We start from the raw sequence: 45,817 nt of genomic DNA, 5'->3' as shown, positions 1-45,817 counted from the left end.
GTTTAGGTCGAGACGCTTTCTTTAGTTACCTGAAAAATGAACATTTATTGGTTAAGCCTAAGCGTAGTTATACAAAAACTACGTTTAGTAAACATTGGATGAAAAAGCATCCTAATTTACTTAAAGATAGGCAGCCATCGAAGCCAGAAGAGGTATTTGTAAGCGATATAACCTACGTTCAATCAGCGCAAGGAGTTCACTATCTATCACTAGTAACTGATGCGTATAGTCGAAAAATTATGGGATATGAACTCAGTGATGAAATGAAGGCGACAGATGTGGTTAAGGCATTAGATATGACCATCAATAATCGTCAGTATCAATGTAGTACGATTCATCATTCAGATAGAGGGTTGCAGTATTGCTCGCGGGTATATCAAGTAAAGCTTAATGAAAATGGCATTATTCCATCAATGACCGATGGCTACGACTGCTATCAGAATGCACTGGCGGAGCGTATTAACGGCATATTGAAGCAGGAATTCTTACTCTATAAATGCCAAAACCTAGAAGAGCTAAAGCAGCTCGTCGATGAATCGATATTGATATACAATGAATTGAGGCCGCATTTAAGTTTAGGAATGAAAACACCAAACCAAGTGCATAAAAAAGACCAGGAGCAAAAGCTACTGGCCTTCATTTAAAACCGTCAACGTATTTTAGGACGGGACATTAAAAATAATATTCACCTATTTGCCAAGTCTTTGTCTTACTGATAGTTTAACTCTATAAATATAACCCCCAAAAGGAATAATGATGGGCACACTTCAACTTATTTTATTTATTGTTTTTGCTGTACTAACCACAATTGGCTACAAAAAGAATAACCGCAACTTAATGCTATTAGGCGCCGTTGCAATATCGTTTGCGTTTGTAGGGCTCGACTTTTTAATCGGCGTAGATGAAGGGATATCAGGCATTAATTAATCAATAAAAATTTAGCTTGAAAATTAAAGGGACTTTAATGCGCTTATACATACTGATTATTTCTTTAGTTATTTTTTTAAGTGGTTGTCAGAGCTATATTGCTTATCAAATAACTAAGCCTCCGGAGAAAGTTCTCCCTAAAGAATTTGAGAGCTCTATCGCTTTATCTGGAGTACAAACCCATTACTGCAGCAGCGAAATAGGTTGTCTTGATTTTAGGATTATTTCACCTAAGGATATTGATAATTATCTACTAAGTGGCAATACGTTAACATTAACTTTAATTAGTAAAGGAAGCACTGAAGACGATACTTTTGAATATCAACTCAATGCTGATAATTTACCGAGTAAGTCAAACGATGGGCTTTTAATTATTTTTCCGGGATATGGCGTAAATAGTTTGGTTTACACCATGCAAGCCCGATGGCTTAGCCATATCACTGGAAAGAATGTAATAGTGATGCCTGCAAGTAATCAATACGATGAATTTAAGTATGGCTTAAACTCCCTTGATTTATTAGTAAAATATATAAATGAACACCAATACACCGACATTTCATTGCTTAGTTACTCTATGGGTGCAGTTGCAAGCATCGACCTCACAACCAAACTCAATATTAATAAGCATATACTTCTTGCTCCAATGATTAATTTTAAAGCCGCACTAAGAACAATTGCTAAATTATCATATCCTGTTTATAGCAAACTGTTAGGTGATGATTATATAAACGAAGTCGCGGCTAAGGTAATTGAAAACAGTAAAGTACCTCTTAATAAACTCGACATATTAAGTAATCTAAATAAGACCCCTCATGCAAGGCAAACTTACATCTTTTCAAGTAATGCAGACAAAGTGAGTCCATATAATGGGTTGCTTACTCTTAGTAACCCAAAAGTGAGCATTTATGAGGTAAAAGATTTAAATCATCTTGAAATGGTTTCTTTAATATCCGCACAACAAAGGAATGTGCTCCTTTCCTTGCTTGATGGATAACTTTGGCAACAATCCTAATAATTGAGAGAAATATTGCTCGTTTTTTATCCCTAATACGTTATGGTATTTAAATAATAAATAGACATAATAAAGTTAAGGAACAGCCATGAATACATCCCCCTCTGATCACATTCCTCAAGAAGCCTTTGATTGGTATGACGAATACGCCCACGGTTTAATGGACCGACGTACTTTTATGAAAAAACTCGGTGGCCTTGCTGCACTTGGCTTTTCGATGGCTGTACTTACATCAGCATTATTACCTAACTATGCACTTGCTGAACAAGTATCGTTTAATGACGATGATATTAAAGCAACATACGAAGAATTCGATTCGCCAGATGGGCACGGTAAAGGCAAAGGTTACTTAGCAACCCCTAAAAACATAGAAGGTAAGCTCCCTGTTGTACTTGTGATACACGAAAACCGTGGATTAAACCCTTACATAAAGGATGTAGCAAGACGCTTAGCGAAGGTAGGCTTTATTGCATTTGCACCCGATGCGCTTTTTCCTCTGGGTGGTTACCCTGGTAATGATGATGAAGGACGCGCTATGCAAAAAACCATGGATCGCGCTAAAATTCAAAACGATTTTGTTGCCGCAGCGCACTTTTTAAAATCGCATGCTAACAGTAACGGTAAATTAGGCGCTGTCGGTTTTTGTTTTGGTGGCTACATTGTTAATTATTTAGCGGCAGTAGATAGTAATTTAATCAGCGCTGGCGTGCCTTTTTACGGCACTCCCGCCAGTGAAAGTTTACGTAAAAATATTAAAGCACCGTTAATGATTCAATTAGGCGAGCTAGATAAACGTGTAAACGCGTCGTGGCCACAGTACGAACAAGATTTAAAAGCTAATAATGTTGAATACACTATGCATATGTATAAAGGGGCAAATCATGGTTTTCATAACGACTCGACAGGTCGCTATGATAAAGACAATGCCGAACTTGCATGGCAACGTACCGTTGAGTTTTTTAATAAAAAGCTAAGTTAACGAATAAAAAATAATGCCACCAGCTCTAAGCCGGTGGCACTATTAAAAATACTTGGTTTTTATTAACTTTAATTTTTTTTGCTACGCATAACTAATAACGACAACAAAAAGAGTAAATAAATACTCAAAGAGCCACCGCTACTAGAGCCATCTTTATTTTCGACTTTTGCAATTTTTTCTTCTTTAACACGTGTTTTAAACCTTGATAGCTCTGCATCTAAATTAGTAGTCATATCACTAACTGCTAGATTAAAACCTTCAGCCGACTTTTCAGATAACGTTTCATCAATACCTATTGCTGTTGTTCTTTTTTCAAGTTTACTTATACCTGGTGCTCTAAATAGCATTTTTCTACTTTTAATATCAAAAACAGCTGTATCCACAAAGGTTTGAATTGTATTTTCATTACCTGGAATAACGTACATACCCACTATTGTCCAATAAAGTAAGGCTGCATTATTTTCATACGATTGCGTAACTTGATCATATGAAACCAGTGCCATTACATCTACATCGTAAAGCCTCCCGACTTGCTCGAGTGTTGCAAAACCTTCACCTCCTTTTAAATAGGTACTTGGTATAACTTCAATGCGGTCAATGTAATCATATTGTAGAAATGACTTTTTTACTTTTTCGAGTAACTCGACTTGGTTTTGGGTCTCTAACCCGTCTGGCTGCCAGTTTTTAGACGGTACAAATGCAATTCCGACGGTAACAGGGAGTTTTAAAACAGGTATCGCAGGTTTATAGGTAGAGCGGCTTTGTTGATCAGGATATAAGAAGTCCATTAAGCTACTAGATTGCGTATTTTTACCTGTATTGTTACTCACAAGCGAACTACAAGAAGCAAGTAAGGTCGCCATAAAAATAATTATATATTTATTAAATTTCACATTTATTCCTTTTTATTTTTAATTTAATTCAGTTACGTGCCAAAGCTCACCCGATGGTCCCCATAAGTAAATAACGCTACCCCAAGGGTCTAGGGCGTGTTGACCTTTGGTGGTTGAATTTGCAGCTGTGTGTTTGGTATTTAGGCAAGGCAGAGCCTATGATATGTGGTTGTTCCCCATACATAGGCGATAACGTAGCATAAAGACCAAACATACGCTGCCCTTTGGGTTCTTTCTAGGGGCGATTGACTCTTTGTTGCTCGGTTTTTACTTAGCCCACTAGGTTACAAACCCTGCGCCGCGATTAAATCGCCCCTAGATTGAACAAATTTCAATCCATAAAGTTCAACACGCCCTCGTTTTATACCCTCAAAGCGGATATCAAAACCGTTTAGGTTACTAATAAGTTCATATGCTTCATCTATATTTAACACACAAAGTTGCAGCATTAAGTTTTCAGCAAACGTTTTATTATAATAACGCTGTAAAAAAAACGTACATTCGCCAAAAGTACACACGCATAAATCATTTGAGGCATCTTCAATCTTAAATCCCAGCGCTTTATAAAAGCGCTGAGATTGCTCATAATTTTTACAGGGAATAAAAATTCTAATATCATCAACTTGCATAACTCTTCCTTAATTAGCTCAGTACGCTTTTATCAATAATTCCTTTATTTACCAACTGCTGCAAAATAGCTTGGGATTTTGCTCTGCATGCATCACGTAGTAAACGCACCGCTGGGGTTATTGACTGCCTACTTGGGCAAATAAGCCAAAGTTCACCATTAACATGTTGATAATTTGGCATTACAGTAACCACCCTGTCATTGAGTAAATCATCGGCTATATCAAGGGCTGATTTTACAGCCAAGCCTTTACCCGCAACGCACCAGCGCCTTACTAAATCGCCATCGTTTGAGGCGCGCCTGCCATTCATTTTAACTTTATATTTTGACTCACCATCGGTGAATTCCCACGTATTATTTATAATATCCTGCAACTGATAAAACAAACCTTGATGCGACGCTAAATCATCGGGATGCATGGGAGCCCCGTTTTGTAAGAGATATTCGTCAGTTGCACATAACAAGCGCGGTACGTTACAAATTTTGAATCCATAAACGCTAGCATCATTAGGTGAGCCATAACGAAGCGCTATATCAACTGAGTCACGGTAAAAGTCGATATTACTATCACTTATATGCGTTCTTAAACTTAGCTTTGGATAAGTGTCCATGAGTTCATCAATCCATGGGATCACTAAGTTACGGCCTAAGTCAGATGAAAGGGCAACACGCAGCTCGCCTTCTATTTCGTCGTGTTCACCTTTTAGATTTTGCTTTGCAAGCTCAAGTACAGCTAAAGCCTGCTCACATTGTGGTATGTAGCGCTCCCCAGCAGCCGATAACCTTAAATGACGTGTTGTACGAACAAATAGCTCACTGCCAAGGGCTGCCTCAACACGTTTAATAGCAGCGCTTGCTGTGGCTGTACGCATATCTAACTTAGCAGCTGCGAGCGTAATACTTCTAAACTCAGCTACTTTTAAAATAAGTTTTAAATCTTCTATGTTCATATTATCTATTTTTATTTGATAATGATTCAACAATTATGCGGTTTATCTATATTAAAGCAAGGTCTACTATATATCCATCAGCTAGCCAAAGCATGGCTTGCACCTTATATGTAAACAAATTAGGACACTTATTATGAAAGCCATTGGTTATAAAAAACCTCTTCCTGTTTCTAATCCTGAATCGTTAATTGATGTTGAATTACCACAGCCAGTTGCAACAGGTCGTGATTTATTAATTAAAGTTAAAGCTATTGCAGTTAATCCAGCAGATTACAAAGTGCGTGCATCTATGCCCCCTGCTGATGGTGAAGTAAAAGTTATTGGTTGGGATGCCGTTGGTGAAGTGGTTGCCATCGGCGATGCTGTAACGGCATTTAAACCGGGCGATGCTGTTTACTACGCAGGTGATATTACCCGCCCAGGTAGTAATGCAGAATTTCAATTAGTGGATGAGCGCATTGTAGGGTTCAAACCACAAAGCTTAAACGATGCTGAAGCTGCTGCATTACCCCTTACTGCAATAACAGCGTACGAATTATTATTTGAGCATTTAAACATTGTAAAACAAGCAGCTGATTCAACAACAAAATCAGACGAAGTTATTTTAGTAACAGGTGCCGCAGGCGGCGTTGGTTCTATTTTTATCCAGCTTGCTAAAGCGATTACTGGCGCAACTGTGATTGCCACTGCATCGCGTGAAAGCTCACAAGCATGGGTTAAAAAACTAGGCGCAGATTATGTTGTTGATCATACAAAACCATTACCCGCTCAAATTGATGCATTAAACATTGGATCGGTAACACATGTAGCAAGTCTGCACAGTACTGATACTTACTTTGAAGCGTATACGGAGGTACTTGCACCATTTGGTAAAATTGCAATGATTGACGATCCTGAGTCATTAGATGTGAGTAAATTAAAAATGAAGAGCTTATCGCTACATTGGGAATTTATGTTTGCCCGCTCAATGTTTAATGCCAAAGATTTAATTGAGCAAAGCAAGTTACTAAATCATGTTGCTGAGTTAATTGATCAGGGCCATATTCAAACAACGATTGGTAAAAATTTAGGCATTATAAATGCGGCTAACCTGCGTATTGCACACGCAGAACTTGAAGAAGGTCGCTCTATTGGCAAAATAGTGTTGGAAGGTTTTTAATTCCATAAATACTAAATACGCGCTGCCTGAATTAATTGAAGGCACCAATGTAATTGGTGTCTTCAGCCAATATTTCGGGGTGGCTATGGCTGTATTTATATTTATTAAAGAAACTATTACCTAATAATATTTGATAATGATTCAACCATATACCTGTTTATCATATTGTAATAACCCACTACTATCCGTACCTAGCTATATTGATAGGCCTTACTTTACGTAGATATCAATTGAATTAAATAAGTAGAGTGATTTAAAAACACGATATTATTTTTGTAATAAATTTTTAAAAGGGTTTGTTTTTACTAAAACTGACTCAACATAGTAAATACTGGTAAAACACCTACTCAATGGAGAAACTAATGGCTCACCCTATTATTAATGACTTAGAAAAGCGTTACACAGCAAAACGTTACGATGCAACGAAACGTGTATCTCAAGACGATTTAGCCGTTATTTACGAAGCTATGCGCCTATCTCCATCATCTATTAACTCGCAGCTTTGGAAATTCATCGTAATTGAATCAGATGAAGCTAAAGAGCGTATGCATAGTACATTTGCTAATAAATTTGCGTTTAACCAGCCACATATTAAAACAGCTTCGCATATAATATTATTCGCTCACAATCCTAAATATACCCGCGATGACTACGCACAAGTTATTGATGCAGATATTAAAAATGGCCGTACTAAAGCAGAAAATCGCGAACAAGCTTTTGGTGCTTATGCGTTTGTTGATATGAATACTGATGAGCAAGGCGTTAATGAAGAGTGGACTAAAGCACAAACTTACATTGCACTGGGTAACACTATGCATGCCGCTGCACGTTTAGGCATTGATTCAACCCCAATGGAAGGCGTAGATGCCGAGCTGATTGGCGAAGTCTTTGAAAAAGAACTTGATGGTTACGTATGCGACGTGGCATTAGTACTTGGCTATCATGATAGCGCTGAAGATTATAATGCTAAATTACCTAAATCTCGCTTAGCAAAAGAGCAAGTTATTCAGGTTTTATAAGTAATACGTTATAAACTTAAATGATAACAATATTAAAAAACCACTTATTTAAATAAGTGGTTTTTTTGCTTTAAAGCAGTTTAACTTACTTTGCGCTGTGCAGCCTGAATGTATTGCACTAAATCTTCAATAGAAACAACGGTCATATTATGTTTATTAGCATAATCACTCACCTCAGGTAAGCGCGCCATTGAGCCATCAGGATTTGTTAGCTCGCAAATTACGCCAAATGGTTTTAAGCCGGCAAGTTGCATTAAATCAACGGATGCTTCGGTATGACCGCGACGCACTAATACGCCACCCGTTTGTGCCTTTAAACCAAATACATGCCCTGGGCGCGATAAATCACTTGGTTTTGCATTATCCGCTGTCGCTGCTTTTATAGTAGTTACTCTATCAGCAGCAGACACACCTGTTGTAACACCATGCTTAGCTTCAATAGTGACTGTATAAGCGGTGTTATTTTGACTCGTATTGTTAGCTACCATTTGCGGTAAGTCGAGCTGTTTAATGCGCTCCTCCCCCATGCATAAACAAACAATACCGCTGCCTTCGCGGATCATTTCGGCCATTTGAGAAGTAGTTAAATGCTCAGCTGAAAAAACAAAGTCGCCTTCATTTTCACGGTTTTCATCATCAACAACAAGTACGCCTTGGCCTTGCTGTAGTGCAGTGATTGCGCTTTGAACGCGGGTATGGCTTTCGCCGAATTGAGTAAGTAGAGACTGAATCATCATTATATTCCAAATAAAAATAATAGATTCAGGACTGTGAAAGGATCAGTAATACATCACTTAAATTTAAAGCGATCACTACCAAAATAGCTTAAATAGAATAACAAAAAGCACGCAGCAAAAAGCAGCGCACACTGTTATACCAATAACATTAAATTAGTGACTAATTATAGCGCAAAGAAAATAGCTCACTTAACGCGATACAAGGATCATGTTTTTAATTAAATTGGTTTTAGTATAATAAGCCATATTCTCTTTCATCCGGACTGTAACCGTCGGCTCTGGCATCTCACCAGATCTGCTTGACCTTTACTTAACCTAAAATAAGTTAAATAAAGCGCTCGCGGGCTCGTTTAAGTCATAAAAAACATTAAACATACCGCCGGTGGGGAATTTCACCCCGCCCTGAGAATTTACAGTAAGCATTAGCACTTACTGTAGGCATATTATACGCTTGTATTTATTTGTTTTTCAAAACTAAATACAATAAAAACTACGAAAGTTGAATATTTAACGATGCGCGATCTACTATACCTTCGTTTATATCAGCAACTAGCGTACAGGTAGCACCATTGACCAAATTTAAGTTAGGTTGAACGTGCCCTATATCGGCATCAAAAATTACAGGAAATAAACACCCACCTAGCGCTACATCTAACGCATGGCGATAATCAAAGGCATCGTAATGACCTTGTGTTATTTCACTTCGCCCTAAAACCAAGCCATTGATATCATCGAATATACCGGCTAATTTTAATGACAGTAAAAATCGTGCAACGGTTGTTGGTGTAAGTTCTGAGTTTTCGAGGTATAAAATAAGCCCTTCGGGCGCACTGTCCTTTTTAAACTCATGCAGCGCTAAAAATGGCGAGTCGAGCAATAAACCTACGGTATCTAAACACCCACCAAATAACCGACCAGACATTTCTATGGTACGTTTATCTGTGTAGTTTAAACATTGCCAGTTTGTGGGCTCACTCGGGCTGAGTAATTCGTTCGGGTTTTTCGCGTAATTAGGCTTATTTTTTTGGTATAAAGAAGAAGGACCTTGCTCAAATTTACTACCGGCTTCGTAGGTCAGAGTTTCAAATATTTGTAAGCTATACGGATTTTTTTCATCTGGGTGTAACTGCATAAGATTGGCGCTGTGTAGGGTTGCCCATTGGCACTTAGCAGTGAGTGCACATGCAATAGTACTCACATCAGAAAAACCAACTAACCACTTAGGCTTTGCTTCTTTAATGGCGTTAAAATCAAGTAGTGGCAGTATTTCCATTGCCAGCTCACCACCCATTGGCGGCATAATCGCATCTATTTCATCATCTAATAAAAAACCCATTAGCTGCTTAGCATGCGCTTTAGCATTAAGCTGTTCACGTGGTTTGTTTTGACGTAAAAACTCGCCTTCAACAACATTATACCCTCGTTGTTTTAGTCCATTTATAACAATATCTAATCGTCCGTGATACTTTTCTTTTAGCCCAGATGAAAGCGAGCAAATAGCAATTTTAGAGCCTACTTTTAAAGGCGCTGGGTAAAGTATATTAGCCATTGAGTGTTCCTTTTAATGAAGTGATTATGTACCTATATCATCATGCTCACTCTTTATGCAATATGAACACCCTTATCAGTATAGTGATTTATTTAAGGCATAAAAAAACCGATGTAAATACATCGGTTTTTATTTAAAACGTTAAAGTGAGTTATGCGTTAAAGATACTCAACTTCAATGATTTCGTACTCAACGATACCTTTTGGCGTTTGGATAGACACTGCATCGTCTACTTGTTTACCAATTAAGCCACGTGCAATCGGTGAATTAACAGAAATTAAGTTGTTTTTAATATCTGCTTCATCATCGCCTACAATACGATATTTTACTTCAGCATCCGTATCTACATTTACTATAGTTACTGTGGTACCAAAAATAACTTTGCCCGTATTTGGCATTTTAGTTACGTCGATTATCTGAACATTTGAAAGTTTAGCTTCAATTTCTTGAATACGACCTTCACAAAAACCCTGTTGCTCACGTGCAGCGTGGTACTCAGCGTTTTCTTTTAAGTCACCGTGTTCACGCGCAACAGCAATGTCGGCGATAATTTTTGGACGGGTAACTGTTTTTAATTCGTTAAGCTCTTTGCGCAGTAAATCTGCGCCACGAACTGTCATCGGAATTGATTGCATACTTTTCTCACTTAACACCAAGGCCCTAGTTGGCCTTGGCACATTTCCTTAGTTCAATCGCAGGTGTAGCTCTTGAACTGACGTTACTTTACTACGGTCATCTGCTTTGTTAGCAGTACAGTTAGCAAAAGCCGCGTTCAAGGTTGTCGTATAGTTGGTTTTATTTTGCAATGCACCACGACGTAACACCTTCGAATCTTCGATCGCTTGGCGACCTTCGGTGGTATTAACGATATAGCTGTACTCTTTATTCTTGATATAATCAAGAATATGCGGGCGGCCTTCATATACTTTGTTTACACGTCGTACTTCAATGCCAGCTTCTTCAAGAGCTTGTGCCGTGCCACCCGTTGCGTCAAGTTCAAAACCTAAGTCGGTCATAATCTTGGCTAATTCAACAATGCGTGGCTTATCGCTATTACGAACAGATAATAACGCGCGACCACCGCGTGGTAAAGTGTTGCTTGCACCTAATTGTGCTTTTGCGAATGCTTCGGCGAAAGTATCACCAACACCCATCACTTCACCCGTTGAGCGCATCTCAGGGCCACGAATTGGATCCACACCCTGAAACTTAGCAAATGGTAAAACAACTTCTTTAACGCTGTAATAAGGAGGGATCACTTCTTTAGTGATACCTTGGCTTGCCAAAGACTGACCCGCCATACAACGAGCAGCTACTTTTGCAAGCGCTACACCGGTTGCTTTTGATACAAACGGTACAGTACGAGCTGCACGTGGGTTGACTTCAATTAAGTACACTTTGCCATCTTTTACAGCAAACTGTGTATTCATTAAGCCAACAACACCAAGCTCAAGCGCCATATCGGTTACTTGCTTGCGCATTACATCTTGCACTTCTTGCGATAAAGAATGTGCTGGTAATGAACATGCTGAGTCACCAGAGTGAACACCGGCTTGCTCAATGTGCTCCATGATACCGCCAATAATTACTTGCTCGCCGTCGCAAATTGCGTCAACGTCAACTTCAATTGCGTTATCTAAGAAACGGTCCAGTAATACAGGTGCTTCGTTTGATGCAGATACAGCTTCGGTCATGTAGCGACGTAAATCGTCTTCATCGTATACAATTTCCATTGCACGACCACCTAGTACATACGACGGACGTACAACGAGTGGAAAACCAATTTCGACTGATTTAAGTAGTGCTTCTTCAGTTGAAGTTACTGTTGCATTTTCTGGCTGAAGTAAATTTAAACGCTCTACAAGTTGTTGGAAACGTTCGCGGTCTTCTGCACGGTCAATCGCATCAGGTGAAGTACCAATTACTGGCACGCCATTCGCTTCAAGCTCACGTGCTAATTTAAGTGGTGTTTGACCACCGTACTGCACAATAACGCCTTTTGGCTTTTCAACACGTACGATTTCGAGTACGTCTTCAAGTGTAATTGGCTCAAAGTATAGTCTATCAGATGTATCGTAATCGGTAGAAACCGTTTCAGGGTTACAGTTAACCATAATGGTTTCATAGCCGTCTTCGCGAAGCGCAAGCGAGGCATGTACACAACAGTAATCAAATTCAATACCTTGGCCGATACGGTTAGGACCGCCACCAATAACCATGATTTTGTCTTTATCTGTTGGGTTTGCTTCACACTCTTCATCGTAAGATGAGTACATGTAAGCTGTGTCTGAGCTAAATTCTGCAGCGCACGTATCAACACGTTTGTATACTGGCACGATGTTTAATAGGTGACGTTTTTTACGAATTTCAGCTTCAGATACACCAGCAATTTCAGCTATACGTGGGTCTGCGAAACCTTTGCGTTTAAGTTTACGTAGGAAGTCGGCATTTAAACCAGCCATACCTACTTCACCAATTTTTGCTTCGTCTTTTAAAATATCTTCTATTTGTACTAAGAACCAGCGATTAACTTTAGTCAGCTCATAAACATCATCAACGCTCATACCATGGCGCATTGCATCGGCAATGTACCAGATACGCTCAGCACCTGGCTCGCGTAATTCGCGGATGATTTTTTCTTTCGCTTTAGGGTCATCAAGTGCAACTATTGGGTTAAAACCTGTTGCGCCCACTTCAAGACCACGTAATGCTTTGTGTAATGATTCTTGTTGGTTACGACCAATCGCCATTACTTCGCCAACTGATTTCATTTGCGTAGTTAAGCGGTCGTTAGCACCGGCAAATTTTTCAAAGTTAAAGCGAGGAATTTTTGTTACAACGTAATCGATTGAAGGCTCAAAAGATGCTGGAGTTTTACCGCCAGTAATATCGTTTTGAAGCTCGTCAAGCGTATAACCGACTGCTAGCTTTGCAGCAATTTTAGCAATTGGGAAACCCGTTGCTTTTGATGCAAGTGCAGATGAACGTGATACACGTGGGTTCATCTCAATGATAACCATACGGCCATCTTCAGGATTAATACCAAACTGCACGTTAGAACCGCCAGTTTCTACACCAATTTCACGTAATACCGCCATAGAGGCGTTACGCATAATTTGGTATTCTTTGTCGGTTAGCGTTTGCGCTGGTGCAACGGTGATTGAATCGCCAGTGTGAACACCCATAGGGTCAAAGTTTTCAATGGTACAAACAATAATACAGTTATCGTTTTTATCACGTACAACTTCTGTTTCGTACTCTTTCCAACCAATCAGTGATTCATCAATCAATAATTCGTTTGTTGGCGATAAGTCTAAACCACGTTCACAAATTTCTTCAAACTCTTCCATGTTGTAAGCAACACCGCCACCGGTGCCACCCATGGTGAAAGAAGGACGAATGATACATGGTAAGCCAATTCGGCTCATTGTATCTTTAGCTTCTTCCATTGAGTGAGCAATTTCAGCACGAGGACATTCAAGGCCAATGTTTTTCATTGCTACGTCAAAGCGTTCACGGTTTTCTGCTTTGTCGATTGCATCGGCCGTTGCGCCAATTAGCTCAACGCCATGCTTAGCCAATACACCATGCTTGTCTAAATCAAGTGCACAGTTTAATGCTGTTTGACCACCCATTGTAGGCAATACTGCATCTGGCTTTTCTTTTTCAATAATTTTTTCTACCACTTCCCAGTGAATTGGTTCGATGTAGGTAGCATCGGCCATTTCAGGATCGGTCATGATAGTTGCAGGGTTTGAGTTAACTAATATAACTCTATAGCCTTCTTCTCTAAGTGCTTTACACGCTTGAGCACCAGAGTAGTCAAATTCACAAGCTTGACCAATTACAATTGGGCCTGCGCCTAAGATAAGAATGCTTTTTATGTCGGTACGTTTTGGCATTATTACTCCAGTTAAATTAGTGTTTACGCGCTTGCATCAAATCGATGAAGTGGTCAAATAATGGTGCTGCATCGTGTGGACCTGGACTTGCTTCAGGGTGACCCTGGAAGCTAAACGCAGGCTTATCAGTACGATGAATACCTTGAAGCGTTCCATCAAATAACGATTTATGCGTGGCACGAAGCGTACTTGGTAGGCTTGATTCTTGAGCTGCAAAACCATGGTTTTGAGCTGTGATCATAACTACATTACGGTCTAGGTCTTTAACTGGGTGGTTACCACCGTGGTGGCCAAATTTCATTTTTTCTGTTTTAGCACCTGAAGCAAGGGCTAATAACTGATGACCTAAACAGATACCAAAAATAGGTGTGTCGGTTTCTAAAAAGGCTTGAATGGCTTCAATAGCGTAAGTACATGGCTCAGGATCACCAGGGCCATTAGATAAGAAGATACCATCAGGGTTTAAAGCAAGTACGTCAGCGGCAGAAGTTTGCGCTGGTACTACTGTAAGTTTACAACCACGGTCTACAAGCATACGTAAAATATTACGTTTTACACCGAAGTCGTAGGCAACAACATGAAACTTTTCATCAGCAGCGTCGAGGGTTTTAAATCCTTCACCTAATGTCCAGCTTGATTCGCGCCACTCAAAATTTTCCTTGGTTGAGACAACTTTTGCTAAATCCATACCTTTTAAGCCTGGGAAGGCTTGCGCGGCTTGTAACGCTTTATTTTCGTCTAGCTCGTCACCGGCAACAATACACCCGTTTTGTGCGCCTTTGTCACGCAAAATTCGAGTTAGCTTTCTGGTGTCGATGTCCGCAATACCTAAAATATTACGTTCTTTTAAGTAATCATCTAACGATTGCTCGTTACGAAAGTTACTTGCTAGCAGTGGCAAATCACGGATCACTAGGCCTTTAGCCCAAATTTGATTCGCTTCTTCGTCTTCGCTGTTGGTACCCGTATTACCGATATGTGGGTACGTCAAAGTTACGATTTGTTCCGCGTATGATGGATCAGTCAAAATTTCTTGATAACCAGTCATAGACGTATTGAATACCACTTCACCGACTGACATGCCGTCAGCGCCGATTGCAGTACCGCGAAACACTGTGCCGTCTTCTAGGACTAACAGAGCGGATTTAGTCAAGTTAAACCTCCTAACAGTAAAAAACGGGAGTAAGCAATTGCTTAACACCCCGCCAATACCCAGAGGGATCGTCAAAACCAGATTTTTGTGAGCTTAAATTGTTTTACGCAGTCTTAAATGATGCAGATGTAAAGCATTCAACCTTCAATCATTTTTCTTGCCTAAAACTATTTTCATTCCCACTGAAACCCTGGATTTACTAGCCACTTGGGTATAATTGGAAACACGCATTTAGTAATTTTTGGCAAATTGGCTGCATATTACATGAAGTTGCTATTTAGGTCTAACATTATTTGGTTAATTGTTACAAATAAGTCACTGTAGGTGAAATTAGACCCAAACAGTTAAAATAGTAACTAAACTACTTAAGATCTAGCACATCTTGCATATCATAAAGTCCAGCAGGTTTGTTTTTTAACCAGCTTGCAGCCCTTATAGCACCTAGAGCGAACGTCATTCTCGAACTTGCTTTATGTGTTAATTCAAGCCTTTCGCCCATTGTAGCGAAGTATGCGGTATGTTCACCTACTATATCGCCCCCTCTTAGGACAGAATAACCAATCTCATTTTGAGATTTCGCTGTTTCTATTTGGCTTCGGTCATATACCGCAACCTCGTCGTGATCCCAGCCTTTCGCTTGCGCGATTGACTCACCTATTGCCAGTGCAGTACCCGATGGTGCATCTATTTTATGACGGTGATGCGCTTCAAATATTTCGATATCTAAATCGTCACCAAATTTAGTCGCTGCAGTTTGCACAAGGTTAAGTAATACATTGACACCTACGCTGTAATTTCGCGCAAATACAATAGGGATATGTTTAGCGGCATCGTGTAATAGCGCCATATCATCATTTGTTAAACCTGTTGTGCCAATCACCATAGGAATTTTTTGTGCAACAGCTGTTTTTAGATGGTTTTTCATACCCGCTGGCAGCGTAAAGTCGATTAAAACATCTACATCATCTATTGTACTTTCGTCGCTAAAGCTAACACTGTTATCGGCTGCGCTATTTACTTGATTTACATTAATGCCCAATAGCGATGAACCACTACGAACATATGCGCCTGTAAGTTGTGTTTGCTCTTTAATTGTCGCGGCTTCTAATAGGGCTAAGCCCATTCTGCCGTTAGCACCAAAAACACCTATTCGATTTGTAGTCATGGTTTTTACCTAATTTAATTTGAATCCGTTTATTAGCCATATATCCGGGCATTACAAAATACGCAGGTGGGTATTTTTATGCAGTTGGATAAATATTAATCGCTGAAAATCGCGTTGCTTTATAGATATTATCTAAAAGTCATGCAATAGTCAGGTGACCTTTTAATTTAATAATAATAACAATACCAGTTTACTTTAGCCATCTATACATTTAAACTTCTCTTTCGCGTCGATTTGGTCTTTGGCTTGCGGACGCTGCGGCTAACAACTTTTTAAAATAAAAAGTTGTACTGCTAAATTCAGCTAAAAGAGGAGTTTTGGCTGTGATAAATTTTACTGGTTATGAGGATTATGATGCAGCCATCATTTAATAAAAACAAAGCAATACTTTCTTTACTTCCCCTACTTACCTTTGTAGCGCTATTTTTAGGCTCAGGTTTGTATTTGCAATCGCAAGGGGTTGATTATGCTTTTTACCAACTACCTGCACCTGTTGCTATATTGCCCGCCATCATGCTTGCGTTTATTTTAAATAAAGGCACGGTAAACCAATGTGTAGAGACCTTTATTAAAGGTGCCGGACACAACAATATTATTACCATGTGTTTAATCTACTTACTTGCAGGTGCTTTTTCGGCTGTGGCAAGTGCAACCGGTGGAGTAGATGCGGTAGTAAATGCAGGCTTATCACTTATCCCACCTTCGTTATTGCTCCCTGGTTTGTTTTTAATTGCAGCCGTTGTTTCTACTGCAATGGGAACGTCTATGGGTACGATTGGCGCCATTGGCCCTATCGCTTATGCGGTATCAATTAAAACAGGTATAGACCCAGCATTAATGGCAGGTACGATTGTATCAGGCGCTATGTTTGGCGATAACTTATCTATTATTTCAGACACCACTATTGCAGCTACGCGCACGCAGGGCTGTGAAATGAAAGACAAGTTTAAAGAAAATCTTAAAATTGCAGTCCCTGCAGCCATTCTAACAATCGCCCTGTTGTTTTATTTAACACCTGCTGCACAAGTAGTTGAAACTAAAGACTATGATATTTGGTTAGTACTTCCTTATGCCTTTATTTTAGTGTTAGCAGTTGCCGGCTTGAACGTATTTGTAGTGTTGTTTAGCGGTATTATTTTTGCCGCATTAATGGGCTTTACCGGTAGTTACGAAGGCGCAAGCTTTGTAAAAGACATTTACAAAGGCTTTACTGATATGCAGGAAATATTTTTACTTTCTATGTTTATTGGTGGCTTATCTGAATTTATTCGTATTAACGGTGGTCTTGATTACATTGCTCAAAAAATTCAAGCGATTACTAAAATCATTGCAAAATGGCACCGTAAAGTGGCTGACCAATTAGGTATCGCTGCGTTAGTTTTAACAAGTAATGTATGTATTGCTAATAATACAGTGTCTATTATTGTGGCCGGCCCTATTGCTAAAAAACTTGCTGATGATGGCGAAATAAGTGGTAAACGCTCTGCCAGTTTACTTGATATATTTGCCTGTGTTACACAGGGGTCATTGCCATACGGTGCCCAAGCATTGTTATTAGGTGCTACGTTTAAAATTAGCCCGTGGGAAGTATCAACGTCTTCTTATTACTGTTTTATTTTAGCATTTACAGCCATTGCAGTTATTTGCTTACGCCGTAATAAAGCATAATTTAAACACCGATACTATGTTGCAGCTTAATAAGTAAGCTGCAACATATGTTAAAATAACACTCTACATATCAATCACTTTTGCTATAATGCGCGCCTTCGCGTGTCACTAAAATTATAGTTAAATACAGATATGAAATTTAAAAAATTACTTCCTCTCATTACTTTTACATCAATTGCTTTATCGTCTTCTGCTTTTGCGGCTAATTGGAGCAGCACAGCACTACATATTAATAATGGCGACCAAAAAAACCCATTCACTGAGCAAGAGTCAAACACCACTGTTTACTCGGTTCAACATGCATCGGGTTACGATTACGGCGATAACTTCTTTTTTATCGATTACAGTAAAGACGATACCGATGATGGTTACCAAGATGCTGATTTTTATGGTGAGTGGTATTCAACGGTAAGCTTATCGGCCATTAGCGGCGAAAAAATTGGCGCAGGCGCATTATTAGATGTGGGCCTTACCGGTGGTATTAACGTTGCTGGCGACGCTAAAGTAATGAAATACTTGCCTGGTGTTAAATTAAGCTGGGATGTACCTGGGTTTAACTTTTTTCAAACGCTGTTCACAGCTTACATTGACGATAGTGAAGGTGTAGCAAAAGGCGGGGCTCCTATTGAAACAAATAGCTGGATGCTTGATGTTGCCTTTGAATACCCTTTTAATATTGGCTCACAAAAATTTAGCTTTAAAGGCCACGCTGAATACATTGCAGAACGTGAAGATGAATTTGGTAACGATGTAGAGGCGTGGATACTCGCACAGCCTATTTTAGTATGGGATATGGGCCACGCTCTTCAAATGAAAGAAAACACACTACTGTTGGGTATGGAATTACAATACTGGCACAATAAACTAGGTACTGAAGTCACTGAGTCAGTGCCACAAATCCATATTGAGTGGACGTTTTAAGCTTTAACAATACTCGTCTTACCCTACATTAATAAGCGAAGCTCTATTTTAGCTTCGCTTTTTTCATCTCCAAATTAAACAACGTTGTGCATGACAAAGCCTCAATTGAATAGTACTTAATGTTTGGTTACTATAATGAATTATTCTGAGTTTTATATATTAGAGCTCATATTATTTGTCCTTAATTGGAGTAACCAAATGTCGTCGATTAAAGTTATTTGCTTTTCTACTTTATTGTTATTAACAAACAATGCATTAGCGAGCACAACGCAAGATACCTCTTCACTTTCTTATGATGCACTTTTAAGCAGTTACCAGTACGATTTTAAAGTAAATTACTTTAACATTGAGTCACAAAAACAGTCTCTTAAAATGGCCTATATTTACTTAAAGCCCACCAAATCCGACATGCCAACAGTGACGCTTATGCATGGCAAAAATTTTAATGCAGATTACTGGACTACTACTGCGCAATACCTGCAATCTTTAGGCTACGGCGTATTAATCCCTGATCAAATTGGTTTTGGAAAATCATCTAAACCAACTAATTACCAGTATTCATTTGCGGCTCTTGCTAACCATACTCATGCGTTAATGGACTCACTTAATATAGAAGAGTCAATTGTATTAGGGCACTCTATGGGTGGGATGCTAGCGAGTCGTTTTGCATTAATGTACCCAAACACAACAAGTAAATTAATTTTACTTAACCCTATTGGGCTTGAAAACTATCTGCAGTATGTTGATTACAAAGATACAAATTTTTTCTATAAAAACGAATTTTCAAAAACGCCAGAAGGCGTAAGAAAATACCAACAAAAAAATTACTACGATGGTAAGTGGAATGCCACATATTCAGCCTTAACCGACTTTATAACAGGGCAAATACAAGGCCCAGATAAAGAACAAATGGCATGGGTAAATGCAAAAACATACGATATGATTTTCACTCAACCTGTAATAACCGAATTTAAAGATTTAGCAGTACCGGTTAAATTAATTATTGGTACACGCGATAGAACCGGCCCTGGCCGTAACTGGAAAAAAGACGGTGTTGATTACGAGCTTGGTCGATATGATAAATTAGGCAAACACGCTGCAACACTTATCCCTGACGCACAATTATTTGAACTGGATAATTTAGGGCACCTACCGCACATTGAAGATTTCGAACGCTTTAAAAATGTATTTAAACAAGCACTTGCTGCTGAATAACCACGCTTAAAAACTAAAATAAAACCCCTGTAGGTAAATACTTACAGGGGTTTTATTTTAATTACGCATTAATACTAAACGTACACTACTTCAGATAGTAAAGCGCTTAACTACAGTGTGCATTGTGGGTTTTTACCCTGTGCTTTAGCAGTGCTTTGCTCGCTAAGTGCTTTACTCATTTGCGCTTGTAGATTTTTAATACGGTTACTTGGCGCTGGGTGAGTAGATAAAAACTCAGGGGTTGTACCGCTGCCCGCTGCACTCATATTCTCCCAAAGTGTAACCGACTCTTGTGGATTAAAACCCGCCTGTGCCATTAAATCCAGACCTATAGTATCGGCTTCTGATTCGTGAGAGCGGCTAAATGGTAAAACAACTCCATATTGTGCCCCCAAACCTAAGCCTTGCATAATTTCGTTACGGTATTGAATATTACCCATTTCAAGTGCCGCACTACCAAGCTGCATACCGGTATCTAAAATAGAGCTTTGTGAAACACGCTCATTAGAATGCTCAGCAATTACGTGCCCTACTTCGTGCCCTAGTACTGTTGCTAGTTGGTCTTGATTGGTGGCTATTTTTAATAAGCCCGTATGAACCCCAATGTAACCACCAGGTAGTGCAAAAGCGTTAGCAGATTCATCTTCAAATACAACCACTTCCCAATTTTGCGACGCGTATTCTTTTGGTAATACAGCGACTACTTTTTCAGCAATGCAATTTACATAAGAATTTGTTTTAGCGTCTTTATTTATTGGCTGAGATGCTTTCATTTCGGCAAAGCTAGCTGTGCCCATTTCACTCATTTGTTGATCTGAGTAAAGCGCTATTTGAGTACGTCCTGTTGGTGACGTTTTACAACCGGCTAAAACGGCTGTCGCTAATACTGCAAGTACTAGTTTTTTCATGATAATTCTCTTAAGTAATGAATTTTTTATTGCTTGTAGAATAGCAAACACAGTACCAATTTAAAATATTTGCTTTATGTACCGTTATATTAAAAAAAAGCAATATGACGATAAACTTAGCGGGCAAACTAAGTTTATCCAAATACAATGCCCTGTTACACTATAACCCTTGTTTTTAGTGATTGTTGAGTTTACACATGGACGCCTCAGCCTCGTCTTTTAATACCCGTATTTTATTGCCTTTATTAGCCAGTATCGTGGCGATTACGCCATTGGCGATAGATATGTACTTACCTGCCATGCTGGTAATTGCAAACGATTTACACACTAATATGCCCAATGTACAAATATCGTTGAGTATTTACTTAGCGGGCTATTCATTAGGGATGCTATTTTTTGGCCCCATTGCCGATCAAATTGGCCGCCGTAAGCTTGCACGTATTGGCTTAACCTTATTTGGTGCAAGCTCACTTGCACTGGCATTTACCACCGAAATCCATGCTTTTTGGACTCTTAGAGCAGTGCAAGCATTTACGGGAGCGGCAGCAACGGTAGTAGTACCGGGTATTATTCGCCATATTTATCAGCAAAATACAGCTAAGGGAATGTCGTATGTGTCGATGATTATGATGGTAGCGCCGTTAGTTGCCCCCTCAGTTGGCTCGTTTATTTTAGGATTTTCTGTTTGGTCAACCATATTCTTGGTTCTTGCTGGGTATAGCTTTTTAATATTAGCATTTGTGCAAGTGTATCTAATTGATATTCCTATTCACAAAAACGAAAAAAAGGGTCTCGCTCTATTTTTTGATAGCTATAAAACAGTACTCAGTAATAAAGATGCACGTGCCGACATACTCAGTTCTATGTTTGTATCGTTTGGATTTTTTTGCTTTTTAACATCAGTACCTTTTATATATTTAGATTTATATGAAGTATCAGAACAATTATTTGGTGTGTTATTTGCGTTTAATGTAATGGCGCTGATGTTTGGTAACTTTTTAAATACGCGAATTGTACCAAGGCTGGGCTCTCGAAAGATGCTCTATATTGGGCTTGTATGTGGGTTTGTATCGGGGCTTGCTTTGTTAACATTTAGCTTATTGCATTTATCACTTTATTATATTGTGGCTGCTATTGCGCCATTAATGATGAGCTTAGGCGTCACTGCAAGTAATGCTGACTCGTTAATTTTAATGAAGTTTGAAAAAAACACAGGCACGGCAACCGCCGTAATTGGCACACTTCGTTTTGGCAGTGGCGCATTAGTTGGCCCACTACTCGCTATTATGCATGCAAAAAGCGCAGTGCCATTTTCAAGTCTAATGTTTAGCGCTGTGTTGCTTACTATGCTCGTACAGTTAATTCACTATAAAAAAGACAAAAAAAATGCCTCAATATGAGGCATTTTTTAAAACTAATAATTCAATTAAGCATCAGCAGCTTTAGAAACCATAACCATTGCAGGGCGTAATAAACGACCATTCAATGTGTAACCTTTTTGCATAACAGCAAGTACTGTATTAGGTGTTACATCGTTACTTGGTTGAATTGACATTGCTTGATGAAAATCTGGATTAAACTGCTCACCTTGTGGGTTTACAATTTCAACACCAAACTTTGCAACAGCATCGTTAAAGCTTTTAACTGTCATATCGATACCTTCAAGCAACGGCTTTAAAGTCTCATTTTCTTTATCAGAAAACTCAATAGCACGCTCAAGATTATCAATTACAGGTAGTAATTCGTTAGCAAATTTTTCTAGTGCAAACTTATGCGCTTTTTCTACATCTTGTGCTGCACGACGACGAATGTTGTCTACGTCTGCTGCAGCACGAACAACACCATCTTTTTGATCAGCAATAGTTTGTTTAGCAGCTTCAAGCTCTGCATATAGCATAGCTATTTCTGCTTCAGGGCTTTGCTCTTCTTCTGCATGTTGATCAGCGGCTTCTACTGCTGCTTCTACATCAGCCTGCATTTTAGAAATTTCTTCGTTTAATTCTACTTCTTGCTCAGGGTTTTGTGTCTGCTCAGACATAAAATACGTGCTCCAATTCTTTACAACTGCGGTAATTATGGGGATTGAATAAAAAGATTCAAGAGTTAGATGCCTCAATTAATTTAAATTCTCGAATTATTTCTTCGATTTGCGCTGATTTAGGGCAAATTATACAAAAGCGGCTTTGGTATTCTTGGTTTTGAAAGTACGGCACGCTTATTACGATCAATTCATCACACTCAGTAAAAGGCAATTTTTCGCTATTAAGTACCGATACACCGTTTTTAAAAGCGAGTTTATCTTCTACATAATTTAAAAACGAAACACCAATATTTAAACTTTGCTCACAATCGATTTGTTTATAGAGGTAATTTTCGCCAACTACAATACTATTATCTGAGCCTAATTTTTGACTTAGCTGTCGCGTCCATTGATTAAGTGAATCATGACAATTTCGAGGCGCTGTATTTGCCATCGCCTGCATACGATACAAACCCTCCATAAGAGTTTGTTGGCTAAATACGGTATTCAACCATGTTGCAAACTGATAACGAACAGAATCTGACGAATCATGAGGTTTATCAATACAAATGTTGTGGCTCTGCCCAGCCCTGTCTATTAATAGAATAAGCCAGTCGGTAGAATCAAAATCAAGCACCTCTACTCTAAACACTTGCTGCGAGCTGGCTTGTGGTAAACCAACACAACAACATATTTGGTATTTTTGGCTCAAACCATGTGCTAGTTCAACGAGTTGTGATTGCTCTGGTTGCCAATAATTAGCAATTTCAGCGAGTGGAAAAAACTCATCAAACCAATAATCAAACCCTTCATTTGTGGGCACTCGTCCTGCAGATGTATGAGGTGAATACAATAGCCCCACTTTTTCTAAGCGAGCCATAGCATTACGAACCGTAGCCGAGCATACTGCCATGCCTTTGAGCTTGGCAATTTTTGTTGATGGAACAGGCAAGCCTTCACCATTACAGTACATGTTCATAACAGCTGAAAAAATTTGCTGATCTCGTGAGTTTAGTTTCATGGTATCTACATCTTGTTGCATGAAAGAGATATCGGGGCGTTTAGTTGTTTTTCAAGTCGTGCAGTTAACTGACTGCGAATAAAATTGAAGGTTTATAATATTGCTATAATCTGTATTTTCAAACACTTCTGTTTTGAGTTACTCTACAATTATTAAATCTTTTTGTGCGTACATTATGGACTCTCCTTTTAATACCATAGGCCTAATTGGCAAACCTAATCACCCGGGAGCCGCTGCTACCCTTCAGCGCTTACATACATTTTTACTTGCGCTTGGTTTTGAGGTAATAGTAGAAAAACGCACAGGGAGTCAATTAGACGATATCCCGCATGACAAACTTGTTAAGTTAGTCGACTTAGGAGAACAAGCCGATTTAGCTATTGTTGTAGGCGGTGACGGTAACATGCTTGGTGCTGCACGCGTGCTTGCGCGCTTTAACATTGCTGTAATTGGAGTAAATAGAGGTAACCTTGGCTTTTTAACTGATTTAAACCCTGAAGGGTTTGAAGCGAGCTTAGAGCAAGTCCTCAGTGGTGAGTACCTTGAAGAAAAACGCTTTTTATTAGAAGTAGAAGTATATCGCCACAACGAATTAAAGAGTGCAAATTCTGCCGTTAACGAAGCGGTACTTCATGCCGATAAAGTAGCGCATATGATTGAGTTTGAAGCTTTTATAAATAATGACTTTGTGTTTTCTCAGCGCTCTGACGGTTTAATAGTATCAACCCCTACTGGCTCTACGGCATATTCACTTTCAGGTGGCGGGCCAATTTTAACGCCAGAGCTAAATGCAATATCGTTAGTGCCTATGTTTCCTCATACCTTATCTAGCAGACCTTTAGTGGTCGATGCCGATAACGAAGTACGCTTAAAGCTAAGCCTAGAAAATACAGATAGCCTACAAGTAAGTTGCGACAGCCATGTTGTGCTTGCCGTATTACCCGGCGATGAGGTAGTAATTAAAAAAGCGGATAAACAATTGCGCTTAATTCATCCAAAAAATTACTCGTACTACAACGTTTTACGTACAAAACTAAATTGGGGTAGTCGTTTGTACTAATTTTATTGCCAAAAGTTAAACGATAGAGCAAAATATTAGTAACAACTAAAAATTAAACATTTCAGGAACAAACGGCAATGACTTATGTAGTATTCTTTGCTTTACTGCTATTAATTACACTTTTATACAGTTACCTCAAAATTGAGAGTAACCGCAAAAAAGCAATCGAAGCTAGAAAAAAGCTATTTAATGAACGTGTTTCGCATGTAAATTCACGCCTTAGAGTAAAGCTTAATGATCTTCTTGATGCTAAAATAATTCGCCCAAAATACGTTCCTCGTATTCAAGCTATTGTAAATAATTTTTTTGTTGTTCAATCGCATACAGACGAGAATTTACAGCAACTTGAAGATACCGCTGACCTACTAATTAATACGTTGTCCAACGAGTTAATTAAAACTAATCAAACGAATGTAATCCAACCATTGATTGATAATATACAGTACTTTGTATCTGAGTTACCTCAGCAAGGAATTTTATACAATAAGAGTTTTTACCTAAATACTTTACCTCCACTTATCGGGCTACTTAAGACCGAAGACATTATACAAGCTACTGATATTGTTGATGATCAAATTGATACCTCTCCAAAAACTTCTGATACACAATTTACTCAAGATGTAAGCGTTGCATAAATAATAAAAAATTAATTTGCAAAAAACCAAAACACTGTATAAATTAACAGTTAATTGACTGGATGGATAAACAGTATGTTAATTGGTTTAGAAGTTAAAAATTTTGCAATTGTTAGTAATTTAAGCACAGAATGGCGCAGCGGTATGACCGCGATCACTGGCGAGACAGGTGCTGGTAAATCTATTGCTATTGATGCGCTATCATTATGTTTAGGTGAACGAGCTGAAGCATCAGCAGTGCGCCCAAGCTCTGATAAAGCAGAAGTATGCGCTCAATTTGACTTAACAGATTTACCGCTAGCTCAATCGTTTTTAGAGCAACATATGCTAAACAACGACGATAATGAATGTTTATTGCGTCGTGTTGTTTGCAAAAATGGACGCAGTAAAAGCTATATTAATGGCAGTGCCGTTACCGCATCACAATTAAAAGAACTTGGTCAATATTTAATATCTATTCATGGACAACATGCCCACCAACACTTATTAAAAGCTGAGCATCAGTTACAGCTATTAGATGCCTATGCAGGGCATCACCACTTAGTAAATGATGTAAATAACAACTATAAACAGTTTGCTAACTTACAAAAAGAATTTAAACATTTAGAGCAACAACAGCAGCAACAAGCAGCGCAAAAACAATTGTTAGAATACCAAGTAGCAGAGCTCGATGAGTTTGCCTTACAAGAGGGTGAGTTTGATTTAATTGAGGCCGAGCATTACAAACTTAGTAATAGCCAAACAATATTAGAATCGTGCCAACGTGAATTACAATACTTATATGAAAGTGATGAACAAAATGCTTGTTCAATGCTGCAGCACAGTGCCCAACAATTCGCTGAGCTAGCTCAATACGACGAAAGCTTAGCTGGCGTAGCAGCCCTTCTTAGTGAAGCCGCAGTACAAGTTGAAGAAGCAAGCCGTGAAGTTCGAAATTATACTGAGCAAGCAGATTTAGATCCTGCTCGTTTAGGTGAAGTAGAAAATAGACTAAGCGGTGCGATGGATTTAGCGCGTAAGCATCACATAAAACCACAGCAGCTAGTTGAGTTTCATCAATCGATTGCTCAGGAACTTGAGTCAATAAGTAATAATAGTAATCGTCTAGAGCAACTAGAGTCAGAAATAGAAAGTGCGTTACTTAGTTATAAGCAAGCTGCCGATGAACTAAGTAAAAGTCGCTATGAGTATGCTAATACACTTAACACACTAATAAGTGAAAGCATGGCTAATTTATCGATGGAAAACGGTGTATTTGAAATAGCTTTAACTCAAGAGAGTAGCCGCGCACCTAATAGCTTAGGGTACGATAATGTGTCGTTTTTAGTATCAACTAATCCGGGGCAGCCACTTCAGCCGTTAGCTAAAGTAGCCTCAGGTGGTGAGCTTTCTCGAATTAGCCTTGCTATACAGGTAATTATTGCCCAAAAAGTAACAACCCCAACGCTTATTTTTGATGAAGTTGATGTAGGTATTTCTGGCCCTACAGCATCAGCCGTAGGCAAACTATTGCGCCAGTTAGGTAAGTCTACTCAAGTGATTTGTGTTACCCATTTACCGCAAGTTGCTAGTAGCGCACACCAACAATTTTTTGTAGCTAAAGAAATAGCACAAGGCGAAACGTTCACTCATATGCTGCCTTTGAATAAAGATGGTCGTATTAATGAAATAGCTCGCTTACTTGGTGGTGATAATATCAGTAAAACAGCTAAAGCGAATGCTAAAGAACTAATAATGGCCCATGCCTAATATTGGTTAATAGAGCTTTGAAGGATTAAATAATGCACAGTACTTTAGTTAATTTTTGTATCATTTTAAGTTGGTTTTTATTAGTGCTAAGCAGCTGTTTAATTATTTTTAGTAAATATAAGCATACTTACTTTAAACAGCGTTTACTGTGGTTTTTAAATAGCTTTTTAGTTCTTCAGATAATCGCCGTAGCCTATTACTTTACTAGCGAAAAAATAAATAACCTAAGTGACTTAGGCATCAGTTATTGGCTATTAATTACAATGCAGATTGCCTGTAATGCAATGTGTTACATGAGCGTAAAGCGCAGGAAGGCTAAAATAAAGCCATCACTTGATTCGTTTTCAATGGATTAAAGTAGATAAACTTTTAAGAAGAACACGTTCTGTTTTTACCTTGCGCTTTTGCTTTATAAAGTAGTTCATCAGCACGCTTGATATCAAGATCAATTGAGCGTTCGGCACTTGCAGAGATAACACCAATACTTAGCGTAATATTGGTACTATCTGAAAATAAGCTCACAACTGAAGCTTTAAGGGCGTTGTGGATTTTTTCTGCAACTTGCTCCCCCTGCTCAACTATTGCATCTGGAATAACAATCAAAAACTCCTCTCCGCCCCAACGTGATGCAATCGCATTTTTTGGAATACTTTTATCAAAGGTTTTAGCTAACTGAATAAGTGCTTCATCGCCAAAATCATGGCCGAATTGATCATTAATTTTTTTAAAATTATCTACATCAGCTAATAAAATTACAAAAGGAGTATTATTATCTTTCAGCTCACTTTTAAAAGCCACAAGCTTATTCATGGTATAGCGACGGTTTGGCAGGTTGGTGAGTGGATCTATAGTTGCTAAAAATTCATTTTTTTGACTCAAAGCAATTATTTTATTGCTGTATTTTTCTCTTGAACACTCGTAGTAGCCACTCAGCGACGCGACAATCATAAAAGCAATTATTATTCTTATAGGAAACTGTTCCGGACTATAGTCATATATGTTGAATATATCAGCACAGTAAAAGCCTAAAACAATCGCTAATAAAAACAAAATTATATCAAATGTACCTCGTTTAAGTCCGCGTATTGAATAAGTAACAGGAGACACTATGAATATCCATATAGGCCCTGTTCCTTGTGCTCCCCCAGTGAGAACTAGGTAAAACATTAGTGCATAAAGGTTGTATAAAATTATAGTGCCTGACTTCTCTACTCCCCTACTTATGCTAAATGCCAATAAATAAACAAACGAAGAAACAACCAGGGTACACGCTAATAAATAACTGCTATTAATAAATGCTAAGCTAGCCATCGAAAACGTTGCTATAAACCCTATTGAAGAGAAGAATCGAACAATGAGTTTCCTTTCCGATTTGTTTGAATATTCGTACATAATTTCTATTTATTTTATTAATGTATAAAAGCCTACTTGTATGTAAAAAGTAAGCAAACCGTAAACAGCGTGCGATAATGAACCAACTTTATATTTAAATCAACTCCAAAGATTAGTTATTTAGGCTTGATAAAAGCGTATATTTTAGTCATTATTTACCTTTATCAGGGATGAATACGGTTATTGTAATGTATGATCCCATGATGTAATACGCTTTATTTAAAAAAATAAAGCCTAGGATAAAACAATAACGTTAAGGATTAAAAATGAATAAACTTGCTCTTCTTGTTCCTGCACTAATAGTACTGAGTGGCTGTAAAAGTAATGATATAACTCGCGCAGTTAAAGATGGTATTAACGGTGCTGTAAATAGTGTATCTAGCTCTAGCAACCAATCAATTAACTCTTCAAATCAAAGTGCTTATACAACGACGCAAACAAAAGTTTTAGCGTATAAAGCAACAAAAGAAGCTAGAGATTATGGCCAAATAACGTTAGCTAGTACTGCTGAAAATCCAAAAAAACAAACTCGAGTTGCTATAAATAAGTGCCTGCATCCTCGTGTAGGTGAAGTAAAATGTAAGGCTTATATGTATGAGATTAGCCCTCAAGGCTGGTTAATAGATGCGCAAAGCAACCGTATTTGGCTCGAAACAAGAACAACCCACTATGACAAGGTAGTTCCTTCTGGTAGTTACTATATGAAAGTAAGAACGGAAGGTGTCGCTAAAGAAAGCTATGCTACAGGTGATATTAATATAATACCGTTTGTTACTAACTACGTTGACATTACATTCGAATAAAACAAATAAAAAAGCAAGCCAGTTGGCTTGCTTCTTACATCACTTTATTAATACGAACAATTAAACTTTTAAGTAATCCATAATACCTTCTGCAGCATTACGTCCTTCAAAAATAGCGGTTACCACTAAATCTGAACCACGCACAATATCGCCACCAGCAAATATTTTAGGGTTCGTTGTTTGATGTGTAAATTCACCTTGTTCTGGAGCATTAATGCCGCCCCAGTGGTTTATTTCTACATCGTATTTTTCTAACCAAACCATTTTATGAGGCTGGAAACCAAATGCCATAATAACTTGGTCAGCTTCTATCACATGCTCTGAACCAGGTACTTCTTCAGCACGACTTCTGCCATTTGCGTCAGGTTCGCCTAATTTAGTTTTAACCATTCTAACGCCAGTTACTTTACCTTTATCGTTCAATACAATGCCTTTAGGCTGAACGTTATAGGTAAATATAACGCCTTCTTCTTTGGCGTTTTTAACTTCACGTTTAGAACCAGGCATATTTTCTTTATCACGACGATAAGCACACGTTACTTTTGCAGCATTTTGACGAATAGACGTACGCACACAGTCCATCGCTGTATCACCACCACCAAGTACAACTACTTTTTGGTTAGCCATATCAATACACGGCTGCTTAGTCTCGTCATAACCCATTACACGGTTAGTGTTACCAATCAAGAACGGGAGTGCATCGTGAACACCTGGTGCATCTTCATTTTCAAGACCTGCACGCATACTTTGATACGTACCAACTCCTAAAAATACGGCGTCGTAATCTGCTAAAATTTGATCAAGCGTAATATCAACACCTACTTCAACATTTAACTTAAACTCCACGCCCATTTCAGTGAAAATCTCACGGCGCTTTTGCATCACTTCTTTTTCAAGTTTAAAAGAAGGAATACCAAACGTGAGTAGTCCGCCAATTTCTGGGTGACGATCAAACACTACTGGTTTTACGCCGTTACGAACTAAAATATCAGCACACCCTAAACCAGCTGGGCCCGCACCAATAATAGCCACTTTTTTGTCGGTCCATGTTACATAAGACATATCAGGCTTCCAGCCCATTTTAAATGCCTCATCGGTAATATACTTCTCAATATTACCAATTGTTACAGCACCAAACTCTTCATCTAATGTACACGAGCCTTCACACAAGCGATCTTGTGGGCAAACGCGACCACACACTTCTGGTAAACTGTTTGTACGATGAGAAAGCTCAGCTGCCTCTATAATACGACCTGTGCGTATTAACTTTAACCATTGTGGAATGTAGTTATGTACTGGGCACTTCCACTCACAATACGGGTTACCACAATCTAAACAACGATCAGCTTGTGAGTTAACCTGATTCTCTGAAAAGGGTTCGTAAATTTCTACGAAAGATTTTTTACGTGACGAGATTGGTTTTTTGCGTGGGTCTACACGCTGCACGTCTATAAATTGATATACATTTTCGCTCATACTGCCCCCTTATTGCGCCTGAACACGTAGTTCGGCACTACTACGAGCGCGATGCCCGAGTAAACTTTTTACGTCGCTTGATTTTGGTTTTACTAATTTGAACATCGGTAAGTACAGTTCAAAGTTAGCTAAAATGCTTTCTGCTCTGCACGAACCCGTAAGCTCTAGATGCTCAGCAATTAAGCCGCGTAAATGTTCTTGATGCGACGTTAGTTCGTCTAGTGTTACTATTTCGACAAGCTCTGGGTTAATGCGTTTTTCAAAATCATTTCGCTCATCTAAAATATAAGCAAAACCACCAGTCATGCCCGCGCCAAAGTTAACACCTACATTACCAAGTACACACACAACGCCACCGGTCATGTATTCACAACCGTTGTCACCTACACCTTCAACAACCGCTTGCACACCTGAGTTACGAACTGCAAAGCGCTCACCGGCACAACCCGCTGCAAACAGTTTTCCGCCTGTAGCGCCGTACAAACATGTGTTTCCGGCAATGGTTGCTTTATGGCTTTCAAAAGATGAGCCAAGTGGTGGACGAATAACTAACTTACCGCCTGCCATGCCTTTACCTACGTAATCGTTAGCATCGCCAACCAATGTCATTTCAAGACCACCGGCATTCCATACACCAAACGATTGACCCGCAGTACCGTGTAATTCAATTGCTACTGGGTCTGCCGCCATACCTTGATTACCGTGTTTATCAGCAATATAACCCGAAAGCATTGCACCTACAGAGCGGTCAGTATTACAAATACGACTCACAAGCGAGATACCGCTTGACGTATCAATTGCCTCTTGCGCTTTAGCTAATAAACTTTCGTTTAACTTACCTAGGTAATGTGAACTGTTAGGCGCACTACAATAAAGCGTTTCGCCAGTTGGGTTGTTCGGCTGAGCAATAACAGACGATAAATCAATTTTCTTCTGCTTTGCAGTTTTGCCTTCAATTTCTTCTAATAAATCTAAACGGCCAATTAAATCAGTTAAATTTGCAACGCCTAGGCTAGCCATAATTTCACGCGCTTCTTGCGCTATAAACTTAAAGTAGTTCATCGCCATTTCTGGTAAACCGTGATAATGCTTTTGACGAAGTGTTTCGTCTTGTGTTGCAACACCGGTCGCACAGTTATTTAAGTGACAAATACGTAAGTATTTACACCCAAGGGCAACCATTGGACCAGTACCAAAGCCAAAGCTTTCAGCACCTAAAATTGCCGCTTTAATAATATCTAAACCTGTTTTTAAGCCACCATCTGTTTGCAGGCGAATGCGATGACGAAGGCCATTTTCAACTAGTGCTTGCTGTGTTTCAGCAAGTCCAAGCTCCCATGGGCTACCCGCATATTTAACAGAAGTAAGTGGGCTTGCGCCTGTACCGCCGTCGTAGCCAGAAATAGTAATTAAATCGGCATAGGCTTTAGCAACACCTGTTGCAATGGTTCCCACACCTGGCTCTGAAACAAGTTTTACAGAAATAAGTGCTTTAGGGTTTACTTGTTTTAAATCGAAAATTAGCTGTGCTAAATCTTCAATTGAGTAAATATCGTGATGCGGTGGTGGCGAAATTAACGTAACACCTGGTACCGAATAACGAAGTTTAGCAATATACGGCGTTACTTTTTCACCTGGTAATTGTCCACCTTCGCCTGGTTTTGCACCTTGCGCTACTTTAATTTGAATAACGTCAGCACTGCGTAAGTAATGAGGCGTTACACCAAATCGACCTGAAGCGACTTGCTTAATACGCGAGTTTTTCTCTGTTCCATAACGCAGTTTATCTTCACCGCCTTCACCAGAGTTTGAACAACCACCTAAGCGGTTCATTGCAATTGCTAGCGCTTCATGCGCTTCTGGTGATAACGCACCAATACTCATTGCTGCTGAGTCAAAACGCTTGTATAGGTTTTCTGCAGACTCTACTTCATCAATGCTTATACCTTGCTCAGGTAATTTAAGCGCTAACATATCGCGCAAAGTCGCAATTGGACGATTATTAACTAAATCAGCGTACGCACTGTAGTCTTTATAATCACCTGATCGAACCGCTTTTTGCAGGGTTTGAATAACATCTGGATTATAAGCATGATACTCGCCGCCATGTACGTACTTAAATAAACCACCGTGGCTTAATAATTTACGCTTACTTAAAGCAAGTTTGTGCAAACTTTGCTGATCGTCATCAAAGTCGGTAAAGCATGCACCTTGTATACGACTTGCAACGCCTTTAAAACACATTTCAATAATCGCATCAGATAATCCCACCGCTTCAAACAACATTGAACAACGATAAGACGCAACCGTACTTATGCCCATTTTAGACATAATTTTGTATAAGCCTTTATTAATGGCTTTACGATAAGCAAGGGTCACTTCGCAATACGACTTATCAATAATTTTGCTGTCGCTCATCGCAACTAACGATTCATACGCCAGGTATGGATAAATTGCCGTAGCACCAAAACCTAATAGCACAGCAAATTGGTGCGCATCTCGCACGCTGCCAGTTTCAATGATAATATTTGATTCACAGCGCAAGTTGTTATCAACTAAGCGTTTTTGTACCGCACCTACAGCCATAGCTGCTGGAATTGGTAAATTTATTTCATCAAAGTTACGGTCAGTTAAAATAAGCATGATACAGCCCGCAGCTGCTTTTTCTTGTGCTTGGTCACAAATACGCGTAACCGCGTTTTCTAAACCCTCTTCAACTGTATAGGTAATATCAATTTTACAGTAGCTGTAGTGCGCTTCATCAGCATTTAATAGCTGCTGCATGTCTGCGTACATTAAAATTGGTGTATCAAACTGTAGGCGCTTAGCGTGGCCCGTTGTTTCGTTAAATACGTTTTGCTCACTACCAATACATGTTGCAAGCGACATTACATGGTTTTCACGTAGTGGATCGATAGGTGGATTTGTTACTTGCGCAAATTTTTGGCGGAAGTAATCATAAAGTGAACGATGCCCTTCACTAAGCACAGCAAATGGCGTGTCATCACCCATTGAGCCTGTCGCTTCTTGGCCGTTTTCACCCATTACACGAATAACGCTATCAAGCTCTTCGTTGGTATAACCAAACATTTTTTGATATTTAGCTAGCGTTTCGTCATCAAATGAGCGATTACCGGCGTCTTGCTCAGTAAGTTCTTCAAATGGAACTAAACGTTTAACGTTTTCTTCAAGCCATGACTTGTAAGGATGGCGAGATTTTAAATCCTGATCGATTTCATCCGAGTGCCAGATTTTGCCAAGTTTAGTATCAATAACTAATAATTCACCTGGACCAACACGGCCTTTTTCAACCACTTCATCGGCAGTGTAATCCCAAATACCCACTTCTGATGCAAGCGTAATAAAACCATCTTGTGTAATTACATAACGTGCTGGGCGAAGTCCATTACGGTCAAGGTTACACGCCGCAAAACGACCATCCGACATAACAATACCTGCCGGGCCATCCCATGGTTCCATATGCATAGAGTTAAAGTCGTAAAATGCACGTAAATCGTCGTCCATTGCACGGTTTTTCTGCCATGCAGGCGGAACGAGCATACGCATAGCGCGGAATAAATCCATGCCGCCAGCTAAAAATAGCTCAAGCATATTATCTAGGCTTGATGAATCAGAACCGGTTTCGTTTACAAACGGCGCTGCGCTTTGTAAGTCAGGAATAAGCGGTGACGCAAACTTATAAGAACGTGCGCGTGCCCACTGGCGGTTACCTTCAATAGTATTAATTTCACCATTGTGTGCTAAATAGCGGAAAGGTTGAGCTAAAGGCCAACGCGGCTGAGTATTAGTAGAAAAGCGCTGATGGAAAACACAAATCGCACTCGTCATACGAATATCAGCTAAATCTAGGTAAAAATTAGGTAAATCCGCAGGCATCATTAAGCCTTTATAGATAGTTACCAAACCAGATAAACTTGCGATATAGAAAGCTTCATCATCAACAATGCGCTTTTCAGCGCGGCGGCGTGCTACATATAAGCGACGCTCTAAGTCTTTAGAACGCCAACCTTCTGGCGCGCTAACAAAAATTTGTTCAAAACCTGGTAATTGCTGTACAGCAATAGGACCCAACATAGATGGGTCGGTTGGTACAACACGCCAACCTAAAATATTTAGCGTTTCTTTTTCTAATTCTTCGCTAAGTATTTGTTTTGCAGCTTGTGCTAAAACAGGGTCTGAATTTAAAAATATCATACCCACTGCGTAGTTTTTGCCTAAGTGCCAATTATGTTCACTGGCAATTGCACGGAAAAAGCTATCTGGTTTTTGTAATAATAAACCACAGCCATCACCTGTTTTACCATCGGCAGATATACCGCCACGGTGCTGCATGCGATCAAGCCCCGTAATAGCAGTACGAATAAGCCTATGACTAGCTTGACCATTAACTTGGGCTATTAAGCCAAAGCCACAATTTTCTTTTTCTAACTTTGAGTCGTATAACATAGACCCCTCCCCTTGCTGCACTGTTAGCGTGGATGAACTGCTCGACGATTTGCTAACAGACGGACAAAACTAGCCTCTATCTTAAATAGAGTCAATAGCACTTTGAATACATATTCACATTCTTGAATATTTCTCACTTCATAGCAAGATTTCTTTTTATCATTATTTTTAACATTTAGCGTTATTTTAACCACTATTTTTTCATGACACTGGTGTCAAGTTTAACATATTGTAAAAAACACAAGCGCTCAAAGCCGCAGCTTACGTAAACGTAAAGGTAGACAAAAGTGAATAAGTATTCAACACATGAGGCGCTATTCAGTTAACATTTAGATAGTTTTATGCTATTTCATTACTTTAATGGCTTAACATCCCCGATTATTGCTGCTCATTAGTATAGTTATGAAAGTTCATGTCCTTTTTTGTACATTAATAGTGAATTTTTATTTAAAGCGGTGTCCGATGCGGACATAAAAACTGTCCGCGGACATCATTTTAAAGAACAAAAAATAAAAAGCACTTTAATATCAATGCGATAATAGTTGGCATATTAATCGTATAGCTTTACATATAATCGCTAATTGGAATTACCATGTTTACTCTAAGCTTATTTTTGCTCTCTCCTATTGCCGCCATTTGCACCGCAGCTTTATTACTGCTGTGCGAAAAATACATAAAAGCAATGTAGGGGGGAATTAAATGATTAAAGATACCAGCGCACAAGACGTACAAGTAAAGGCACCTATAAGCTATAAAAAATACGCGATAATCACTGCGGTTATTTTCATTGTGGTCTCAACAGTTGCTTATATTTTTTTAACGAGTCATAGCGCTAAAAGCTCTATTAGCCGCTCAAAAGTACAGGTTGCCAAAGTACACGTTAAAGCGCTCATTCGAGACATTGCCGCCAGTGGTAAAATTGTTGCTGCTAATGCTCCTAAAATCTACAGTCCAGAACGTGGATTTATAGATTTAAAAGTAAAGGCCGGCGATACAGTAAAGCAAGGCAACACACTTGCCCTGCTGCAAAGCCCTGAGTTAACTAACGAATTAAAGCAACAGGAGTCTGTACTTAAACGACTACAAGGCGAGCAGCAAAGGCAACATTTGCAAGCAAGACGCCAAACACTCACTTTAAATAAAACACTCGATATGGCACAAGTTGAGCTTAACGCCGCTGAGCGCGAAAATCGTCGCGCGCAGTTATCAATACAAAAGCACTTAATTAGCCAAATTGATCTTGAAAAAGCAGTAGATGATTTATCACGTGCAAAGCTCTCGTATAAACATGCACAACAAGAGGTATTGCTTGCCAAAGACACGCTCGCTTTTGAACTACAAGCTGCTAAAAGTGATGTGACCCGCCAACAACTTATTGTTGATGATTTAATCAGAAAAGTAAGCAACCTATCTATTAAGGCTACCGTTACTGGGATCGTGGGTAACCTACTTGTGCAACAAAAAGCCGCAGTGACGCAAAGCCAACCTCTTATGACACTCGTCGACTTAAGTAATTTCGAAGCGGAACTTCAAGTACCTGAAAGTTATGCGAACGAATTAGGACTCGGTATGGAAGTAGAGCTTAAGTTAGGAAATGAAACAGTGATGGGGAATTTATCCGCCATATCACCAGAAGTTAATAATCGTGAAGTAACAGCACGCGTCCGATTTAAAGGTGTTACTAACAACATTCGTCAAAACCAACGCTTAACTGCACGTATTTTACTCGACAACCGAGAAGGTGTAATGCAGGTAAAACGCGGCGCTTTTATGCAGCAAGGCGGAATTTTTGCTTATAAGGTAGAAGGCAATATTGCAAAGCGCATACCTATTACAATAGGCGCCACCAGCATTAATGCGGTTGAGCTTTTGAGCGGACTAAAAGAAAACGATGAGATTATTATTTCAAGCTACAGCGACTTTAAGCAAGCCGATACGATTTTATTAAATTAAACAGACGTTCTCAACCAACGCTAAAAATAATTAGGAACAACCATGTTACAAATGAACAATGTAAGTAAAGTATACCAAACAGAAATGGTACAAACCCATGCGCTTCGAGACTTTAACCTGCAAGTAAACGAAGGCGAATTTATTGCTGTTACCGGTCCTAGCGGCTCAGGAAAAACAACCTTTTTAAATATTGCAGGTATGCTCGAGCCTTTTAACGAAGGTGAATACCTGTTGGATGGCGTTAATGTTGGCAGCCTAAACGATAACCAACGTGCTGATTTACGTAATCAAAAAATTGGCTTTATATTCCAAGGCTTTAATTTGATCCCCGATTTAAATTTATACGAAAACATAGAAGTTCCTCTTCGCTACAGAGGGATTAAAGCAAATGAGCGAAAACGTCGAATTGAGCAATGCCTTGAACAAGTTGGTTTAGCATCTCGCGCTAAACACTTACCTCAACAACTCTCTGGTGGCCAGCAACAACGTGTGGCAATAGCCCGTGCGCTTGCTGGTAAACCTCGTTTTTTACTTGCCGATGAGCCAACAGGTAACCTTGACAGCCTAATGGCTCGCCAAGTTATGGAGTTACTTGAACAAATCAATCGCGACGGTGCCACTATTGTAATGGTAACGCATGATAGCGAATTAGCCCGCCGTGCTCCGCGTAATATTCAAGTAGTTGATGGACAACTTGCCGACTTTACGCTTTATCAGGGCGCGCAAACTATAAAAACAGCATCGGGGGTTTAACTAATGTTTATTCATTATTTAGATTTAAGTTGGCGCAGCTTCAAGCGCACCCCACTGGTTAGCTTTTTAATGGTACTTGCCATTGCGATAGGTATAGGCATAACAATGACCAGCCTTAGTGTTTATCACATGATGTCGGCCGATCCTATCCCAGAAAAAAGCAGCCAACTTTACAGTGTGCAATTACAAACAATGGACGATGGTAGTACGTGGTGGACAGAAGATAACATGCCACTGCAACTGACCTATCAAGATGCTGAGAACTTATTAAACGCACCCACGTCAGAGAAAAAAGTGGCTATGATGCGTACCGGCTTTTCAGTTTATCTAGACTCCGACAAAATAAAACCTTTTATAGGTAATGCTCGCATGACAACGCCTGACTTTTTTAGCATGTTTAATTTGTCATTTTTATACGGGGGGGCTTGGAGCAAAGAGCAAGAAGACTCTGCCGCACCTGTCGTTGTTATTACCCAAGAGATAAACGATAAACTATTTGCAGGAAAAAACTCTGTCGGAGAACTGATTTACTTAGATGATACAAGCTATCAAGTAGTTGGTGTTATTAACCATTGGCCTCTCAATATTAAATATTATGATTTAAATAACGGTGCATTTAATCAAGTAGAAGAGTTATTTATGCCCTTTAGCTTAATAAAGGCAAAAGAGCTCGTAAGTTGGGGCAATAGCAATGGATGGAAACACGAAAACACACCAACCTTTGCAGATAAACTGCAATCTGAGCAAGTATGGATCCAGTTTTGGGCAGAGCTAAATACGCTTGAACAAAAACAAGCCTATCAAAATTACTTATTAGCCTACATGCAAGAACAACAAAAACGTGGTCGATTTAATCGTAAAGAACTTGAGTATAAACTTCGCGATGTAAACCAATGGATGCAATACAACAACGTCGTCACCGAAGACAATAAAATTTTAGTGGGCCTGAGCTTTATGTTCTTAGGTGTCTGCTTAGCCAATATTTTAGGTTTACTTTTAGCTAAGTTTTTACGCAGAGCGCCAGAAGTAGGTGTAAGACGCGCATTAGGTGCTAGTAAAAGGCAAATATTTTTACAGCACTTAGTTGAGGTCGCCATGCTTGGCTTTATAGGTGGCATGCTAGGAATTGTACTAGCACAACTTGGTTTAATGGGCGTAGGGCAAAGCTACGACTACTATGAAAACTTAGCGACAATGGATTTAACCATGCTATTGAGCGCCCCATTGATTGCAATTACAACCTGCATTTTAGCTGGTTTGTACCCAGCTTGGTTAGTGTGTAAAACCAATCCTGCTATTTATCTTAAGAGCCAATAAGGAATGTCACAATGTTAGAAATAAAACCTATATTTAACGCCTTATGCCGCTCAAAGGTGGGCGCTGTATTACTACTAATTCAAATTGCAATTACCACAGCTATAGTCAGTAATGCTGCATTTATTATTCAAGATAGAATTAGCTATTTAAACCAAGAAACGGGCTACCCTGAGCAAGATATATTTAAGTTTAATGTAATGACCTTTGGTACTGATATTAACTTAAGCCAGCAGTTTGAGCTTGATGAAAGCATGCTTAGAAAAATGCCAGGCGTAGTTGATGCCGCATTAAGCAGTAGTATTCCGCTATCAGGGGGTGGCAGCGCTTCGAGCTTTAATTTAAAACCTGCTCCACAAGAAGGCCTAAGTGTCAGGACCGCTTATTTTTTTATAGATGACCACGCAATTAATACCTACGGCGTTAACTTAATTGCAGGGCGAAACTTTACCGAAGATGAAGTGCTCGTTACAAACGAAATTACACAAAAGCGCACCAACGTCACTATAGTCACTAAAGCCTTACTTGATGAGCTCTACCCTGATGGAGATGGTTTAGGGAAAATAGTTTATTTTGGCGACCTACCGCTTAAAATTATTGGCGTGATCGGAAAAATGAAAGGCCCGTGGCTCAAAGACAGTAAACCCGATAATCTTGCGTTTATTCCTTATATTAAAGCAGCAAGTTATGCACAAGTTGCCGTTCGTACTAAGCCTGGTCAGCGAGCAGCTGTGATGAAAGAAATAGAAAATGCTATGCTCGAAAATTACAGCAAACGCGTTATTAACAACATTAAAGGGCTTGATGAATTAAAAAATGAGTATACCGCTCAAGATCGCCTTATGATGCGCATGCTCATAGTATTAATCACTATTTTAGTGCTTATAACCGCTCTCGGTATTTTTGGCTTAACCTTATTTAATATTAGCAAACGTACTAAGCAAATTGGTACACGCAGAGCACTTGGCGCAAGAAAGTCAGCTATTGTTAGCTACTTTTTAGTAGAAAATGCATTAATTTGTAGCCTAGGTTTAGCCTTAGGTGTAGTAACAGCAATACTGCTTGGGAAAATGTTAATGCAGTATTTTTCTGTAGCTGCACTACCGCCAAGTTATATAGCCGTTACCGCCATTGCCGTATTTTTAATGAGCTTACTTGCGGTATTAGCGCCGGCTAAACGCGCTGCTAATATTTCGCCCAGTATCGCAACTCGCACTATTTAATAATATGTAAATCACTATGCTACACTGCTTAGTAAGGCAGTGTAGCCATTAAAAAATTATAAAAATAACCTATGACTCATAAAATACTCATTGTTGATGATAACCAAGCAGTACTCGACGCACTTTCATTGTTGCTCGAGATCCACGACTTTTCGGTAGTCACTGCAACAAATCCGTTTGATGCTCTGCAAATAGTTCGCTATCAGCGAATTGAGCTTGTAATTCAAGACATGAACTTTACCAGTGACACCACCTCTGGTGAAGAAGGTAAAGCCTTGTTTTATGAACTACGAGAAATAAACCCACACCTCCCTATTATACTTATTACAGCCTGGACCGAACTTGCCACCGCCATTGAGCTTGTAAAAGCCGGTGCTGCTGATTACTTACCAAAACCCTGGGATGATGCAAAACTACTAGTTTGTATCGCTAACTTAATAGAGCTAGGCAGTGCTAAAAAAATAGTTGCTACACATAATCGCCATCAACAAGAGCGTGAAGGTACATTTAAAAGCGCAGACCTTGCCGGGCTAATATTTAAAAGCACGGCTATGGAACGACTGGTCACTATGGCGCTACAAGTAGCTAAATCTGATATATCTGCATTAATTACAGGCCCTAATGGGAGTGGTAAAGAGTGCATTGCGCATATCATTCAAAAAAACTCCCCACTTGTATCGCAACCTTTTATTAAGGTAAACGCAGGCGCACTACCGCAAGAACTTATAGAGGCCGAGCTTTTTGGCGCTGAAGCCGGTGCATATACGGGGATAACCAAACAACGTATTGGTCGATTTGAAGCAGCTGATGGCGGTACGTTATTTTTAGATGAAATTGGTAATTTACCACTTTCAGGACAAATAAAATTACTACGCGTACTACAAACCGGCGAGTTTGAACGTTTAGGCTCAACAAAAACACGAAAAGTAGATGTGCGGGTTATATCGGCCACTAACGAAAACTTACTACAAGCAATTCAACAAGGTAGATTTAGGGAAGACTTATATTATCGCCTTAATGTAATTGAGCTCAATGTGCCTGCCCTGTGCGAAAGACAAGATGATGTTTTAGCACTTATTAGCCATTTTTTACCTCACCGAGAGCTGACTATAAACACAGAGCAAGCACTTCAACATTACAAATGGCCGGGTAACGTTCGAGAGCTAGAAAACGCTTGTAAACGCGTAGCGGTACTAAAACCTACAGGTGCGCTTACAGTCGATGACTTTGTACTTTCGTCACCGGTTACTGCTCAACAAGAAGCAAAAGCAGAGCCGACCAAACAAGAAATAGAACACGCAATGCGCGCTCATCAAGGTGTTATAGCCAAAGTGGCCCGTGAATTTGGTTTAAGCCGACAAGCACTTTACAGGCGGTTACAAAAAATGGGTATTGATTATTAATGCTAAACATTATTAGCAACTTTACCCTAAGCCAAAAGGTTGTATTAATTTGCGGGTTTTGTAGCGCGCTGCCTGTTGTTATTATTGCCGCGCTAAGTGGCTTTGATATTTATTACACCCTGTTTTTAATATTACTAACGCTTACATTTAGCACCCTGCTTTCAAGAGCTCTCTCCAAGCCAATAAAGCTTGGCATGCAATCACTTGAAACCGGATTACTTAATTTTAAAGATGGTGAGCTCTCCAGTTTGCTTGCGTATAAAAGTAATGATGAACTTGGAAAACTATGCCAACTTTATAATCAAACCGCAAAACAGCTTCGCCAAGAAAAACAATGGATTTACCAGCGCGAGTTAATGCTTGATAAAGTATTGCAAAGCTCGCCGCAAGCGTTATTGCTGGTCAATGATAATAATACGGTGGTATTTAGTAATTTAATTAGCCGTAGTTTATTTAATAGCGCAACTCGCCTTGAAGGTATGCAGCTAAGTAAATTGCTCGAAAATTCGCCTCTGCAATTAGTAGCAGCTATAGAGCACGGTATTGATGGCCTCTTTAATATAGAAATAGAGAATCAAGACTCGCAAACTTGGCATTTAGCCACTGGGGAGTTTTTACTTAATAATCAAAAGCATCATTTATATATATTTAAACAGTTAACCCGTGAACTTAGTCGCCAAGAAGTTGCGGTGTGGAAAAAAGTAATACGCATTATTAGCCACGAATTAAATAATTCACTCGGCCCTATGTCATCCATGCTACACAGCGCACAATTGCTCGCAAATAAAGTTGATGAGCCTCGCCTTGCCCGTGTATTTGCAACTATTGATGAGCGAATTAGTCACTTAACTGAATTTGTACAAGGCTATGGCAAGTTTGCTAAATTACCTCAGCCACAAAAAACGCGGGTTAACTGGCAAAACACCCTCAATAATTTAAAAAATCACTGGCAATTTAGCTACGAAATAAAAAATTCACACAATGAATTACAAGCTGATCAAACACAACTCGAGCAGCTGCTGATAAACCTATTAAAAAATTCACACGAGTCAGGCTCCAACGCCAATGAAATACATATTCAGGTCGAGTTTGTACCCCAAGCATGTGTTATAAATGTAAGCGACTGCGGCAAAGGAATGAGCGAGCAAGTAATGGCAAATGCTTTAGTGCCCTTTTATTCAACAAAAAGTACGGGGAGTGGTTTAGGGCTAGCCTTATGCAGAGAAATAGCAGAAGCGCACCAGGGGCATATAAGTTTACATAACAAAATAGAGGGCGGCTTAAACGTACAAGTGAGCCTTCCTTATTCATAAATTCACACAAATTAAAAACAACAAAGCCACTTAAAAAGTGGCTTTGTGTTTAAAGAGCTTAATAACCTGAGTTCAGGTTGAGTAATAAATTACTCTGCGTCAGCTTCTTTGTATTTAGCAGCAGTTTCAGTAATTAACGGCTGTAATTCACCGCGTTGAAACATTTCGATAATAATGTCACAACCACCAACTAATTCGCCATCTACCCAAAGTTGTGGGAATGTTGGCCAATTTGCGTATGCTGGAAGCTCAGCACGAATGTCTGGATTAAGTAAAATATCAACGTATGCAAATGGTTCACCACATGACATTAACGCTTGCGATGCTTGTGAAGAAAAACCACAATTTGGTAATTTTGGTGACCCTTTCATGAAAAGGATTATTGGATTTTCTGAAATTTGCTGTTTAATTTTATCAATGGTTTCCATCTACAACCTCAAAGTAACGATAGCTAAATATATTTAGGTCTTGAAAACAACTCATCGTGACCACAAATATATAACTTAAAATGGGCAAATAAAGCCGCAATTGAAATAGTCTTTCGCAATAGCATTGCTGTTTGCTTAAACTTGAGTAAAATACTCAACAATTATAGTAACACTATATTACCGCTTGGTATAGGTAACTGCTCTGTTTCAACAGGCATTACGTATTACCAAATGGACTATCAACCAAAGAAGATGGAGATAAAAAAATGGCATTTGAACTACCGTCACTACCATATGCAATCGACGCACTTGAGCCACATATTTCAAAAGAAACGCTAGAGTTTCACCATGGCAAACATCACAACACATACGTGGTTAAGCTTAATGGTTTAATCCCTGGTACTGAGTTTGAAAACAAATCTCTAGAAGAGATCGTATGTTCATCAGAAGGCGGCGTATTTAACAACGCAGCACAAATCTGGAACCATACTTTTTACTGGAACAGCTTATCTCCAAACGGCGGCGGCGAGCCTACTGGCGCAGTTGCTGATGCAATCAACGCTAAATGGGGTTCTTTTGATGCGTTTAAAGATGCATTAAATGACAAAGCAGTAAATAACTTTGGTTCAAGCTGGACGTGGTTAGTTAAGCTTGCTGATGGTTCACTAGACATCGTTAATACATCTAACGCTGCTACACCATTAACTGATGATGGCGTTACTCCAATCCTGACAGTGGATTTATGGGAACACGCTTACTACATCGATTACCGTAACGTTCGTCCAGATTACCTTAAAGGTTTTTGGTCGCTTGTTAACTGGGAATTCGCGAACGCTAACTTCGCTTAATTAGCCTTTAAACGCTAATGTAAAAAAGACGCTTAGGCGTCTTTTTTTGTTTGTTGTTTATCACACCTAAGCGCCTCATCATTCAATAAAACACTTTTAGTAACATGATCTTTTTTCACTTAAATTTTTAATTTTATTGCACAAACATACACATTCGTGACTAGACTTTAAAAGGTAAGCACCTTTTTACAGCGGGTTTCGGAGGTTATTATGACGATTTTTGAGCATTACCAAGCACGATACGAAGCGGCACAGGAAGAAGAATACAGTATCGCTGAATTTCTTGAGATTTGTAAAACCGATAAGTCTGCCTACGCCAGCGCACCAGAACGCCTACTTATGGCAATTGGCGAACCACACATGGTAGATACCGCAACGGATGCACGACTAAGTCGATTATTTTCAAATAGAGTAGTTGCGCGCTACCCTGCCTTTGCTGATTTTTATGGTATGGAAGACGCCATTGAGCAAATAGTCTCTTATTTAAAACATGCGGCTCAGGGGCTAGAAGAATGCAAACAAGTGCTTTATTTACTTGGACCTGTTGGTGGGGGTAAATCATCCATTGCTGAAAAACTAAAGTATTTAATGCAACAAGTGCCTATTTATTCAATTAAAGGGTCTCCTGTAAACGACCACCCCCTCTCCTTGTTTGATCCTATCGAAGATGCAGACGTACTCAGCAAAGAATACGGTATTAAACCGCGCTACTTAAAAACCATTATGTCGCCTTGGGCTGGCAAACGCTTAAAAGAGTTCAATGGTGATATAAGCCAGTTTAGAGTGGTTAAACGCTACCCTTCTATTTTAAACCAAATAGGCATTGCCAAAACCGAGCCAGGAGATGAAAACAACCAAGATATTTCAGCACTGGTTGGTAAGGTCGATATTCGCCAGCTTGAGCACTTTGCCCAAAACGATCCTGATGCATACGCCTACTCTGGCTCTTTATGTTTAGCTAACCAAGGGCTGATGGAATTTGTAGAAATGTTTAAAGCGCCTATTAAAGTGCTGCATCCTTTACTTACCGCAACCCAAGAAGGTAACTATAACGGCACAGAAGGCATTAGTGCCCTGCCCTTTAATGGCATGATCCTCGCTCACTCGAATGAGTCTGAGTGGCAAACCTTTAAAAACAATAAAAACAACGAAGCATTTTTAGACCGTGTTTATA

Annotated in this window: 39 protein-coding genes and 1 riboswitch (1 of these 40 running past the window's edge); of the genes, 23 read left to right on the top strand and 16 right to left on the bottom strand. The window is 39.3% G+C overall.

Annotated elements, in window-relative coordinates:
- From QT16_RS07085 to QT16_RS07075, 4 genes are all read left to right on the top strand, one after another.
- A partial coding sequence (locus tag QT16_RS07085) for an IS3 family transposase (RefSeq protein ID WP_039487489.1) occupies positions 1 to 644 on the top strand: 644 nt, incomplete at its 5' end.
- A gap of 109 nt (positions 645 to 753) precedes the next feature.
- Complete coding sequence (locus tag QT16_RS20885) at positions 754 to 927, top strand: hypothetical protein (RefSeq protein WP_158001028.1); 174 nt, start codon at positions 754 to 756, stop codon at positions 925 to 927.
- 37 nt (positions 928 to 964) lie between these two features.
- Entirely contained in the window at positions 965 to 1,921 is a 957-nt protein-coding gene (locus QT16_RS07080) for an alpha/beta hydrolase (protein WP_039487486.1), read from the top strand.
- 106 nt (positions 1,922 to 2,027) lie between these two features.
- Positions 2,028 to 2,918, top strand: coding sequence for a dienelactone hydrolase family protein (locus QT16_RS07075; protein ID WP_039487484.1), 891 nt, complete (start codon positions 2,028 to 2,030; stop codon positions 2,916 to 2,918).
- Between the two features lie 68 nt (positions 2,919 to 2,986).
- On the opposite strand, the gene rhlP is transcribed toward QT16_RS07075, so the two are convergent.
- The 3 genes from rhlP to QT16_RS07060 all read right to left on the bottom strand — a co-directional run bounded on the left by rhlP (position 2,987) and on the right by QT16_RS07060 (position 5,389).
- Entirely contained in the window at positions 2,987 to 3,781 is a 795-nt protein-coding gene (gene rhlP, locus QT16_RS07070; protein ID WP_052201206.1) for a rhombotarget lipoprotein, read from the bottom strand.
- Between the two features lie 314 nt (positions 3,782 to 4,095).
- Entirely contained in the window at positions 4,096 to 4,440 is a 345-nt protein-coding gene (locus QT16_RS07065; RefSeq protein WP_024607550.1) for a VOC family protein, read from the bottom strand.
- Positions 4,441 to 4,453: 13 nt separating this feature from the next.
- The gene (locus QT16_RS07060) at positions 4,454 to 5,389 is read right to left on the bottom strand and encodes a LysR family transcriptional regulator (RefSeq protein ID WP_039487481.1); all 936 of its coding nucleotides are present in this window, start codon (positions 5,387 to 5,389) and stop codon (positions 4,454 to 4,456) included.
- A 133-nt stretch (positions 5,390 to 5,522) separates the two neighbouring features.
- On the opposite strand from QT16_RS07060, the gene QT16_RS07055 reads away from it, so the two are divergent.
- Entirely contained in the window at positions 5,523 to 6,548 is a 1,026-nt protein-coding gene (locus QT16_RS07055; RefSeq protein WP_039487479.1) for a zinc-binding alcohol dehydrogenase family protein, read from the top strand.
- 362 nt (positions 6,549 to 6,910) lie between these two features.
- Positions 6,911 to 7,567 carry a nitroreductase family protein gene (locus QT16_RS07050; protein WP_039487477.1) on the top strand — a complete coding sequence of 219 codons (657 nt, stop codon included), beginning with the start codon at positions 6,911 to 6,913 and terminating at the stop codon, positions 7,565 to 7,567.
- An 80-nt stretch (positions 7,568 to 7,647) separates the two neighbouring features.
- Here QT16_RS07050 and ribB read toward each other — a convergent pair whose 3' ends face one another.
- The 6 genes from ribB to dapB all read right to left on the bottom strand — a co-directional run bounded on the left by ribB (position 7,648) and on the right by dapB (position 16,073).
- Complete coding sequence (ribB, locus tag QT16_RS07045; protein WP_008134744.1) at positions 7,648 to 8,301, bottom strand: 3,4-dihydroxy-2-butanone-4-phosphate synthase; 654 nt, start codon at positions 8,299 to 8,301, stop codon at positions 7,648 to 7,650.
- Positions 8,302 to 8,546: 245 nt separating this feature from the next.
- A riboswitch (FMN riboswitch) is annotated at positions 8,547 to 8,718 on the bottom strand.
- Between the two features lie 76 nt (positions 8,719 to 8,794).
- Positions 8,795 to 9,853, bottom strand: coding sequence for a S66 family peptidase (locus tag QT16_RS07040; protein WP_039487474.1), 1,059 nt, complete (start codon positions 9,851 to 9,853; stop codon positions 8,795 to 8,797).
- Between the two features lie 158 nt (positions 9,854 to 10,011).
- Positions 10,012 to 10,488, bottom strand: a complete 477-nt coding sequence (gene greA / locus QT16_RS07035; protein WP_004335404.1) for a transcription elongation factor GreA — start codon at positions 10,486 to 10,488, stop codon at positions 10,012 to 10,014.
- A gap of 48 nt (positions 10,489 to 10,536) precedes the next feature.
- Positions 10,537 to 13,755, bottom strand: a complete 3,219-nt coding sequence (carB, locus tag QT16_RS07030) for a carbamoyl-phosphate synthase large subunit (RefSeq protein ID WP_039487473.1) — start codon at positions 13,753 to 13,755, stop codon at positions 10,537 to 10,539.
- A gap of 16 nt (positions 13,756 to 13,771) precedes the next feature.
- Positions 13,772 to 14,908: a glutamine-hydrolyzing carbamoyl-phosphate synthase small subunit gene (gene carA / locus QT16_RS07025; RefSeq protein ID WP_004335400.1), complete on the bottom strand. Its 1,137-nt coding sequence runs from the start codon at positions 14,906 to 14,908 to the stop codon at positions 13,772 to 13,774.
- 361 nt (positions 14,909 to 15,269) lie between these two features.
- On the bottom strand, positions 15,270 to 16,073 hold the full coding sequence (gene dapB / locus QT16_RS07020; RefSeq protein WP_039487469.1) for a 4-hydroxy-tetrahydrodipicolinate reductase: 804 nt from the start codon (positions 16,071 to 16,073) through the stop codon (positions 15,270 to 15,272).
- 354 nt (positions 16,074 to 16,427) lie between these two features.
- On the opposite strand from dapB, the gene QT16_RS07015 reads away from it, so the two are divergent.
- The 3 genes from QT16_RS07015 (at position 16,428) to QT16_RS07005 (ending at position 19,877) form a co-directional block, all read left to right on the top strand.
- The gene (locus QT16_RS07015; protein ID WP_004335396.1) at positions 16,428 to 17,741 is read left to right on the top strand and encodes a Na+/H+ antiporter NhaC family protein; all 1,314 of its coding nucleotides are present in this window, start codon (positions 16,428 to 16,430) and stop codon (positions 17,739 to 17,741) included.
- Positions 17,742 to 17,873: 132 nt separating this feature from the next.
- Complete coding sequence (locus QT16_RS07010) at positions 17,874 to 18,662, top strand: nucleoside-binding outer membrane protein (protein WP_039487467.1); 789 nt, start codon at positions 17,874 to 17,876, stop codon at positions 18,660 to 18,662.
- A gap of 198 nt (positions 18,663 to 18,860) precedes the next feature.
- Positions 18,861 to 19,877 carry an alpha/beta fold hydrolase gene (locus QT16_RS07005; protein WP_039487492.1) on the top strand — a complete coding sequence of 339 codons (1,017 nt, stop codon included), beginning with the start codon at positions 18,861 to 18,863 and terminating at the stop codon, positions 19,875 to 19,877.
- 110 nt (positions 19,878 to 19,987) lie between these two features.
- Here the strand turns inward: QT16_RS07005 and QT16_RS07000 are convergent, their stop codons facing one another.
- Positions 19,988 to 20,785 carry a M48 family metallopeptidase gene (locus QT16_RS07000; RefSeq protein ID WP_039487466.1) on the bottom strand — a complete coding sequence of 266 codons (798 nt, stop codon included), beginning with the start codon at positions 20,783 to 20,785 and terminating at the stop codon, positions 19,988 to 19,990.
- A gap of 197 nt (positions 20,786 to 20,982) precedes the next feature.
- Here QT16_RS07000 and QT16_RS06995 point away from each other — a divergent pair, with 197 nt between their 5' ends.
- On the top strand, positions 20,983 to 22,185 hold the full coding sequence (locus QT16_RS06995) for a Bcr/CflA family efflux MFS transporter (RefSeq protein ID WP_004335389.1): 1,203 nt from the start codon (positions 20,983 to 20,985) through the stop codon (positions 22,183 to 22,185).
- Between the two features lie 26 nt (positions 22,186 to 22,211).
- Here QT16_RS06995 and grpE read toward each other — a convergent pair whose 3' ends face one another.
- Both grpE and QT16_RS06985 read right to left on the bottom strand, forming a co-directional pair.
- Positions 22,212 to 22,823: a nucleotide exchange factor GrpE gene (grpE, locus tag QT16_RS06990; RefSeq protein ID WP_024597391.1), complete on the bottom strand. Its 612-nt coding sequence runs from the start codon at positions 22,821 to 22,823 to the stop codon at positions 22,212 to 22,214.
- Between the two features lie 58 nt (positions 22,824 to 22,881).
- A complete protein-coding gene (locus QT16_RS06985) occupies positions 22,882 to 23,847 on the bottom strand; it encodes an HrcA family transcriptional regulator (protein ID WP_039487462.1) in 966 nt (321 codons plus the stop codon).
- Between the two features lie 154 nt (positions 23,848 to 24,001).
- On the opposite strand from QT16_RS06985, the gene nadK reads away from it, so the two are divergent.
- The 4 genes from nadK to QT16_RS06965 all read left to right on the top strand — a co-directional run bounded on the left by nadK (position 24,002) and on the right by QT16_RS06965 (position 27,626).
- Positions 24,002 to 24,886, top strand: a complete 885-nt coding sequence (gene nadK / locus QT16_RS06980) for an NAD(+) kinase (protein WP_004335384.1) — start codon at positions 24,002 to 24,004, stop codon at positions 24,884 to 24,886.
- Positions 24,887 to 24,963: 77 nt separating this feature from the next.
- Positions 24,964 to 25,521 carry a hypothetical protein gene (locus QT16_RS06975; protein ID WP_039487459.1) on the top strand — a complete coding sequence of 186 codons (558 nt, stop codon included), beginning with the start codon at positions 24,964 to 24,966 and terminating at the stop codon, positions 25,519 to 25,521.
- 75 nt (positions 25,522 to 25,596) lie between these two features.
- Complete coding sequence (gene recN, locus QT16_RS06970) at positions 25,597 to 27,270, top strand: DNA repair protein RecN (protein ID WP_039487455.1); 1,674 nt, start codon at positions 25,597 to 25,599, stop codon at positions 27,268 to 27,270.
- Positions 27,271 to 27,302: 32 nt separating this feature from the next.
- The gene (locus QT16_RS06965) at positions 27,303 to 27,626 is read left to right on the top strand and encodes a hypothetical protein (RefSeq protein WP_039487453.1); all 324 of its coding nucleotides are present in this window, start codon (positions 27,303 to 27,305) and stop codon (positions 27,624 to 27,626) included.
- A 13-nt stretch (positions 27,627 to 27,639) separates the two neighbouring features.
- Here QT16_RS06965 and QT16_RS06960 read toward each other — a convergent pair whose 3' ends face one another.
- Positions 27,640 to 28,662: a GGDEF domain-containing protein gene (locus QT16_RS06960; RefSeq protein WP_238719427.1), complete on the bottom strand. Its 1,023-nt coding sequence runs from the start codon at positions 28,660 to 28,662 to the stop codon at positions 27,640 to 27,642.
- A gap of 266 nt (positions 28,663 to 28,928) precedes the next feature.
- Here QT16_RS06960 and QT16_RS06955 point away from each other — a divergent pair, with 266 nt between their 5' ends.
- The gene (locus QT16_RS06955) at positions 28,929 to 29,465 is read left to right on the top strand and encodes a hypothetical protein (RefSeq protein ID WP_039487450.1); all 537 of its coding nucleotides are present in this window, start codon (positions 28,929 to 28,931) and stop codon (positions 29,463 to 29,465) included.
- Between the two features lie 60 nt (positions 29,466 to 29,525).
- On the opposite strand, the gene QT16_RS06950 is transcribed toward QT16_RS06955, so the two are convergent.
- Positions 29,526 to 30,941, bottom strand: coding sequence for a glutamate synthase small subunit GltD family protein (locus tag QT16_RS06950; RefSeq protein ID WP_039487447.1), 1,416 nt, complete (start codon positions 30,939 to 30,941; stop codon positions 29,526 to 29,528).
- Between the two features lie 9 nt (positions 30,942 to 30,950).
- On the bottom strand, positions 30,951 to 35,408 hold the full coding sequence (gltB, locus tag QT16_RS06945; protein WP_004335377.1) for a glutamate synthase large subunit: 4,458 nt from the start codon (positions 35,406 to 35,408) through the stop codon (positions 30,951 to 30,953).
- A 699-nt stretch (positions 35,409 to 36,107) separates the two neighbouring features.
- Between gltB and QT16_RS06940 the strand changes: the two genes are divergently transcribed.
- The 6 genes from QT16_RS06940 to QT16_RS06915 all read left to right on the top strand — a co-directional run bounded on the left by QT16_RS06940 (position 36,108) and on the right by QT16_RS06915 (position 43,367).
- Positions 36,108 to 37,361: an efflux RND transporter periplasmic adaptor subunit gene (locus QT16_RS06940; protein WP_039487443.1), complete on the top strand. Its 1,254-nt coding sequence runs from the start codon at positions 36,108 to 36,110 to the stop codon at positions 37,359 to 37,361.
- Between the two features lie 42 nt (positions 37,362 to 37,403).
- Complete coding sequence (locus QT16_RS06935) at positions 37,404 to 38,114, top strand: ABC transporter ATP-binding protein (protein ID WP_024592687.1); 711 nt, start codon at positions 37,404 to 37,406, stop codon at positions 38,112 to 38,114.
- A gap of 3 nt (positions 38,115 to 38,117) precedes the next feature.
- On the top strand, positions 38,118 to 39,431 hold the full coding sequence (locus tag QT16_RS06930; RefSeq protein WP_039487441.1) for an ABC transporter permease: 1,314 nt from the start codon (positions 38,118 to 38,120) through the stop codon (positions 39,429 to 39,431).
- Between the two features lie 11 nt (positions 39,432 to 39,442).
- Positions 39,443 to 40,651 carry an ABC transporter permease gene (locus QT16_RS06925; RefSeq protein ID WP_039487439.1) on the top strand — a complete coding sequence of 403 codons (1,209 nt, stop codon included), beginning with the start codon at positions 39,443 to 39,445 and terminating at the stop codon, positions 40,649 to 40,651.
- A 71-nt stretch (positions 40,652 to 40,722) separates the two neighbouring features.
- Positions 40,723 to 42,054, top strand: a complete 1,332-nt coding sequence (locus tag QT16_RS06920; protein ID WP_039487435.1) for a sigma-54-dependent transcriptional regulator — start codon at positions 40,723 to 40,725, stop codon at positions 42,052 to 42,054.
- Positions 42,054 to 43,367 (top strand): sensor histidine kinase, encoded by a 1,314-nt coding sequence (locus QT16_RS06915; RefSeq protein ID WP_039487432.1) that lies wholly within the window; start codon positions 42,054 to 42,056, stop codon positions 43,365 to 43,367. The genes QT16_RS06920 and QT16_RS06915 overlap by 1 nt, the downstream gene beginning before the upstream one ends.
- An 89-nt stretch (positions 43,368 to 43,456) precedes the next feature.
- Here QT16_RS06915 and QT16_RS06910 read toward each other — a convergent pair whose 3' ends face one another.
- Positions 43,457 to 43,795, bottom strand: a complete 339-nt coding sequence (locus QT16_RS06910) for a Grx4 family monothiol glutaredoxin (RefSeq protein WP_004335359.1) — start codon at positions 43,793 to 43,795, stop codon at positions 43,457 to 43,459.
- Between the two features lie 266 nt (positions 43,796 to 44,061).
- Between QT16_RS06910 and QT16_RS06905 the strand changes: the two genes are divergently transcribed.
- Together QT16_RS06905 and QT16_RS06900 are read left to right on the top strand one after the other, a co-directional pair.
- Positions 44,062 to 44,643, top strand: coding sequence for a superoxide dismutase (locus QT16_RS06905; RefSeq protein ID WP_002960323.1), 582 nt, complete (start codon positions 44,062 to 44,064; stop codon positions 44,641 to 44,643).
- A 210-nt stretch (positions 44,644 to 44,853) separates the two neighbouring features.
- A protein-coding gene (locus tag QT16_RS06900; RefSeq protein WP_007375848.1) for a PrkA family serine protein kinase crosses the window boundary here: on the top strand, positions 44,854 to 45,817 show its 5' portion. It continues 959 nt past the right edge of the window; only the first 964 of its 1,923 coding nucleotides appear in the window; it begins with the start codon at positions 44,854 to 44,856; its stop codon lies beyond the right edge, outside the window.

The sequence above is a fragment of the Pseudoalteromonas distincta genome (assembly GCF_000814675.1).
Lineage (GTDB): Bacteria > Pseudomonadota > Gammaproteobacteria > Enterobacterales > Alteromonadaceae > Pseudoalteromonas > Pseudoalteromonas distincta.
This window is presented reverse-complemented; position numbering and strand designations above follow the sequence as displayed.

What these genes read in the sequence shown, in the direction of transcription:
- QT16_RS20885 (WP_158001028.1), top strand. Translation starts at nt 754, where the DNA reads ATGATGGGCACACTTCAACTTATTTTATTTATTGTTTTTGCTGTACTA.
- QT16_RS07080 (WP_039487486.1), top strand. Translation starts at nt 965, where the DNA reads ATGCGCTTATACATACTGATTATTTCTTTAGTTATTTTTTTAAGTGGT.
- QT16_RS07075 (WP_039487484.1), top strand. Translation starts at nt 2,028, where the DNA reads ATGAATACATCCCCCTCTGATCACATTCCTCAAGAAGCCTTTGATTGG.
- rhlP (WP_052201206.1), bottom strand. Translation starts at nt 3,781, where the DNA reads ATGGCGACCTTACTTGCTTCTTGTAGTTCGCTTGTGAGTAACAATACA.
- QT16_RS07065 (WP_024607550.1), bottom strand. Translation starts at nt 4,440, where the DNA reads ATGCAAGTTGATGATATTAGAATTTTTATTCCCTGTAAAAATTATGAG.
- QT16_RS07060 (WP_039487481.1), bottom strand. Translation starts at nt 5,389, where the DNA reads ATGAACATAGAAGATTTAAAACTTATTTTAAAAGTAGCTGAGTTTAGA.
- QT16_RS07055 (WP_039487479.1), top strand. Translation starts at nt 5,523, where the DNA reads ATGAAAGCCATTGGTTATAAAAAACCTCTTCCTGTTTCTAATCCTGAA.
- QT16_RS07050 (WP_039487477.1), top strand. Translation starts at nt 6,911, where the DNA reads ATGGCTCACCCTATTATTAATGACTTAGAAAAGCGTTACACAGCAAAA.
- ribB (WP_008134744.1), bottom strand. Translation starts at nt 8,301, where the DNA reads ATGATTCAGTCTCTACTTACTCAATTCGGCGAAAGCCATACCCGCGTT.
- QT16_RS07040 (WP_039487474.1), bottom strand. Translation starts at nt 9,853, where the DNA reads ATGGCTAATATACTTTACCCAGCGCCTTTAAAAGTAGGCTCTAAAATT.
- greA (WP_004335404.1), bottom strand. Translation starts at nt 10,488, where the DNA reads ATGCAATCAATTCCGATGACAGTTCGTGGCGCAGATTTACTGCGCAAA.
- carB (WP_039487473.1), bottom strand. Translation starts at nt 13,755, where the DNA reads ATGCCAAAACGTACCGACATAAAAAGCATTCTTATCTTAGGCGCAGGC.
- dapB (WP_039487469.1), bottom strand. Translation starts at nt 16,073, where the DNA reads ATGACTACAAATCGAATAGGTGTTTTTGGTGCTAACGGCAGAATGGGC.
- QT16_RS07015 (WP_004335396.1), top strand. Translation starts at nt 16,428, where the DNA reads ATGCAGCCATCATTTAATAAAAACAAAGCAATACTTTCTTTACTTCCC.
- QT16_RS07010 (WP_039487467.1), top strand. Translation starts at nt 17,874, where the DNA reads ATGAAATTTAAAAAATTACTTCCTCTCATTACTTTTACATCAATTGCT.
- QT16_RS07005 (WP_039487492.1), top strand. Translation starts at nt 18,861, where the DNA reads ATGTCGTCGATTAAAGTTATTTGCTTTTCTACTTTATTGTTATTAACA.
- QT16_RS07000 (WP_039487466.1), bottom strand. Translation starts at nt 20,785, where the DNA reads ATGAAAAAACTAGTACTTGCAGTATTAGCGACAGCCGTTTTAGCCGGT.
- QT16_RS06995 (WP_004335389.1), top strand. Translation starts at nt 20,983, where the DNA reads ATGGACGCCTCAGCCTCGTCTTTTAATACCCGTATTTTATTGCCTTTA.
- grpE (WP_024597391.1), bottom strand. Translation starts at nt 22,823, where the DNA reads ATGTCTGAGCAGACACAAAACCCTGAGCAAGAAGTAGAATTAAACGAA.
- QT16_RS06985 (WP_039487462.1), bottom strand. Translation starts at nt 23,847, where the DNA reads ATGCAACAAGATGTAGATACCATGAAACTAAACTCACGAGATCAGCAA.
- nadK (WP_004335384.1), top strand. Translation starts at nt 24,002, where the DNA reads ATGGACTCTCCTTTTAATACCATAGGCCTAATTGGCAAACCTAATCAC.
- QT16_RS06975 (WP_039487459.1), top strand. Translation starts at nt 24,964, where the DNA reads ATGACTTATGTAGTATTCTTTGCTTTACTGCTATTAATTACACTTTTA.
- recN (WP_039487455.1), top strand. Translation starts at nt 25,597, where the DNA reads ATGTTAATTGGTTTAGAAGTTAAAAATTTTGCAATTGTTAGTAATTTA.
- QT16_RS06965 (WP_039487453.1), top strand. Translation starts at nt 27,303, where the DNA reads ATGCACAGTACTTTAGTTAATTTTTGTATCATTTTAAGTTGGTTTTTA.
- QT16_RS06960 (WP_238719427.1), bottom strand. Translation starts at nt 28,662, where the DNA reads ATGTACGAATATTCAAACAAATCGGAAAGGAAACTCATTGTTCGATTC.
- QT16_RS06955 (WP_039487450.1), top strand. Translation starts at nt 28,929, where the DNA reads ATGAATAAACTTGCTCTTCTTGTTCCTGCACTAATAGTACTGAGTGGC.
- QT16_RS06950 (WP_039487447.1), bottom strand. Translation starts at nt 30,941, where the DNA reads ATGAGCGAAAATGTATATCAATTTATAGACGTGCAGCGTGTAGACCCA.
- gltB (WP_004335377.1), bottom strand. Translation starts at nt 35,408, where the DNA reads ATGTTATACGACTCAAAGTTAGAAAAAGAAAATTGTGGCTTTGGCTTA.
- QT16_RS06940 (WP_039487443.1), top strand. Translation starts at nt 36,108, where the DNA reads ATGATTAAAGATACCAGCGCACAAGACGTACAAGTAAAGGCACCTATA.
- QT16_RS06935 (WP_024592687.1), top strand. Translation starts at nt 37,404, where the DNA reads ATGTTACAAATGAACAATGTAAGTAAAGTATACCAAACAGAAATGGTA.
- QT16_RS06930 (WP_039487441.1), top strand. Translation starts at nt 38,118, where the DNA reads ATGTTTATTCATTATTTAGATTTAAGTTGGCGCAGCTTCAAGCGCACC.
- QT16_RS06925 (WP_039487439.1), top strand. Translation starts at nt 39,443, where the DNA reads ATGTTAGAAATAAAACCTATATTTAACGCCTTATGCCGCTCAAAGGTG.
- QT16_RS06920 (WP_039487435.1), top strand. Translation starts at nt 40,723, where the DNA reads ATGACTCATAAAATACTCATTGTTGATGATAACCAAGCAGTACTCGAC.
- QT16_RS06915 (WP_039487432.1), top strand. Translation starts at nt 42,054, where the DNA reads ATGCTAAACATTATTAGCAACTTTACCCTAAGCCAAAAGGTTGTATTA.
- QT16_RS06910 (WP_004335359.1), bottom strand. Translation starts at nt 43,795, where the DNA reads ATGGAAACCATTGATAAAATTAAACAGCAAATTTCAGAAAATCCAATA.
- QT16_RS06905 (WP_002960323.1), top strand. Translation starts at nt 44,062, where the DNA reads ATGGCATTTGAACTACCGTCACTACCATATGCAATCGACGCACTTGAG.